General features: G+C 39.0%; 49 protein-coding genes and 2 tRNA genes (2 of these 51 only partly in view). 33 read left to right on the top strand and 18 right to left on the bottom strand.

Annotation, left to right across the window (positions count from 1 at the left end; all coding sequences use genetic code 11):
- Positions 1–524 carry the 5' end (the start) of an ankyrin repeat domain-containing protein gene (locus U859_RS0117255; RefSeq protein ID WP_240183069.1) on the bottom strand. 823 nt of this gene lie to the left of the window's left edge, so the window shows 524 of its 1,347 coding nt (coding positions 1–524); it begins with the start codon at positions 522–524; its stop codon lies beyond the left edge, outside the window.
- A 9-nt stretch (positions 525–533) separates the two neighbouring features.
- A complete protein-coding gene (locus U859_RS0117260) occupies positions 534–1,736 on the bottom strand; it encodes an ankyrin repeat domain-containing protein (protein ID WP_025144584.1) in 1,203 nt (400 codons plus the stop codon).
- Positions 1,737–2,692: 956 nt separating this feature from the next.
- Between U859_RS0117260 and U859_RS0117275 the strand changes: the two genes are divergently transcribed.
- Both U859_RS0117275 and U859_RS0117280 read left to right on the top strand, forming a co-directional pair.
- Positions 2,693–4,912, top strand: coding sequence for an NADP-dependent isocitrate dehydrogenase (locus U859_RS0117275; RefSeq protein ID WP_025144586.1), 2,220 nt, complete (start codon positions 2,693–2,695; stop codon positions 4,910–4,912).
- A 535-nt stretch (positions 4,913–5,447) separates the two neighbouring features.
- The gene (locus U859_RS0117280; protein WP_025144587.1) at positions 5,448–5,726 is read left to right on the top strand and encodes a hypothetical protein; all 279 of its coding nucleotides are present in this window, start codon (positions 5,448–5,450) and stop codon (positions 5,724–5,726) included.
- Here U859_RS0117280 and U859_RS0117285 read toward each other — a convergent pair.
- The gene (locus U859_RS0117285) at positions 5,713–6,309 is read right to left on the bottom strand and encodes a hypothetical protein (protein ID WP_025144588.1); all 597 of its coding nucleotides are present in this window, start codon (positions 6,307–6,309) and stop codon (positions 5,713–5,715) included. The genes U859_RS0117280 and U859_RS0117285 overlap by 14 nt on opposite strands.
- 206 nt (positions 6,310–6,515) lie before the next feature.
- On the opposite strand from U859_RS0117285, the gene U859_RS0117290 reads away from it, so the two are divergent.
- The 4 genes from U859_RS0117290 to U859_RS0117310 all read left to right on the top strand — a co-directional run bounded on the left by U859_RS0117290 (position 6,516) and on the right by U859_RS0117310 (position 10,147).
- Positions 6,516–6,926 carry a hypothetical protein gene (locus U859_RS0117290; RefSeq protein ID WP_025144589.1) on the top strand — a complete coding sequence of 137 codons (411 nt, stop codon included), beginning with the start codon at positions 6,516–6,518 and terminating at the stop codon, positions 6,924–6,926.
- A gap of 929 nt (positions 6,927–7,855) precedes the next feature.
- Positions 7,856–8,536: a hypothetical protein gene (locus U859_RS0117300; RefSeq protein ID WP_025144590.1), complete on the top strand. Its 681-nt coding sequence runs from the start codon at positions 7,856–7,858 to the stop codon at positions 8,534–8,536.
- Between the two features lie 197 nt (positions 8,537–8,733).
- Complete coding sequence (locus tag U859_RS0117305) at positions 8,734–9,648, top strand: hypothetical protein (protein WP_025144591.1); 915 nt, start codon at positions 8,734–8,736, stop codon at positions 9,646–9,648.
- The gene (locus tag U859_RS0117310; protein WP_025144592.1) at positions 9,632–10,147 is read left to right on the top strand and encodes a hypothetical protein; all 516 of its coding nucleotides are present in this window, start codon (positions 9,632–9,634) and stop codon (positions 10,145–10,147) included. The genes U859_RS0117305 and U859_RS0117310 overlap by 17 nt, the downstream gene beginning before the upstream one ends.
- Before the next feature lie 219 nt (positions 10,148–10,366).
- Here U859_RS0117310 and U859_RS0117315 read toward each other — a convergent pair whose 3' ends face one another.
- Positions 10,367–12,193 carry a DNA polymerase III subunit gamma/tau gene (locus U859_RS0117315; protein WP_025144593.1) on the bottom strand — a complete coding sequence of 609 codons (1,827 nt, stop codon included), beginning with the start codon at positions 12,191–12,193 and terminating at the stop codon, positions 10,367–10,369.
- Positions 12,194–12,329: 136 nt separating this feature from the next.
- On the opposite strand from U859_RS0117315, the gene U859_RS0117320 reads away from it, so the two are divergent.
- On the top strand, positions 12,330–13,076 hold the full coding sequence (locus U859_RS0117320) for a hypothetical protein (RefSeq protein ID WP_162799977.1): 747 nt from the start codon (positions 12,330–12,332) through the stop codon (positions 13,074–13,076).
- A 4-nt stretch (positions 13,077–13,080) separates the two neighbouring features.
- Here U859_RS0117320 and U859_RS0117325 read toward each other — a convergent pair whose 3' ends face one another.
- Together U859_RS0117325 and U859_RS0117330 are read right to left on the bottom strand one after the other, a co-directional pair.
- Positions 13,081–13,845 carry a DUF1570 domain-containing protein gene (locus U859_RS0117325; RefSeq protein WP_025144595.1) on the bottom strand — a complete coding sequence of 255 codons (765 nt, stop codon included), beginning with the start codon at positions 13,843–13,845 and terminating at the stop codon, positions 13,081–13,083.
- Between the two features lie 24 nt (positions 13,846–13,869).
- Positions 13,870–14,733 (bottom strand): AraC family transcriptional regulator, encoded by an 864-nt coding sequence (locus U859_RS0117330; protein ID WP_029985894.1) that lies wholly within the window; start codon positions 14,731–14,733, stop codon positions 13,870–13,872.
- Between the two features lie 182 nt (positions 14,734–14,915).
- Here U859_RS0117330 and U859_RS0117335 point away from each other — a divergent pair, with 182 nt between their 5' ends.
- The 4 genes from U859_RS0117335 to rplI all read left to right on the top strand — a co-directional run bounded on the left by U859_RS0117335 (position 14,916) and on the right by rplI (position 16,858).
- Positions 14,916–15,509: a hypothetical protein gene (locus U859_RS0117335; RefSeq protein ID WP_162799978.1), complete on the top strand. Its 594-nt coding sequence runs from the start codon at positions 14,916–14,918 to the stop codon at positions 15,507–15,509.
- A 273-nt stretch (positions 15,510–15,782) separates the two neighbouring features.
- Positions 15,783–16,139: a 30S ribosomal protein S6 gene (rpsF, locus tag U859_RS0117340; RefSeq protein ID WP_025144598.1), complete on the top strand. Its 357-nt coding sequence runs from the start codon at positions 15,783–15,785 to the stop codon at positions 16,137–16,139.
- Positions 16,139–16,402, top strand: coding sequence for a 30S ribosomal protein S18 (gene rpsR / locus U859_RS0117345; RefSeq protein ID WP_010599582.1), 264 nt, complete (start codon positions 16,139–16,141; stop codon positions 16,400–16,402). Before rpsF ends, rpsR begins: the two co-directional genes overlap by 1 nt.
- A gap of 12 nt (positions 16,403–16,414) precedes the next feature.
- Positions 16,415–16,858, top strand: coding sequence for a 50S ribosomal protein L9 (gene rplI, locus U859_RS0117350; protein WP_025144599.1), 444 nt, complete (start codon positions 16,415–16,417; stop codon positions 16,856–16,858).
- Between the two features lie 89 nt (positions 16,859–16,947).
- Here the strand turns inward: rplI and U859_RS0117355 are convergent, their stop codons facing one another.
- From U859_RS0117355 to U859_RS0117365, 3 genes are all read right to left on the bottom strand, one after another.
- A complete protein-coding gene (locus U859_RS0117355) occupies positions 16,948–18,303 on the bottom strand; it encodes an ATP-binding protein (RefSeq protein ID WP_025144600.1) in 1,356 nt (451 codons plus the stop codon).
- A gap of 256 nt (positions 18,304–18,559) precedes the next feature.
- A complete protein-coding gene (locus tag U859_RS0117360) occupies positions 18,560–19,258 on the bottom strand; it encodes an SDR family oxidoreductase (RefSeq protein ID WP_029985895.1) in 699 nt (232 codons plus the stop codon).
- Positions 19,259–19,288: 30 nt separating this feature from the next.
- Positions 19,289–20,098, bottom strand: coding sequence for a DUF1080 domain-containing protein (locus tag U859_RS0117365; protein ID WP_025144602.1), 810 nt, complete (start codon positions 20,096–20,098; stop codon positions 19,289–19,291).
- A gap of 174 nt (positions 20,099–20,272) precedes the next feature.
- Here U859_RS0117365 and mtgA point away from each other — a divergent pair, with 174 nt between their 5' ends.
- Positions 20,273–21,001, top strand: coding sequence for a monofunctional biosynthetic peptidoglycan transglycosylase (gene mtgA, locus U859_RS0117370; RefSeq protein ID WP_025144603.1), 729 nt, complete (start codon positions 20,273–20,275; stop codon positions 20,999–21,001).
- An 80-nt stretch (positions 21,002–21,081) separates the two neighbouring features.
- Here the strand turns inward: mtgA and U859_RS0117375 are convergent, their stop codons facing one another.
- The 3 genes from U859_RS0117375 to U859_RS0117385 all read right to left on the bottom strand — a co-directional run bounded on the left by U859_RS0117375 (position 21,082) and on the right by U859_RS0117385 (position 24,371).
- Positions 21,082–23,496, bottom strand: a complete 2,415-nt coding sequence (locus tag U859_RS0117375) for an AsmA-like C-terminal region-containing protein (protein ID WP_025144604.1) — start codon at positions 23,494–23,496, stop codon at positions 21,082–21,084.
- A 102-nt stretch (positions 23,497–23,598) separates the two neighbouring features.
- Positions 23,599–23,886, bottom strand: coding sequence for a YciI family protein (locus tag U859_RS0117380; protein WP_025144605.1), 288 nt, complete (start codon positions 23,884–23,886; stop codon positions 23,599–23,601).
- 5 nt (positions 23,887–23,891) lie between these two features.
- Positions 23,892–24,371, bottom strand: coding sequence for a hypothetical protein (locus U859_RS0117385; RefSeq protein WP_025144606.1), 480 nt, complete (start codon positions 24,369–24,371; stop codon positions 23,892–23,894).
- 50 nt (positions 24,372–24,421) lie between these two features.
- Between U859_RS0117385 and U859_RS0117390 the strand changes: the two genes are divergently transcribed.
- The 3 genes from U859_RS0117390 (at position 24,422) to U859_RS0117400 (ending at position 28,008) form a co-directional block, all read left to right on the top strand.
- Positions 24,422–24,910: a hypothetical protein gene (locus tag U859_RS0117390; RefSeq protein WP_025144607.1), complete on the top strand. Its 489-nt coding sequence runs from the start codon at positions 24,422–24,424 to the stop codon at positions 24,908–24,910.
- 114 nt (positions 24,911–25,024) lie between these two features.
- The gene (locus U859_RS0117395) at positions 25,025–26,662 is read left to right on the top strand and encodes a TldD/PmbA family protein (protein ID WP_025144608.1); all 1,638 of its coding nucleotides are present in this window, start codon (positions 25,025–25,027) and stop codon (positions 26,660–26,662) included.
- A gap of 8 nt (positions 26,663–26,670) precedes the next feature.
- The gene (locus tag U859_RS0117400) at positions 26,671–28,008 is read left to right on the top strand and encodes a TldD/PmbA family protein (protein WP_025144609.1); all 1,338 of its coding nucleotides are present in this window, start codon (positions 26,671–26,673) and stop codon (positions 28,006–28,008) included.
- 74 nt (positions 28,009–28,082) lie between these two features.
- Here the strand turns inward: U859_RS0117400 and U859_RS0117405 are convergent, their stop codons facing one another.
- Both U859_RS0117405 and U859_RS0117410 read right to left on the bottom strand, forming a co-directional pair.
- A complete protein-coding gene (locus U859_RS0117405) occupies positions 28,083–28,871 on the bottom strand; it encodes a (Fe-S)-binding protein (RefSeq protein WP_025144610.1) in 789 nt (262 codons plus the stop codon).
- Positions 28,872–28,962: 91 nt separating this feature from the next.
- Positions 28,963–30,258: a (Fe-S)-binding protein gene (locus tag U859_RS0117410; RefSeq protein WP_025144611.1), complete on the bottom strand. Its 1,296-nt coding sequence runs from the start codon at positions 30,256–30,258 to the stop codon at positions 28,963–28,965.
- A gap of 229 nt (positions 30,259–30,487) precedes the next feature.
- On the opposite strand from U859_RS0117410, the gene U859_RS0117415 reads away from it, so the two are divergent.
- A tRNA-Phe gene (locus U859_RS0117415) sits at positions 30,488–30,560 on the top strand.
- A gap of 305 nt (positions 30,561–30,865) precedes the next feature.
- A tRNA-Phe gene (locus U859_RS0117425) sits at positions 30,866–30,938 on the top strand.
- A 64-nt stretch (positions 30,939–31,002) separates the two neighbouring features.
- On the opposite strand, the gene U859_RS0117430 is transcribed toward U859_RS0117425, so the two are convergent.
- Positions 31,003–31,446 carry an SRPBCC domain-containing protein gene (locus U859_RS0117430; RefSeq protein WP_025144612.1) on the bottom strand — a complete coding sequence of 148 codons (444 nt, stop codon included), beginning with the start codon at positions 31,444–31,446 and terminating at the stop codon, positions 31,003–31,005.
- A 314-nt stretch (positions 31,447–31,760) separates the two neighbouring features.
- Here U859_RS0117430 and U859_RS31200 point away from each other — a divergent pair, with 314 nt between their 5' ends.
- Positions 31,761–33,356 (top strand): S41 family peptidase, encoded by a 1,596-nt coding sequence (locus U859_RS31200; protein WP_162799979.1) that lies wholly within the window; start codon positions 31,761–31,763, stop codon positions 33,354–33,356.
- Positions 33,357–33,451: 95 nt separating this feature from the next.
- Here the strand turns inward: U859_RS31200 and U859_RS0117440 are convergent, their stop codons facing one another.
- Positions 33,452–34,057: a hypothetical protein gene (locus U859_RS0117440; protein ID WP_025144614.1), complete on the bottom strand. Its 606-nt coding sequence runs from the start codon at positions 34,055–34,057 to the stop codon at positions 33,452–33,454.
- A gap of 64 nt (positions 34,058–34,121) precedes the next feature.
- Positions 34,122–34,355 carry a hypothetical protein gene (locus tag U859_RS0117445; RefSeq protein WP_025144615.1) on the bottom strand — a complete coding sequence of 78 codons (234 nt, stop codon included), beginning with the start codon at positions 34,353–34,355 and terminating at the stop codon, positions 34,122–34,124.
- Between the two features lie 107 nt (positions 34,356–34,462).
- On the opposite strand from U859_RS0117445, the gene U859_RS0117450 reads away from it, so the two are divergent.
- From U859_RS0117450 to U859_RS0117490, 9 genes are all read left to right on the top strand, one after another.
- A complete protein-coding gene (locus tag U859_RS0117450) occupies positions 34,463–34,945 on the top strand; it encodes a GNAT family N-acetyltransferase (protein WP_025144616.1) in 483 nt (160 codons plus the stop codon).
- A 127-nt stretch (positions 34,946–35,072) separates the two neighbouring features.
- Positions 35,073–36,077 carry an LLM class flavin-dependent oxidoreductase gene (locus tag U859_RS0117455; protein WP_025144617.1) on the top strand — a complete coding sequence of 335 codons (1,005 nt, stop codon included), beginning with the start codon at positions 35,073–35,075 and terminating at the stop codon, positions 36,075–36,077.
- A 1,261-nt stretch (positions 36,078–37,338) separates the two neighbouring features.
- Positions 37,339–37,902, top strand: coding sequence for an RNA polymerase sigma factor (locus tag U859_RS0117460; RefSeq protein ID WP_162799980.1), 564 nt, complete (start codon positions 37,339–37,341; stop codon positions 37,900–37,902).
- Positions 37,903–37,965: 63 nt separating this feature from the next.
- Entirely contained in the window at positions 37,966–38,913 is a 948-nt protein-coding gene (locus tag U859_RS31205; protein WP_025144619.1) for a FecR family protein, read from the top strand.
- A 238-nt stretch (positions 38,914–39,151) separates the two neighbouring features.
- Positions 39,152–42,382 (top strand): SusC/RagA family TonB-linked outer membrane protein, encoded by a 3,231-nt coding sequence (locus tag U859_RS0117470; RefSeq protein ID WP_025144620.1) that lies wholly within the window; start codon positions 39,152–39,154, stop codon positions 42,380–42,382.
- 11 nt (positions 42,383–42,393) lie between these two features.
- Entirely contained in the window at positions 42,394–43,917 is a 1,524-nt protein-coding gene (locus tag U859_RS0117475) for a RagB/SusD family nutrient uptake outer membrane protein (protein WP_025144621.1), read from the top strand.
- Positions 43,911–45,776, top strand: coding sequence for an alkaline phosphatase (locus tag U859_RS0117480; RefSeq protein ID WP_025144622.1), 1,866 nt, complete (start codon positions 43,911–43,913; stop codon positions 45,774–45,776). Before U859_RS0117475 ends, U859_RS0117480 begins: the two co-directional genes overlap by 7 nt.
- Before the next feature lie 114 nt (positions 45,777–45,890).
- Positions 45,891–46,793, top strand: coding sequence for a metallophosphoesterase family protein (locus U859_RS0117485; RefSeq protein ID WP_025144623.1), 903 nt, complete (start codon positions 45,891–45,893; stop codon positions 46,791–46,793).
- Positions 46,794–47,071: 278 nt separating this feature from the next.
- Positions 47,072–48,367, top strand: a complete 1,296-nt coding sequence (locus U859_RS0117490) for an esterase-like activity of phytase family protein (RefSeq protein ID WP_025144624.1) — start codon at positions 47,072–47,074, stop codon at positions 48,365–48,367.
- 107 nt (positions 48,368–48,474) lie between these two features.
- Here U859_RS0117490 and U859_RS0117495 read toward each other — a convergent pair whose 3' ends face one another.
- Positions 48,475–50,889: an outer membrane beta-barrel family protein gene (locus tag U859_RS0117495; protein WP_025144625.1), complete on the bottom strand. Its 2,415-nt coding sequence runs from the start codon at positions 50,887–50,889 to the stop codon at positions 48,475–48,477.
- A 206-nt stretch (positions 50,890–51,095) separates the two neighbouring features.
- On the opposite strand from U859_RS0117495, the gene U859_RS0117505 reads away from it, so the two are divergent.
- The 6 genes from U859_RS0117505 to U859_RS0117535 all read left to right on the top strand — a co-directional run.
- Positions 51,096–52,103, top strand: a complete 1,008-nt coding sequence (locus U859_RS0117505; protein ID WP_025144627.1) for a sensor histidine kinase — start codon at positions 51,096–51,098, stop codon at positions 52,101–52,103.
- Between the two features lie 152 nt (positions 52,104–52,255).
- A complete protein-coding gene (locus tag U859_RS0117510; protein WP_025144628.1) occupies positions 52,256–52,990 on the top strand; it encodes a LytR/AlgR family response regulator transcription factor in 735 nt (244 codons plus the stop codon).
- A gap of 202 nt (positions 52,991–53,192) precedes the next feature.
- Entirely contained in the window at positions 53,193–53,666 is a 474-nt protein-coding gene (locus tag U859_RS0117515; RefSeq protein ID WP_025144629.1) for a nucleoside triphosphate pyrophosphohydrolase family protein, read from the top strand.
- Between the two features lie 18 nt (positions 53,667–53,684).
- Positions 53,685–54,545, top strand: coding sequence for an alpha/beta fold hydrolase (locus U859_RS0117520; protein WP_025144630.1), 861 nt, complete (start codon positions 53,685–53,687; stop codon positions 54,543–54,545).
- Positions 54,546–55,008: 463 nt separating this feature from the next.
- A complete protein-coding gene (gene rhaT / locus U859_RS0117530; protein WP_025144632.1) occupies positions 55,009–56,103 on the top strand; it encodes an L-rhamnose/proton symporter RhaT in 1,095 nt (364 codons plus the stop codon).
- A 29-nt stretch (positions 56,104–56,132) separates the two neighbouring features.
- Positions 56,133–57,671, top strand: the 5' portion of a protein-coding gene (locus tag U859_RS0117535) for a bifunctional rhamnulose-1-phosphate aldolase/short-chain dehydrogenase (RefSeq protein ID WP_025144633.1). The gene runs 582 nt beyond the window's last position; the window shows 1,539 of its 2,121 coding nt (coding positions 1–1,539); it begins with the start codon at positions 56,133–56,135; the stop codon falls past the right edge of the window.

Here is a 57,671-nt window from a genome sequence, read left to right on the forward strand (position 1 = left end):
GATTTAACTGCAAAAATCAAAGGCGAATCGCCATGTTTATTCGTCGTGTTAATATTGGCGCCAAATTCCAGTAATCTTTGAACCGCTTCTTTATTTCTCCAGGCAGATGCGATAAGCAGGGGAGTTTCCGCCTCATTATTTTCACTATCCACCTCCAGGCCTTTATCGAGCAGCTTTTCTAAAACTTCAATCTGCCCGTTTTGAGCAGTTAAATGCAATAGACTATTACCTTTAAGGTCTTTAATATCAACCTTTGCACCTTTATCTAATAGGTATAGCGCTGTTTGTTTCTGTTTTTGTAGGCAGGCAAAATAAAAAGGTGTTTCACCATCATGGTCCTCATAATCTAAATCTGCACCGCGGTCAATTAAAATTTTAACCAGATCTAAATATCCATGATGTGCAGCATAATGCAGTGCAGTTCGACCTTTTTCATCCGTATAACCTACTTCTACTTCATTGTTCGCCAATAAAAGTTCGGCTATTTTGCGTTTGCCGCTTTCGCAGGCAATTATAAATGACATCGACATATATTAAGATTGTTTCATTAGCAGTTCAACAGTTTTTATTTTCAGGTTATCATCGGAGGCGAGCATTAAGGCTGTTTGATCCTTATCGTTGCTTAGCGTAGTATCTGCTCCGTTTTCGATCAGAAGTTTCACTTTACGATAGGTTTCTTTTGCCTTTTCGGCTTCGTAGTTTACATTGTAGGCACAGACTTTATGTAGTAAAGTATTTCCCTGATCATCTGCTCTGTTTATATCTACCTGTCCACTTTCTAAAACAGCCTCTAAAATATTGGCCTGTTTTTCGGCAATTACATCCAATGGAGTTTTATCTGCACTATACCAGGTGCTGGCTTGGTATAAATCGGCACCATCACCAATCAGTTTTTTTAGGAAGTTGATGCCGCTTTCACTGTTCGACATCATGCCTACATATTCGAACAGCAGCGTTTCTCCTTTTTTGCTTACCTGATCAAACGCTGGTGTGGCATAATTGCGCAGCGTATCATATATGTTTTCGCTCTGCGAATGAGCCACTGCATAAAAAAAGGCCGAATTTCCTTCACGATCAGTCTGGTTAGGATCTGCTCCATTTTCAAGCAGATGCGCAATTAGATTTTTCTTATTAAACTTTATTGCGGTAATTAAAGGTGTTTCCTGTACTATATTGCCTTCATTGATATCGATTCCTTCGTTAATGAGGATATCGATGTAACCCTTAAGCAGATCGGCAGTTTGTTCATCATTTAGGTTGTAACGGCGAAAACTGCTTTTTACCACCTGGTGGATATAATTTTCTTCTGCATTATTTTTAAAATTGGTCGTGCAGCCTGCATCGATACAAGCTTTGATTACGCCTAAACTGACGCCATTTTCGAAGAGATAACCCAATAAGGTTTTCGCATTTACTTCATCATTCAGGTTATCGAAGTGTGCTATAAATTCGTTGAAGAAAGCAATGTCTTCATCTTCGTCGCCCAGGTTGTAAATGATACTATGAAAAATACTTTTGTCAAAATTGTCGAATTCATAAATATCGGTTTCAATGGTTTTATCCTTTACCATCATATTTAGAATTTCATATTGCTTTTCTTTGATAAGTTTGTCGAAAATCGATGATTTCTGATGATCCTGCAGGTTTTTGGAGAGTTTTTCGCCGTTTTGCATCGAGCTTTTCGCTTCGTCAAATTTTCGGGCATTTAACTGTTGATCTAAGGTAGTTTCGGTCATTTCAATTAAAATATTTAATATAGATAGATATATGCGCTTCTCGCTACAAAAGTTTAGCCAAAGAATTTGCGTAATCTAAAACTATCGGGAATGTTGCAGTGAATCAGAATGATAAAAAATGTCTTTTTAGTTGCTTAGTTTTTGGACAGCAATTGTAGTATTGCAAAGGTTTATTACTTCCTTCTCTACCTTTTTCAATAAAATCCTATTAAGACACAACTAACTAAAGATTCTTCTGCCACTCTATGCCGTGGAGGCATGGTACTTTGGAGCGCCAAAGTACCCAAAGCGCTTTGTCAATCCGGCAATGTGGCTTCTCACCGCCCTGCGCTCATCAAAAAAACAGAGGCACTTCAATTTGTGTTCGATTTGCCTGAAGCTTTTGAATTATCGTTTACGAACACAAAACCACTGCGTTTCAGGTTTGGTGGTGCCGTTTGTTCTATACTGCAACTGTTTTTTTGATTCTCCTGCCACTTGGGATTGACGGCGTCCTTCGGTAAGGATTGTAGGTTTTGGATGGAAACCCGCAAATGCCTAACTACTCTTAAATATTTTTCTCTACACTATAGAATAAAAAATAGGGCATTCGATCAGGTTTAGTATAGGTAGTTTTCTGCTACTATGTTGGTTTTCCGTGTCACAGGCCTGAGTTTCTAGCCCTGATCGTAGCGGGCATCCCCGATATTTCATCGGGATAAAGCGGAGAGCAGGACTAACTTTAAATATAGCGTGTAGCCCTGCGCTCCCAAAAAACAATAGTATGTTATATTATTATTTCACTATGATAAATATTATGGGTTTTTAATAAATGAATTGCTAATCCAAACCATAAATAACATTACGATGTTCCTTAATTCATTCGATTATTTTATCTTTAGGCGATTTTAAAAAGATTGGTTTACAAAGCCATAAAGCAATCGGATCGTTAAATAAATAAGCAAAATCAATATAATATGTCAAATACATCAAAAATTATCTACACCAAAACCGATGAGGCGCCAATGTTGGCTACTTATTCACTTTTACCTATCGTACAAGCTTTTACCGCATCAGCAGGTATTGATGTAGAAACCAGAGATATTTCTTTAGCAGGAAGAATTTTGGCAAACTTTCCTGAGTATTTAAAAGACGACCAAAAAATTGGTGACGCTTTAGCAGAGCTTGGTGCATTGGCAACCACTCCAGAGGCAAACATCATCAAATTACCAAATATCTCTGCTTCTATTCCACAATTGGTAGGTGCAATTACTGAGTTACAGGCTCAGGGTTTTGCCATTCCTAACTATCCGGATAACGCACAGAGCGACGAAGAAAAAGCAATTAAAGCTAAATATGCAAAAGTTTTAGGTTCGGCAGTAAACCCTGTTTTACGTGAAGGTAACTCTGACCGTAGGGCGCCTAAAGCGGTTAAAAACTATGCTAAACAAAATCCACACTCAATGGGTAAATGGTCGGCAGATTCTAAAACCAAAGTGGCCAGCATGACTGAAGGCGATTTTTACGGTTCAGAAAAATCTACCACTGTTGCTGAAGCTGGTCAGTTTAAAATCGAATTTGTAGCTGCCGATGGTACGGTAACCGAATTGAAAGGTTTATCGCCATTAAAAGCAGGAGAGGTGATTGATAGCTCTGCATTGAGCTTATCGGCATTGAAAACTTTTGTGGCTAAAGAAATTGCGGAGGCTAAAGCTGAAGGCGTTTTATTATCTGCACACTTAAAAGCGACGATGATGAAAGTGTCTGACCCGATTATTTTTGGTGCCATTGTTGAAGTTTATTTCGCAGATGTTTTTACCAAATATGCAGATCTTTTCAAAGAACTAAATATTGATACCCGTAATGGTTTAGGCGATGTTTATGCAAAAATTGCAGGCAACCCTAAACAGGCAGAAGTTGAAGCCGCTTTGGCACAGGCAATTGAAAATGGACCAGCTTTAGCCATGGTAAACTCTGATAAAGGAATTACAAACCTACACGTACCATCGGATGTGATTGTTGATGCTTCTATGCCGGCAATGATCCGTACATCAGGCCAGATGTGGAACAAAGAAGGTAAACCAGAAGATACGATTGCTTTAATTCCAGATCGTTCTTATGCTGGTGTGTATACCGCAACCATTGATGACTGTAAAGCACATGGTGCGTTTGATGTAACCACCATTGGTTCGGTACCAAACGTAGGTTTAATGGCTCAAAAGGCAGAAGAATATGGTTCACACGATAAAACGTTTCAAGCTACAGGAACAGGAATAATCCGAGTTACTGATGCTGACGGTAAAGTATTTTTTGATCAGAAAGTAGAAAAAGGTGATATTTTCCGCATGTGCCAGACTAAAGATGCGCCAATTCAGGATTGGGTAAAATTAGCGGTAAACAGGGCACGCCTATCAGAAACTCCAGCTGTTTTCTGGTTAGATGAGCAAAGAGCGCATGATAGAGAAATCATTGCAAAAGTAAATACTTACTTAAAAGACCACGATACTACAGGTTTAGATATCCGTATTTTAGCCCCAATTGAAGCCACTAAATTTACTTTAGAGCGTATCCGTAAAGGTTTAGATACCATTTCGGTTACTGGTAACGTATTGCGTGATTATTTAACTGATTTATTCCCGATTTTAGAGTTAGGAACTTCAGCGAAAATGCTTTCTATTGTTCCATTAATGAACGGTGGTGGTTTATTCGAAACCGGTGCAGGTGGTTCTGCCCCTAAACATATTGAGCAATTTATCGAAGAAGGTTATTTACGTTGGGATTCGCTAGGTGAGTTTTTGGCACTTCAGGCCTCTTTAGAGCATTTATCTCAAACCCAAAACAATGCAAAAGCACAGGTACTGGCTGATGCTTTGGATGAGGCAAATGCTAAATTCTTGGCAACTGATAAATCGCCAGGTAGAAAATTAGGAACGATCGATAACCGTGGTTCTCACTTCTATTTAGCTTTATATTGGGCTGAGGCGTTAGCTGCTCAGAGCAAAGATGCTGATCTGAAAGCCAGATTTGCACCATTGGCTAAAACTTTGTTAGAAAATGAAGCCAAAATCAACGAGGAATTGATCGGTTCGCAGGGCAAACCTCAAAACATTGGCGGTTACTACAACCCTAATGATGAGCTGGCAAGCAAAGCCATGCGCCCAAGTGAAACATTAAATACATCTTTGGCTAGTTTATAAGCTGAGTTGTCAACTTTAATATGCTTCTGGCATGGAAGTTGACAACTCTTGAAATATTTAGCGTCCTGATTTAAAAATCGGGGCGCTTTTTTTATGATGGGTTTTTCAGCTTTAATAGTTATTTTGTTAGAAAGTTGATTGCATTTGGAAAGCAGATGCAGAAGCTTTTAGGCTGTAGCAGTCCCGCTCCCGCTTCTGCTCCCGATGAAGGATCGGGAGCATCCCGCTTTGATCGGGTTTAGGTGGATTAGCCAGCAGGTGCTATTTGCGTAGATGTATTCCCCGGTCTGTGTCCCCACAGACCGATAGCAGAATGATATACTTTCAAAATGGAAATTTTAGGCATTTTGCCTGCGTGAGGGATAGCAACGGAAAGCCCGCAGCCGTGAGGAACGAATGGTGAGGACTTGAAGTGTATAGCCCGACCCTTGCGCAGCTTGGGGCACGCCCAAATAATAATAAAATTATATGGCTAAAGAAAAACCTTATCTACACCGCTTTGTTATAATATTATAAATTATAGGAGACTCATATCATGGTAATTAACGAAAATAAAGGATCGCAGGATAAAATACATAGCACTACAGAAAATAGCGAAATCAATAAAGAAAATTTATCGTACGATAAAAATAAAGAGAGTTACGAACTCGATGTAAAAGGAACGGACAGCGAATACGACCACCCGATGGGATATGAAACGGTTGCTGCGGGTGCAAAGGATGATGATTCTACCTATGATGAGGCAAACCCTTATCCCTCGGTCTGTGTCCCCACAGACCGAAAAAAAATAAGAGCAAATACTATTTTCGTTTAATTTGCCTTTTGTTAAATCGCTGCCCATTATCTGGCCAAAAATAAAGGGCGAAAAAGAAAATAGAAGAGACAATGGAGAGAAAGAAGAGCAAAAATGAAGTGTTGTTGGCATCTTCAGTATTATCATAAATGATTAATCCATCAGCATTGATCTGGTAAACGTTTACATCATCTGATAAAAGACTTTTCTTTAGTAAAAGATTGAGATTTTTTGAAGTTTTTAAAGCATCATTCACCCCATTCAATTCGTTCCGACTATCGTGAATCATCTCTAATCTTTGGCTAATTTCAAATGACTGCCCGTCGTTTTTCAGCTTAAACCTTAATACAGCGAACTTAGTGGTATCAACAATGGAAGAACGGCTTCTTTGAACTATTCTTGTTTCAATATCAACAGTTGAATAATCTAGGATGCCATTCGTTTCTTTAAGTAAGTTCCTGGAAAAAAGAATGTCAACCAAAAGGTAAATGGCGAAAGTTAAAGTAACGAAACCTAATATTAAAGGCCTGAGGTTTTTCAATGTTTTAGCGTGTTCTTTATTAGCATTTTTGCCGTAAATTAAGTAGAATAATATACCTTTCAAAATGAAATTTTTTAGACGCTTTGCTGCGTGAGGGATAGAAACGGAAAGCCCGCAGCCGTGAGGAAGGAATGGTGAGGACTTGCAGTGCATAGCCCGACCCTTGCGTAGCTTGGGGCACGCCCAAATAATAACAAATTCTTTTGCTAAAGAAAAACCTTATTTACACCGCTTTGTTATAACATTATAAATTATAGGAGACCCACACCATGGCAATTAACGAAAATAAAGGATCGCAGGATAAAATACATAGCACTACAGAAAAGAGCGAAATCAACAAAGAAAATTTATCGTACGATAAAAATAAAGAGAGTTACGAACTTGATGTAAAAGGAACGGACAGCGAATACGATCACCCAATGGGTTACGAAACAGTTGCTGCAGGTGCAAAGGATGATGATTCTACTTATGATGAGGCAAACCCTTATGTAGGCGATGAATATGCCCGGAACGAAGATATAGCCGAAGATAATTTGGAAGAATTAGGCATGCATGTAGATAACGGTGAAAGTGTAAAGCTGAACCCGGAAGATGAAATTCTAGCCCGTACACCTGAAGATAACCGCGATGACCTGGATGAAGAAGGTTACCCGATTAATGATGCACCTAATAATAATTAACTAATTATAATAAAAATGGGTTTAGCAGTTTAACTGTTAAGCCCATTTTTAATGGCATATACTGCTAAGCCTCTTGTTTTTAGCGCTAATTTCTCAAATAAACTATCTCGTTAACCTTCAATAGTCCGTGTACTGCAGTTCATTTGGTTGGCAATTTCCTTATAGTTCATTTCTGTTACAGTAAACGTAAAAATATTTTCTCTCTATCGTTAAAAAAAACTTTTTTATCAGATTGCTTTGTTCCATTACTGATACTTGAAAATACTTTGCTTGCAGCCCAATTTGGGTAATAATATCTATTTTAACTAAATGGTTCAGTGCATTCGCCAATACCGCTGGATGTATATTTTTAGCAAATATCCGTGATCACCACTTTTGATCATCTTTACAAGGCTATGCTCATCATCTAGCATACTTAAGCCCATAATTAGTACATCGGGATGTATTTCTTTTAACCAGGAGGCCATGGGTTTCAAAGCCATTCATTAACGTGATTACCACCCATTAGGACTATTCTTTTTTTGATGTTATTTAGTCCAATACCTCTGCTTACCGATTTTCTATATTAAAACCTTTGTCATCGTCACTTAGCGTAGTACGAACTGCTTATTGTTATTGGTTATAGAATGTTCAGCTGGGAAAGCTAGGGGTATTACCCCGTTTTCAGTATCGTTAAACAACGGTAAATTTTATCGTTAAACACACATCGAAATTCAGTTTTATACACATTGATTGCGGTCTCATCGTATAGCAACTTTGTGATGTGCAAGCCCGACTGCAAATTTTAGTAATACGGCAACTTGTTAAAACAGATAGAATTGATGAGAAAGGATTCAAAGCAAATAGCAGAGATTATAAATAGTATTCAAATTAAAGGAGTATTCCGAAAATCCTTAAAAGAGTAGGAATAAAAATTAAATCTAAATAAAATGAAAAAATCAATTCTACTACTAACAGCATTAGCTTTTAGTACTATCGCATTTTCGCAACAAAGAACAGTAAAATTTACTAAAGCAGAGCAACAGCAGATGCAGCGGATTCTTGGTAAAGATTTTACGGCGGTATTAGGTGGGCAGGGACAACTGGCTGTGGTTACGCCTGACAAAGTTGGACAATTGAAATCGACAGCAAGAGGTAGTTTTAGCGGAATGCCTGGACTTGCAGCTAATGCAGTTCTAGCCGCTAACGAAAAATGGTGGGTTTATAAACAAAGTGGCGATTTGCTTAAGTCTAAATTGGGAGAAGAACGTTTTAACCAATTAAATAAAATCCTTACTAAAAAAGGATTGGATATTAAGGCGGTTGAAAAACCAGTAGAATTTACCAGGGCGGAGCAACAACAGCTACAAAGGGTTTTGGGTAGAGATTTTACAGCAGTGTTGGGTGACCAGGGACAGCTGGCAGTTGTTACACCAGACAAAGTTGGACAATTAAAATCGACAGTAAGGGGTGGTTTTAGCGGAATGCCCGGACTTGCAGCTAATGCAGTTTTAGCCGCTAACGAAAAATGGTGGGTTTATAAACAAAGTGGCGATTTGCTTAAATCTAAACTAGGAGAAGAACGTTTTAACCAGTTAAATTCAATCCTTGCTAAAAAAGGATTGAATTAAAACCTGATACGCTAGTGCAGCAGTTATTGTTGCACTAGAATATCAGAAGCTATTTAAATTTCAACTGGTTCTTTTACAGTTATCGCAAATTTTAAAAGGCGCTCAAATTTGAACCCTGCTATACAAAGAAATAACTCAACAAATTTAAATGGTTTCTTAATGTTATTTAAATCAATAAAATACCAAAAAAACAGAAAATGGATTTATATAAAATTAAAAGTGTTTTGAAGGAGAATGTGTTTTATAACATTACCTATTGCTATAACGCTAACCAATTAGAAGTATTTAGAATTTTGGTAGCGCTATTTGCAATTATTTCGATGTTTACATTGGTTTTAGATTACGATGTTTTTTTTGCGCCAAACGGTATAGTTAATTGGGAGGTTTCTAATGCAAATGCCCTTTGGTTCGAGTGTCATCCGCAAAAAATAGCTGATTTATTGCACGTGTCGCCCCAGTATGTAATGATTTCAATTCTTACGGTATATTTTTTAAGCCTTGGTACGTTATTGTTAGGCATTTGGACGAGATTATCAGCCATTATTTGCTTAATTACCTTTACGCTAATTACCAATGTAATGTCTTCTTTTGCATTTGGTGTAGATATTTATCAATCGGTATGCTTTTTCTTTCTAACCATATTTCCAACAGGCTATAGCTTGTCGCTAATCAAAAAAGATAATTATCCTAGCCTTAACGAGATTAAGCAGATTTGTATTAGGGTATTGCAACTCTATTTAATTATAACTTATATATCGGCTGGATTTGAGAAAGCATTCATGTTAAACTGGTGGAATGGGAGGTTTATTTATTTCCTGAGCAACGACCCAACCATTATGACAACAAGTTTTTTTCCAAAAGGCCAAAGTATTCTTTTTTATGCCTCTTTTGGGATTATGGTAGTGTTTATAGAATCATCATATTTTCTATTAGTATGGTTTAAGAAAACCAGATTGTACATCATATTGATCATTATATCAATGCATTTGTTTATTGCACTTTTTATGGACTTGTTGTTCTTTGGACTGCTTCTGATTGTGTTAAATGTAGTGTGTTGGTATCCAGTGTTTTTTGCTAATTTAAAATTGAAAGAAAATGATAAAAGCATATAAAATTACTTTCCGAATAATACTGTTAATTGTTTTTTTATCGGTGATGAAAGTTAGTGTCTGGGTTGATAAAAATATTGATTGCTACGCACTTTCAGTAACTCAGTCTTTTATTTTTAGGGTTACAAGATTAAATTGGCAGTATGGTTTCTTTACAAGTAAATCTAACAATTATCAATTTATTAAAAGCGATATCAGTCTGGTAGATCCTGACAATACTTCGAGAAATATAACTATTGCGAAGGATGAGGGATTGGATAGGCTAGTTTTGCCCATCAATGCAGTTAGGGTTAACTCTTCAATTCAACAAATGGTAAGAGATACACTCTATTTAGAAGCAGGATCCAGATCTATAGCCTTATATTTATTTAAAAGACATCCATCCTATAGAAATATTGATTTTTCTATACAAACATATAATAGAAAAATTAAAATCGATCAGACCAGGTTTGCACTTACAACTAAGCTTGATACATTATTTAACCGCAGAATTAGTTATTAATTTTTCAATAGCATAGCCTATAAAGATTGCTCATTACAATTATTTGTGATTTTATGGACATCAGAAATTATAGATAAGCAATTAATCTTAACGTAGCGCAAACGAAATCTTATGGAAAAGCCAATTAGCTTATTTCGAGGAGTTTGCAATTGGTGCAATGGAGGAGTGCAGACTATAGTAAAATATACAAAGAGAAAAAACAGATTTGCTTCGCTATGGTTAAGGATTAATATCTAAATTAAACCTTCTGCGCAGTTCATCAAGTTTAGGGTTTTTGTTTACCAGGTAATCGTATTTTTCGCGGTTACCATAAAGCCTGTTTTCTATTTTACGCTCTACCAGTTTATAGGTAACCTCTACCGCAAAATTGCGGAGTTCGTTTCGCAAGAAATTTAAAAGCTCCACAGATTCCTGTTGTATCAGGTGTTCCTGCGTTTTACTCTCTACCGAAATCTCAATCAGTTGAGGATTTAAAAGCGTTGGCGCAAAATTGTTTAAAATGGTAAAAAGGTTGATTTTATCCGCAGCTTTAAGCTTTTGAGTATATATGCTCCAGATTTCCAATAGGCGATCGTAACTAAAAACTTCGCGGGCTTCGCCGGTTGCTTTTTTGGGACCTTTATCTTCTTCCTCCTGCGCAATGCGATCAAAATCATTTAGTGAAGGAATGAGCTTACTCGCTGCACCAGCCTTCGAAATATTAATATTGATGGAAGTTGTAGAGGGCGGAGGACTGCTAACCCTGGGCGTTTCCTTTGCTTTTTCTTCTACAGGGATACTGGGTAAAACAGGTGCACTAATGGTAGGTGCCGGGGCAGAAACAGTGTTTTCGCTTTCGGCTTTTGGCTTCGGGCTTTCAACCTGTTCAGCTACGACATTAGTTTTTTTTTTATCCTGATCTCCGTCAGTTGCTGTGTTAGTAGTGTTTAAAGGTTGTTGTGCTAAATTGACGACCGACCGGATGTGGCACATTTTAATCAGTGCCAACTCTACCTGTAAACGCTGGTTTTTAGAGTTTTTGTAATTTAAATCGCAGGTATTGGCTAAATTCAGCGCTGTTAACAGGAACGATAATTCTGTTTGCCTGCACTGATCAAGATATTTTTGCTTGATGTTCTCGCTTACCTCTAATAATTTAATGGTAGCGGCATCTTTACCTACCAGTAGGTTACGGAAGTGACTGGCCAAACCATTGATAAAGTTGTTGCCATCAAAACCATTGTTCAAAATTTCATCAAACAAGAGCAGGGTCTGACTCACTTCTGCAGCAGTTAGGTAAGATGTAAGTTTAAAAAAGTAATCGTAATCTAAAATGTTCAGGTTATCGATTACTGCTTTATAAGTGATGTTCTTATTGGCGTAACTTGCAATCTGATCGAACATCGAAAGCGCATCACGCAATCCACCATCAGCTTTTTGGGCAATAATGTGTAAACCATCACTTTCGAAAGCAATATTTTCGCGTTGTGCAATTGTTGACAGGTGGCTGGCAATATCTTCTACCTGGATACGGTTGAAATCAAAAATCTGGCAACGCGATAAAATGGTTGGCAGGATTTTATGTTTCTCGGTAGTAGCCAGAATAAAAATGGCATATGATGGTGGCTCTTCCAACGTTTTCAGAAAGGCATTAAACGCACTTTGTGACAACATGTGAACCTCATCAATAATATAAATCTTATATTTTCCGGCTTGTGGCGGTATACGCACCTGCTCAATTAAACTACGGATATCGTCAACTGAGTTGTTCGATGCCGCATCCAATTCGTGCACATTAAAAGAATGTCCGTTCTGGAATGAAAGGCAATTATCGCATTGGCCGCAAGCTTCCATTTCTGCTGTAGGGTTGGTACAGTTAATGGTTTTGGCAAGGATACGTGCGCAGGTGGTTTTACCTACCCCACGCGGCCCGCAAAATAAAAATGCCTGGGCAAGCTGGTTATTTTTGATGGCATTTTTTAACGTACCTGTAATATGCTGCTGGCCAACTACGGTTTCGAAGGTGGCTGGGCGATATTTACGGGCAGAAACGATAAAATTTTCCATCGGCACGAAAATAGGAAAAATTTAGGTGTTGTAAGATTGAAAAGTTGGAATGTGGAAAAGTTGAAATTCTTGAACAATTTGTAAAAGAGTGCGTAACATTTAATAATAAAATTAATCTAATCATAAAACTTTATAAATGAGGACATTAATTTTTATTAGCGCGATATTGTTGTCTTTTGCAGGCACTTCGATGGCACAGGTTGATACTATAAATGCACAAAACCATAAATTGGTAATGAGCAATCTGAAAGAGGGAAAAAACAGCTACCTGGTTTATATGACAGATTCTCTTGAAACGAAACGGACTGTCGGCGATATATGGGAAAGAACAACTGCTTTTAAAAAAAGAGATAAAAGTGACGTTGTAGAATTTGGCTGGAAATGGCTTCACAACGATTCTCTAATTGCCACAATAACTAATATTTGTGATAGAAAAACGCTGGAGCCAATTTATCATTATGCAAATTATAAACGCAGAGGTATTTTTGCCTACGATTATAAAAATGGCTTGATGCAGCCATCTGATAGCGTGAAAAATAATGATGCAATAAAAAAAGGTCCGGTTAAATTGGATATTCCGATCATTTCGTGGGAGCAGGATTTAGAAACTTATGCCTTATTACCAGTTAAAAAGGTTGGCCAGCAATTTGATATTTCCTTTTTCGATCCCAACGAAAAATCAGCAACTTACCACCGCTATGAAGTGGTTGGCAAAGATAATTTGAAATTGAATGCAGATATTTCGGCTAATTGTTGGCTGCTTAAAATTAATTACACCAAAGATAGTTATGCGATTTTCTGGCTAACCGAGAAATCAAAAGAGGTGATTAAAATGAAAGAATATTATAAGGGTAACTATCGTATAAAAGTGAAGCAATATTAATAATCTAAGGGTGAAGGCGGTAAAACTGTTTATAGTTGCTTTCAAATGCATCAAAACTACCATAAGTAAGCTCAATAGCCTCTTCAGTATCATGTCCTTGTGCAGTTAATTTTATAATATTTTTTAGCGCTTTGGTACTTTTGTTTTTGATGAAATAGTAGATTATACTGTATGCCGTATTATAGTTGTCATCTATGCCGTGTCCATAAAAGGTGCCATCGTATATTTTGAAAAACTTTTTTAATCTTTCTGTATCACTGTCGGCTATGCCTGCTTTTATGCTTTTAATGCGATAGGTTTGAGGGTATGAATATAAATTTCCTTCGCTGTCAAAATCCAGTGTTTCGAAAAACTCCGCTAATCCTTCATTTAGCCACTTAGGCGATTTTTTATAATTAAACTGAAAAATGCTATGACTGGCCTCGTGCAAGGCCACGGGAATAAAATCGCCGCTCTTCATGATAAAAGCCTGGTTTATTGCCGGGATGTAGAATCCGGTTGATGATGGCGCGTTGTACTTGTTTTTTTCTATGCGGTAATCTTTAGATTTTCCGTAAATGTTGATTTTAACGGGTACAGTGATGTTCTCACTGGTTTCGAAAATCTCATTACAAAACATTCTCTCGTAAGCAATCAGTTTTTCTATTTTCTTTTGCTCGCTATCACTTATTTTGCAATTAACCAGGTTGATTTCGACATATTGGGCGTAAGTAGAGAGGCTGATCAGATTGGTAAATATTAAAAATATTAATAGGAAAGGCTTGTTCATATTTTAAAAACTTGTTCTAATATATTATTTAATTACGGATTTCAATTCATGTCTATACTCCGAAGCACTTTTACCCGTAAATTCCTTAAATAATTTATTAAAGTGGCTAAAATTGTTAAAACCGCTTTCGTAAGAAATGTTGGCGATACTGATCGGTTTTTCGGCCAAAAGTTTTGAAGCATGTACCACACGGTATTCATTTACAAAATGCGTAAAGGTTTTTTTGGTAATCTTTTTAAAATAACGGCAAAATGAAGGAACGGTCATACTCGACATTTCTGCCACATGCTGTAGACTGATTTGATCCTGAAAATGATCTTTCACATAATTGAAAATCATATTGATGCGGTCGTTATCCTGCACCTGCATTTCCATCGAAAAGCCATCAGCGTTTAAAATTTTATAATCGTTAGCCAGTTCGAGTTCCTTTAAAACACTCAATAAAGTTAAAAGCCTCTCAAAAGGTGCCTGGTCATCCATCATTTCTATCCTGTCGCCAACCAAATTCATGGTTTCGCTGCCAAAAGCGATCCCGTCCTTCGCTTTATCGAATAATTCGTGGATGCCTTTAATTTCCTGCAGACCTAAAAAAGTACTGCCCAAAAAATCCGGCTTCATCTGGATCACCGTTTCATTTTTGTTCCCGGTGTTGGTATCGGTAAAACCGCAATGGGGCAGGTTGCTGCCAATCAGGATGAGATCGCCATCGGTATAATAAGAAACGTGACTGCCGATCTGCCTTTTGCCGGCACCACCGTTTACAAATACCATTTCGATTTCCGGATGGTAATGCCAGAGATGTGCCATGTTATTGGCATTTTCTACATATTTTGAATAATAGAATGAACTACCGAAAGAGGGTTCGACAACCTCGAAACTTGGTTTCATTATTTCCTGAATTATGCTTCTAATTTATATAAAAAATATGCTTTATTATAACTTTTGATAAAATCGGTATTAAACTGGGGTAATATAGCATAGAAAGTGGAAAATATGCAACTAACTATGTGCAAATTACCTTCTTACCTTAGTACCATCATATAATGATTAACTCTTTAAAAATATTGGTTATGAAAAAGTTCTTAAAAATCGGTTTAATAGCAGCTTTATTTTTTACTACTACGGGTGTTCACGCTAACGATGATGATTTTACACTAAAGGTAAAAGGCGAAAAAGAAAAATATATCCGTTTTACTGCTGATAAGGCAGAAAATGTGAATTTATCACTTCTGGGTTCAGATGATGAGGTGCTGTTTGAAGAAAACATTCACGCTGCAGCGTTCTCAAGCAAAGTTTATGATTTAAATGCACTTCCTGACGGAAAATATATACTTAAAGTAGAGTCTGATTTAAAACTGGCTAAATATACAGTGACCATTAAAGATGGTGAGGCTGTTGTTTCTGAGCCGAAAATCTCTAATATCTTTAAACCTGTTTATACTCAAAAAGATCAGGTAGTTACGCTTAATCTTGAAAATTTAGATAAAAGCCCAATCGAAGTTAAAGTATACAACGAATACAATGATGAGGTTTACAACGAGGTTTTCAAAGATAAAGAGCAGCTGACCAAAAAATTCAATATCAGCAAAACGGATTCAAGAGAGTTAACCTTCGTAGTTAAATTTAAAGATGAATCTTTCGTTAAAACGATACAAACTTACTAACAATAACAGCTAATTGATATAGGGGGATTGTCTTGATAGATAATTCCCCTTTTTTTATGTAAGATGGATGATATAAGATGGATAATGTGATATTCATGGTTTTCAATTTCCATCATCCGTTTTCCATCTTCCATTTTCAAACACCCATCATTTACCTTTTCCATCTACATTATAAAATGTAACTAATCCTTTGATTTTAAGAAAAATATTGTTACTTTTGCATCCCCGTAATATACCTCGGGATTAAAAAATTAAAAAACTTAATTAATAACAATGAATCAGTACGAAACTGTTATCGTTCTAACCCCGTTGTTATCAGAAGAGGCTGCAAAAGAGGCATTAGCCAAATTTAAAGCAGTTCTTACTGACAACAGTGCCGAAATTATCCAGGAAGATAATTGGGGTTTGAGAAAATTAGCGTATCCAATTGATAAAAAATCAAACGGATTCTTCAACTTAACTGAATACAAAGCTTCAGGAGATTTGATCGCAAAATTAGAGCTTGAATTAAAACGCGATGAGCGTGTGTTACGTTTCTTAACTATCCGTTTAGATAAACACGCAATTGCTTACAATGAGAAAAAGCGTAGTGGTGCTTTTAACAAAAAAACTAAGGAGGTTGCAGCGTAATGGCAAGAGAACAAATTCAATACGTAACTGCCCCTAAAGTAGAGGATAACCGTAAAAAATATTGCCGTTTCAAGAAAAACGGAATTAAATACATCGATTACAAGGATGCAAATTTCTTGTTGAAATTTATTAACGATCAAGGTAAATTATTACCACGCCGTTTAACTGGTACTTCGTTAAAATTCCAACGTAAAGTGGCTCAGGCAGTTAAACGTGCCCGTCATATCGGTTTGTTACCTTTCGTTGCTGATCAATTAAAATAGGAGGCTAGAGATATGGAAATTATTTTAAAACAAGATATTAAAGGCCTTGGTGAGAAAGATGATGTAGTTACAGTAAAGCCAGGTTATGGCCGTAACTATTTAATCCCTCAAGGATTTGGAGCATTAGCTACTTCTTCTGCTAAAAAAGTTTTAGCTGAAAACTTAAAGCAAGCTGCTTTTAAACAAGATAAAATCAAAAAAGATGCTGAAGGTGTTGCTGAGCGTTTAACTGATGTTAAACTTTCAATCGGTGCTAAAGCTGGCGAAAGCGGAAAAATCTTTGGAGCGGTTAACACCATCCAGATTGCTGAAGCATTAAAAGCTCAAGGCTTTGATGTAGACCGTCGTCGTATCACTTTCGAAACTGAACCTAAATTTGTTGGCGAATATGTTGCTAACTTAAACTTACACAAAGAAGTTAAAGTTCAGGTTCCTTTCGAAGTAATCGCTGAATAAGCATTCTTTAAAGAATCAATAAAAAGTCCCGATGCAAATCGGGACTTTTTTTATGTAAAATGGATAAGGTAAGATGGATGATGAGGGATTTACAGAGATTGATTTGTTAACCATTCAGCATATTCTGCTATGCGCGTTCCCAGATAGTACGGAAGATTTAGCAACAGATATGGCTTGCCCGTCGGAGTAATTGTTTTTTCTAATCTAAATTCACCACCATATACCCTAATGGCAAAAGGATGCGCTGATGCATCTATAAATTGATGAAGTGATCTTAAGCTTCCTGTACTGCCTGATTTGATTTCTATTGGTATTACTATTTTTTTATAAGCATAAATTAAATCAACTTCTGCATCAGACTGTTTTTTTTCTCTTACCCAAAAATTGGGTTTGTGGGAAGATATGCGCTCAGTTGATATCAGCTCTTGTGTAAATAAATGTGGAATAACGGCTCCTTTGTAAGTTGAACTTAAATCTTCTAAGGCGAGCATTTCTCCTTGGATGCCCAATGAATAGTTGACTAATCCCGTATCTAAAAATTGTAGTCTGGGTGATTTTTTTAAATCAGGAATAATTGGCACTTCGGTATCGGTAGATGGATATATTAACCTGATAATTTTTGCATCATCTAATATCCTAAAAGCCTCTCCAATCTCTCTGGATTTATAATTCGAATTTCCAAAGCCTTGAAAAATAACACGCTTATCGAGGAAAAGGTGGGCACTGCCCATAATATGATTGATTGTTCTTCTTGCTGTATCGCTTTGGGTGTATTTCTCGATGTCGTTTTTATAGGTTGCCCAAATGCTTTCGTAAACAATTGGCAAATTGGAAAGGCTGTGCTCTTCTATGTCGGTTTTAACTACTTCGGGCATACCTCCGATAATTGCATACCGATGAAAAGCTTTTAGTAATAATTTGTGCGCAACATTTTTTACCGGAGTTTGAAGCAGATATTTTAATAAATCATTTTTTTGATTAGCCTGAAGGTATTCTTGGAAATTTAAGGGATATAGATATAAAAATTCAACCCTGCCAACCGGAAAACTTACTACCTTTTGCAGTACGAACTCTAAAAGCGAGCCGGCACTAATCACGTGTAATTCTGGAATTTCTTCATAAAAGTACCTTAGCATTTGGATTGCTTTTGCACTTTCCTGGATTTCGTCAATAAATAGTAGTGTTTCGTTTGTTTTATCTGATTGAAGATTATGGCCCAAGAACAGCGCTTCAACAATGCTTTGTACATCGTCAAAATCATCAAAATACTGACGGTGTGCAGGTTTCTCCAGATTTAGAAAAATAGCAGTAGGATAGCTTTTTGCAAAATCTTTTATCAGCGTTGTTTTTCCAACCTGACGTGCCCCTCGAATGATTAGAGGTTTCCTGTTTTTGCTGTTTTTCCATTGAATTAAACTGTTTTCAATGGATCGTTTAAATGTCATTTTCAGTGAGATTGTAACAAAGTCAACCCAAATATACTAAATCTTTGTAACAAAGTCAGGGCATATTTTGATATATATTGTAACAAAGTCAGGTCATTTTGTTTTATTGATAATGTTTTGTAACTGAGAATAGTTTCTGAGGCATTAAATTCGGATAATCTCTGGGAAATCATTATTGATCTTCCAAAGGTATAGATGGATAATGAAATTGGGTTAACCCATCTTCCATATATCCATCTCACATCTTCCATCCTTACTATCCTTTTGGCGTAGTAGGTCTGATTTCTACCTTGCTTGGTAATGTTCTTGCTGGCATAGCCAATAAATCAACAATCAGTTTTCCCATATCTTCCGGCTGGATTTTCCATGCATCGTTTTCACTGTTGGGTTGGTGATCGTTAAAATGGCTTGCAACCGAGCCAGGCATAATGGTGCTTACTTTTACGCCATATTTTCTTAAATCGAGCATTACCGACTGGGTGAAGCCTGTTAAACCGAACTTACTCGCATTATAGGCCGAGCCTCCCGCAAAAAAGTTGGTGCCCGCTAAACTCGAAATGGTAAAAATATGACCTTTGCTCTTTTTAATTTCGTTTACCGATACTTTAATGCTATAAAAAACGCCTGTTAAATTGGTGTCTATCGTTTCTTTCCATAAATCAACGCTTAATTCATCGATCGGTGCGAAATGTCCAACGCCTGCATTGGCAATTAGTACATCCAATTGTCCCCATTTTTCGATAATCAGGTTAATGGCTTCCTGTTGAGAGTTAAAATCTGCAACATTGGCTTCAATGGCCAGTACATCTCCATGCTCCACCAGGTTGGCGGCGGCCTGGTTTGCGCTATCTATAGTTCTGCTCGTAATGGCAACTTTATAACCGTCTTTTAAAAGGGCCTCGGCAATACCAAAACCGATTCCTTTACTTCCTCCTGTAATTAATGCAACTTTCATGTTCTTGTAACGTATGATATCGAAAAATGTTTATTTTGATTTTGTCTTGCCGTGATGTGGCAGTTCTATGATCTGGATATCTTTAAAATCTACCGGCTGACCTTCACTTTGCAAAGCGATAAATCCTGCTGTAAGTGCTTTGCCATCAATTTTGATTTTAGGATCGTAGCGGTTGGCTACTCCGCCACCAATCTGTGGTTTGCTGTATTGTAAAACCGTATCACCGTTGATAATATGCGTAACCAGTGAGTCGCCGAGTACAATGAGTTCTGCTGATACCCATTGGTCGCCATCGTATGTTTTTGATTTAGAATCTAAACAATGGCCATCGTATAACTTGCCCTGGTAAAAAATATCGGTACCTGGCGAACACATGTTACCCGTTGGCCGCGGCCTGCCGTCGCTTAAACCTCCTAAAAACTGCATTTCGATTGAAATTGGCCAGTCTTGTTCTTTGGGCATCGTTTTAGGATCCTGCGAATGGAACATTATACCACTGTTTCGCAGGGTATAACTTGGCGCTCCTTTTTGCAGTTCACCAACAAAACGGTATTTCAGTTTAAGGTGATAGTAAGAAAATGGTGTTTTATAATAAAGATGGCCAAACTGGTCATTAAAATCGCCATATTGATCATAACGTACCTGTATGGTGCCATCAACCACCCTAAAAGTGTTACCGAAATTTACATTATAATCATGGTGGTGGATTTTGACGTTCCAATCTTTAATGTCTTTGCCGTTAAAAAGAGTAATCCACTTTTCTGATGTGTTATTGATGTTTTTGGTCGTACTACATCCCCATAAGCTGAGGGCTAAAAATAGATAAAGCAGTTTTTTCATTTGGTTACAATTAAATCCCAAAATACATAAACAAAGGCATTTTATACAGCTTGTTGTTATTCATTTTGTTTTTTGATCTTTAAAAATTCATTTTTAGAAAGAATCCCAGCTCTTCCATTTCTCATTTTCCATCATCCATTTTCCATTTCCCATCCCTTTAATTAACTTTGGCGCATGGCAAAAACCCGGACAACCAGAACAAAAAGTAAAGCGAAACATCCACTTTTAAAAAAGATCACCAACATTGCTACGAAGGTGTTTTTATATTTTTTACTGGTTTCTGTATTCTGGGTAATTGCATTGCGTTTCATTAATCCTCCAATCACACTTTTAATGGTGTTGCGTAACATTGAGCGTAAAGCCGATGGAAAGCCTTTTAAAACGGAGAAAAAATGGGTGAAGTTTGAAGATATGTCTGATAACATGAAAAGGGCCGCGGTATCAGCCGAAGATCAGCTCTTTTTAAAGCATATCGGCTTTGATATGAAAGCCATTGAAAAAGCTTTCGCCAGCAACGCCAAGGGGAAGAAAGTAAAGGGTGGAAGTACCATTTCACAACAAACTGCTAAAAATGTTTTTTTATGGCCAGGGCGGTCGTGGATCAGAAAAGGTTTTGAGGCTTATTTTACACTTTTGATTGAGCTGTTCTGGAGCAAAGAAAGGATTTTAGAGGTGTATTTAAATGTAATTGAAATGGGCGATGGCATTTATGGTGCAGAAGCCGCTTCGCAGGAGTATTATGGTAAATCTTGTACAAAATTAACCAAGAAACAGGCTGCCTTGATTGCCTCCTGCTTCCCAAATCCAAGAAGATGGACGCCTAAAAACGCCACACCTTACATCAGGCACCGCCAATATTTGATTTTAAGAAATATGAACAGGTTGGGGCCGTTGGATTTTTAGTCTTAAGTCCAAAGTCCCGGGTCTTCAGTCAATTTATGTACAATCTAGGAGACTCAGGACTATAGACTCAGGACTCACGACTAATCATGATCTTTATTCCACCTAATCTTAATCCCACCTTTTTCATCATCTACCGCTTTTAAGTGTAGTACAATACCACGCATACGGGCCTGCTTTTTCTCCTCTTTGGTTAAGTTTTCGTCGCCTTTAGGGTTTCTTAAAGGGATATCCATGGCGACATTGGTTCCAGTGCCCAGGGCATAAGTACCTTTAACATTAAAGTTTAATGCACTCGAGTTTATCTGCATTGGGCTGATTTCGACTTTATCTCCCCTGATGTTGAGCGTTCCATCGAGGTTTTTGATTTCTACGTTTGATAAGTTCCGGTTTGCGAAAGCAAATTTTCCAACTTTTACCATTGGGTCGAAATTAACAAGGGCGGCATTGTTCAGGTTAAATACCACTTTGCCATTTATTGATCGTGGAAGGATTTTTCCGGTGTGTGATATTCTTCCCGAAATGTTGACCAGCGAAGAAAGATAACCTTTTAAATTTTTGTTGGTAATGGTATTTTGTCCGAAATTATCGAAAGAGTAAAAGAAATCTTTAACGCTTACATGGCTAATTTTTGAATTGATTTTAAAACTGTTTGAAGCCGCTTCCTGCATGATATTTCCATCTAAAGATAACTGACCACCAGCGTGGGCTACACTGATTTTATTAAAAAATATACCGCCGCCACGCAATGAAATATCTGCATCGAGGTTTTTGGCCGTAAAATTATCGTAAATGGCTTTATCTACCGTTAAGCGGATGTTCATTTTAGATAGTTCAAGTACATTACTCAATTCTTTAGAAACCACGCGTTTATTTCCACTTGGTTTTGGTTTATTGCTCGACCTCGGACCTAAAAAGGGTAAAAATTCCTTTAAATAAAGCTGTGGGCTCGACATTTTTAAATTCACCAATATTTTATCTGGAGCGGTATAATATAAATTGGCAAAGTTGGCAATGCTACAGCTTACATTCAGCTCACTTTTACCCAATTGGAAATGCCCGTTCTGGATGGATAAATCATTTTGGTTGAAGTTGATGTTTAAAGCACTTTTTACTAAATGAAGTTTTCTCGGAATATACAGAATATCGGCATCTGCAATCTGTATTTTACCTGAAACTACTGGTTTGGTGAACCTGAAATTATCGATATCGGCCTGGCAGTAGAGTCTGAGGTTTGCGGTTCCGTTTTTAAATTCGAAATCGTTTGTTCCTAACGAATTATTTAAGTTGGATAAAGGGAATTGCGAGGTAACCAATCCTGTTGCAATAGGCCTGGCGAGGTTATTTACGGTAAAAGTGTCAATTTTAAGCGGTGCATTGAAGTATTTGGCGGTGAGTTTATGAAATTTGATGGAAGAGTTTTCATCGCCAATAACACCACCAGCGGTATCCCGGTTGGTAAAAGATCCATCAAAATTACAGGCCGTTAATTTCCCTGCCGGAATAGAAACAATGTTATCTCTTACTGTTATGCCTACTTTGATTAAAGGATCACCGTATTTACCTGATCCATCGTCAACAATATTTCCGCGTATATTAATTGGTTTTTCGATGCCGAACTTTAAAAGTTTAGAAGAAATATTAGGCGATAGGAGTAAAGCTACATCCCTGAATAAAATATCATCCACGGCAATGCTAATGGCAAAAGCAGATTTAGCCAGGTCTATTTTAGCGCCTATTTTAAAAGGATGACCACCAATATTTAAAACTTCAGGCTTTAAAATTACCGCATCCAGGTCACGGCTGTAATGTGCCAGTAAGGTTCCATCCAGGGTTTTGTCTTTTAAAAAACTTCCCTTCCGGGTGTTAAAAGCGAAACTGTTTACCTTAGTTTTTAATTTTATTTTGCCTGTCCAGCCGCTATCCGGATATTCCATTCTGCCCTGGATCTGATCGATATCAAAGTTGAAAAGTTTAAACCTCTTTTTATTATCAAGTATTAGACTCACTTTATTGAAATCTATTTTCTTTACCTCCAGCGCGGATGATTTTGGTGATGATTTTTTATCGGTTTTGGGTTTGCTCTTAAAAATACTGGTATTGCTGTATCCGGTAGAGTCGGTATAAATGTATATCGATGCATTGTTGATGGCTATCTGTTTGATATTGATGTTGCCTACAATAAGCGAAAGCACGTTTAATGATACGTCGATATCCTGCGCCTTTAACAGATCGTGTTTGTGCTGCGCCCATAGGCTATCCCTTAATAAAACGCCATTTAGCGATACAGAAACACCCGGAAAGCTTTTAAGAAGCGTAGGCTCCATGCTGGTAGCCGTAATCTGCCCGTTTAAATTTTTGTTCAGTTGCGACAGGATAGAAGCCAGCACTTCTTTCTTGTTTCGGCTAATGTAAAATGCACCCGCCAGCCAGGTTAATATAATCAGGACAACTAAAACCGATACGATTTTTAAAGAGATTTTGAGCCAGCGCTTCATACACATTATTTGATTTAACCAATATAATGTTTTTTAAAGGCTAATTGTTTGATTAGTAAAGAAAAATATAAGTATTAGGTGAGGTAGCTTTTTAAGAATTACTTATTTTAAAAGTAATTCGAGGTCGGGGTGGTATTGCGAAGTGAGGAACTGGGTAATGGTGAAATCGGCGAGGCGGTGTTTGTAAAAAGGGTCTTCCATCAGGATTTTCTTTAAGGCCTCCTCATCCTTAGCCAGGGCTAGAATAATTCCGCCGGTACGTGGAACTTTTCTGCCCGAAGCAACAAAAATATTCTGATCATAGTATTTTTTCAGATACTGAACATGCGTCTCCATGTGCCCGTCCAGGTCTTCCAATGGAACAATGTATTTAAGATCTACAATAAACATAATGTTTACAGTAAATGGGCAAAAACGGTGGAGTGCCAGCTATTTTGGAAAGGAACTTCCCATTTGGTTTCCAGTTCAGCCAAATTTTGAACCATGTTGTTAAATACAATGGTCTCTGGAGTGATCTGTTTGATATTTACGAGGGTTTCGAAATCTTCCTTACTGTTGACCACCACTTCTCCATTTACTTTGTAGGCCATGTTAAAGCGGTTAAAAAGATCGACATGGTATTCCTGTTCAATTTCCTTGATTAACCTCACAGAGCTATCGATAGAGCATCCGGTAACGCCGGCCTGGCTCTCATCAACGGTAAGGATAATAAAAAAGCCATAACGGATTTCTGCTTTTGCCAGCAGTTCGTTTCCGTGCGCTTTCCACTGGTTGGTAAAACCAGCTAATTTGTTCAGGATCTCATTTTCTTCGTTAGAAGTAAACTTGCGATCACTTTGGTATATCCAAACTCTTGAATGTGGAGAAAAACTCATATACAAATTTATGATTTTAATTAATTTGCTGTATTAAAAACGCTAACCTGATGAAAAAGTTTACACTCTGCTTGAAAATATCCCTTGTTTCGGCTTTTTGTGTGTTTTTATACGCTTTTTCCGATCCCGAAACCCTCGAACAGTATACAGGTTACCTGCAAAAATCTTTTACCGATCATTACGATTCCAGCCAGGAAAATGGCCAGGTAAAGCGTTATGAACTAAATGTTACCAACAATGGTTTTTGCCGTTACAAGCGTTATTTTAATAACGGTAAAACAGAGTATTTTGCATTTAAGCTGGCTAAATTTAAAGATATGGATTATTATGGAACTACCAATGCGGGTAAATTGTATATCCATACCAAAGGTGACGATGTAATTGTGCAGACTTATAAGGATAGGGGCGGCGATGTAGACTCGATGGCTACGCAGATCATCATCCCTGTAAAAAATATGGAGGCTGAAGATTTAAACCAGATCAGGGATAACCTGGAAAAAATATGCGCCCAGCCCCAGCCCGTTAAAGTGCCACAATAATGGCGGCCTTTTAATACAAGCATCTGTTTCATATTCAATGTTATAATGGATAACTAAAATTTTGGGGATTGGGTTAAAACACTTATCTTAAGTCGTATTTTAAACAATCTCATCTTGAAACGTAGAAATTTTATTTATTTAACTGGTGTAGGTGCTGCTGCGGCCATGCTTCCTGCCATTCCAGTTTTTGGGAAAGAGATTTCCCCTGAGCAGGCGTTAACTTATGTTGATCCGGCCGCTAAAAAAATCATATCTGATGTAGCCTTAAACGCTGCACGATCAAAAGGAGCAACCTATACCGATGTACGGGTGGGCAGGTACCTTAATCAATATGTAGTTACACGCGAGGATAAGGTAGAAAATATTGTAAATACCGAATCGTACGGCATTGGAATAAGGGTAATTGCGAATGGCAGCTGGGGTTTTGCCGCAACCGATAAAATGGATAAAGACAGCGTTGCAAAGGCAGCAGAGTTGGCAGTAACCATTGCCAAAGAAAATGCACGTTTGTTAAGGGAGCCTGTACAGCTGGCCCCACAAAAAGGATACGGAGAAGTAAGCTGGAAAGCCCCGATAGAGAAAAATACATTCGAAGTACCAGTAAAAGAAAAAGTAGACTTATTGTTGGCCGTAAATGATGCAGCCATGAAAGGCGGGGCAGATTATATTAATTCCATTTTATTTGCAGTTAACGAGCAAAAATATTTTGCTTCTACCGATGGCTCTTATATTGATCAGGATATTCACCGCATATGGCCTACTTTTTTTATCACAAAAATTGACAAGGAAACAGGTAAGTTCGAAACCAGGAACGCATTAAGCGCACCTACAGGAAAGGGCTATGAATACCTTGATGCCAGACCGCAGGATAAAATACAAACAGCATCGGGTACGCTTTATAAAGGCAGGTACGATATGCTTGAGGATGCTAAACAGGCCGCCAGACAGGTAGGCGAAAAAATGAAAGCCAAAACGGTAGAACCTGGTAAATATGATCTGGTGTTAGATCCCTCACACTTGTGGTTAACCATACACGAATCGTGCGGGCACCCTACAGAGCTCGACCGTGTATTGGGTTATGAGGCCAACTATGCAGGTACAAGTTTCCTTACGTTGGATAAATGGGAATCTAAGAAATTCAATTACGGTAGTAAAGAAGTAAATATTACGGCCGATAAAACCGAAATAGGTTCTTTAGGAGCTGTAGGTTATGATGATGAAGGTGTTAAGTGTGGAAAATGGGACGTAATTAAAGATGGCATATTGGTGAATTATCAGGCCATCAGAGATCAGGCACATATTTTAGGATTGAAAAGCTCACAGGGCTGCTGTTATGCCGATAACTGGAGCAGTGTTCAGTTTCAGCGTATGGCTAACATATCTTTACAGCCAGGCAAAGCTAAATTGAGTATAGCCGATCAGATCAAAAACGTAGAGAAAGGAATTTACATTGTGGGTGATGGATCATTCTCCATTGATCAGCAACGTTACAATTTTCAGTTTGGAGGTCAGCTCTATTACGAAATTAAGGATGGAAAAATTATTGGCATGCTTAAAGACGTTGCCTATCAGGCCAATACCCAGGAGTTCTGGAATTCGTGTGTAGCCATCTGCGATGAAAGCGATTACCGTTTAGGCGGTTCGTTTTTTGATGGCAAGGGGCAGCCGGGCCAGGTAAGTGCTGTATCGCATGGATCGGCAACCGCACGTTTTAATAAAGTTAATGTGATTAATACCGCTAGAAAAATCTGATAGAAATTATGCCAATCTTAACAAAAGCAGAAGCAAAGGCACTTTTAACCAAGGTACTTGCTTACTCAAAAGCAGAACAATGCGAAGTAAACTTAAGCTGCTCGGATAGCGGTAATTTAAGGTATGCCAGAAATGCGGTTTCTACCAGTGGCGGAATCAGTTCCAATAGCCTGGTGGTGAGTTCCGCCTTCGGGAAAAAACTGGGTACCGCAACAATAAATGAGTTTGATGATGCCTCTTTAGAAAAAGTGGTGCGCAGGGCAGAAGAACTTGCCCAACTTGCACCGGAAAATCCTGAATTTATGCCCTTTCTCGGTCCTCAGGAATACGGAGCTGAATCTCCAACCTTTTCTCCAGCTACAGCAGCAGTTACGCCAAAAGAAAGAGCAGATGCGGTGCAGGCCAGTTTAAAAGAGGCTATGGATGCCAAATTGAATGCTGCGGGTTTCTTATCAAACAGTGTTGGTTGTTCGGCAATGATGAACAGTAAGGGATTATTTGCCTATAATACCTCAACTGATGTGGCTTTTAACATTACAGTTAGAACCGATGACGGTAAAGGCTCAGGATATGCCACAAGGGGATATAACGATTTTAGTAAACTCAATGCAAAAGCCGATACAGCAATTGCTGCAAAAAAAGCAATGTCATCGTTAACGGCCAAAGCAATAGAACCAGGAAAATATACCGTTATTTTAGAACCTACTGCGGTAGCCGTAATGCTCGAAAACCTATTCTACTCACTCGATGCCAGGCAGGCGGATGAAGGCAGGAGTTTCATGAGCAAAACCGGTGGTAAAACAAAGGTGGGTGAGCAACTGGTGGATGAACGCGTGAATATTTACTCTGATCCATGGAATCCTGAATTGCCTACTGCTACATGGTCTGGTGATGGCAGGCCGCAGCAAAAAATAAATTGGGTAGAAAAGGGCGTAGTTAAAAATCTGTACAGCTCAAGATATTGGGCACAAAAAACAGGAATCAAACCTATTCCTACTCCGGGCGGTATGATTATGCAGGGCGGAACCAAAAGTCTGGAAGAATTAATCAAAGGAACCGAAAAAGGTATTTTGGTGACCCGCTTATGGTATATCCGCACGGTCGACCCACAAACATTGTTATTAACGGGTTTAACCAGGGACGGTACTTTTTATATAGAGAACGGTGAAATCAAATTTCCAGTGAAGAATTTCCGTTTTAATGAAAGCCCGATCATCATGTTAAATAACCTAGATGAAATCGGGATAACGGAGCGGACGGTAAGTGCCGAATCTGAAGCGAACTATCTGCTGCCACCTTTAAGGATCAGGGATTTTACCTTTACTTCATTATCTGATGCTGTATAATAGATAAAAACTAAAAACAAAATAGCCTGAGTATCATTCAATACTCAGGCTATTTTATTTATGAAAGAAAGTTACTAAAGTCCGTTTGCCCTTGCCGTAATTTCTGCAATATCCAGCACTTTTACTTCCTGCTCTTTATCTTTTAACTTAATGCCATCGCTCAGCATTGTCATACAGAATGGACAGCCGGCAGCAATCACCTGTGGGTTGGTTTCCAAAGCTTCATCAATACGTTCTACATTGATGTCTTTATTACCTTTTTCGGGTTCTTTAAACATTTGGGCACCACCAGCACCGCAGCATAAACCATTGCTTTTGCAGCGTTTCATTTCTACCAATTGAGCATCTAAAACTTCAAGAGCTTTTCTTGGTGCTTCGTAAATTCCGTTTCCACGGCCTAAATAACAAGGATCGTGATAAGTAATTTTTTTGCCTTTAAAACTTTCGCCACCTTCGGCCTTTAATTTGCCTTCGTTAATCAGATCCTGGATCAATTGGGTATGATGGATCACTTCGTAAGTGCCACCCAAACCCGGATATTCGTTTTTAATGGTATTGAAGCAATGCGGACAGCCGGTTACGATTTTTTTAATGTTATATGCATTTAAAACCTCAATATTGGTCATGGCCTGCATCTGGAAAAGAAACTCATTTCCTGCACGCTTAGCCGGATCGCCGGTACAGCTTTCTTCGGTTCCCAATACCGCATATTTTATACCTACATGATGTAAGATTTTGCAGATGTCGCGGGTGATTTTCTGTGCCCTTTCATCGTAACTTCCTGCACATCCAACCCAAAATAATATTTCCGGTTCTTCACCTGCGGCCATTAATTCGGCCATTGTAGGGACTTTAAATTCCATTTGTCTATTATCTAGTATCAAGTGTCGAGTATTAAGTATCGAGACCTGGTAATTATTAATTAATTCAATGTTAACTGAAAACTGTTAATTGCTAACTTTCTTCTGCCCAGTTAAAACGATCGGCTGGCGAGTATTTCCATGGGGCCTGGTTATTTTCTATATTTCCAAGCATTGCGTTAATGCTTCCCGGAGCCTGCGATTCTTCCATCACGGCATAACGGCGTAATTCCATGATAATCTGTAAAGGATCAATATTAACAGGGCAGGCTTCTACACAGGCGTTACAGCTGGTACAGGCCCAGATTTCCTCTCTACTGATATAATCGTCCAATAAGGCTTTTCCATCCTGATGTTCTGCCCCGTGTTTATCAATGTTTTGCCCCACCTCGGTAATGCGGTCGCGGGTATCCATCATGATTTTCCGTGGCGATAATAGTTTACCCGTAATATTTGCCGGACATACCGAAGTACAACGTCCACATTCGGTGCAGGTATAGGCATTCATCAGGTTTACCCAGCTTAAATCGGTCACATCTTTTGCGCCAAATTTACCAGGTTCGGTTTCGGCCGGAACGAACGAAGGATCGAGCATCGCTTTTACCTCATTGGTAACCGAAGCCATATTAGTAAATTCGCCTTTAGGCTCCAGATTGGAGAAATAAGTGTTTGGAAAAGCAAAAAGAATGTGGAAATGTTTTGAATAGGGCAGGTAGTTTAAAAACGCTAAAATGCCAATAATGTGGAACCACCAGCAGCTTCGCTCCACTATAACCAATGCACTTTCGGTTGAAGGAAGGATGTTCATTAAATACTGGCTAACCGGAAAAGCACCTGCATTTACATAATGGCTCGCGCCTAACAACTGGAGTTTCGCATCTGCTGCGTTCATGAGCAGAAAAGCACTCATTAATAAAATTTCGGTAATCAGGATATAATTGGCATCTGATTTTGGCCAGCTTTTCATCTCTACACCACTGAAGCGTTTAAGCTTAAGGATATTTCTGCGGACCAGGAAAATGGCACAGGAAACCCAAACGGTAAAGGCCAGGATTTCGAAAGAACCAATCAGAAAATTATAAAGCCCTCCTAAGCCGTTAAAAATACGGTGGGTGCCAAATAATCCGTCGATCATAATTTCGAGTACTTCGATGTTGATGATCACAAAACCAATGTAAACAAAAAAGTGCAAAAAAGCTGGAATTGGACGGACAACCATTTTGGATTGGCCAAAGGCCACCCGTAGCATGGTCATTAACCTTTTTTGAGGCTGATCTTTGCGGTCGACCGCTTTTCCTAACCGGATATTGCGAATTATTTTACGCAGATTAACTGTAAACAGCGCAATTGCTGCAAGTGTAAGTACTAGAAAGAGGATCTGTGCCACCATGCAATATTAGATTGTTTACGCTAAATTAGGATATTAATCTCAAAAAAATACTATGCATGCATAAAAAAAATAATAAAATTGTTTGTTTGTACTCATTCTAAGCAAGAATTAGGGCCTATTTACGGATTGATGAAAAATTAATTAATTGATAATCAGAGTTGCAATGAAATAATTAAAAAAAAGTTTTGCTTTTGAAAAAAGAACACTACATTTGCAATCCCAAACGGATGGTGCCATAGCTCAGTCGGTAGAGCAAAGGACTGAAAATCCTTGTGTCCCTGGTTCGAATCCAGGTGGCACCACTTCCAAAAGCCTTTCAGAAATGAGAGGCTTTTTTGGTTTTATGGTGTTTTTGTTGAAATTGTTCAGCATTCGATAAACCAGGTTAGTCACATTATTTTTGTTTTTTACCACTTCAGTCACCTGAGCGCATTTAAATTTTGCGTCTTTGTTAAATCCGATATTAAATAAAATTTAAAATATTTTTTACCTGCATCTTCTTGCTTATCAAAAAGATGAGGTTTTAAGGGGTTGTTTTGACGAAAAAAACTGAAATCCTTTTTTGGAATTGAGAAAAAGAACACTACATTTGCAATCCCAAACGGATGGTGCCATAGCTCAGCCGGTAGAGCAAAGGACTGAAAATCCTTGTGTCCCTGGTTCGAATCCAGGTGGCACCACTTCCAAAAGCCTTTCAGAAATGAAAGGCTTTTTTGGTTTCATACCACTAAGAATGGTGCCATTTTAAGTTTCTACGTGATCATCCGGTTTTTCAGCTATTTCTTTTACTTTATCCAAAGCTTTTGGCCAGGTTTTTTCAAAGTAATCAAGCCATTCTTCGGTAATGTCCATATCGATCAGCAGTTCCGTTTTACCGTCTTTTTCAGTTAGTGTATAATTCTCGAGCGATTCTCCCCAGTCGTGTAGTTTTTCCTTACCATCCATTACTTCACCAATGTGCTTGATAGACATGTATTGGTTGGGAATGTTTTCATTGATCACTGCGATCATTCCATCTCCTTTGCTATCGTGAAATAGCGCTTTACTTCCTTTTTTCCAATCGGTTTTTACCTGCGATCCTTCTGCAAAAACAGCTGTCCATTTAGGGTAGGTTTTTACGCCGAAAAGCACATCCCATACCTTTACTGCAGAAGCATTAATGTTGGTTTTAAATTCAATCTTTTCCATGGTTTTTGTTTTATAAGGTTGTTATTGAGTTTTCATTTAGCTTAAAACAAATCTGCAAAGTATCGGGTAATATAAAGCGGTGTAAAGGAGACAATTTACAGGGGGCGTGGAGACTGAATTTTTTTATGATTTTTTAACATTATTAGCTTAGAATAAAGTAATTTAATCGATAGATTTACGTAGTTGGACGGTACATCTACCTTTCTTCACAATATTTTGATTTAAATTTAGTTAATTGGTTAATAATTTTATTTCTGAACAACTTAACCATTAGCCAACACGTATATATACCATATATAATGCTACAAAAATCTATGAGAAATAACAGATTTACCCACCTGCTAGTGCTGGGTGTTTTTGCTTTGGGTATAATTTCAGCCTGCAAAAAAAGCAGCATTACACCTGATGAACCGGTTACTCCAACCACCCCAAGTGGAACACGTACCGAACTGACTAAGGATTCGATCTTTTTATACGGTAAAGAATTGTATTACTGGAATACTTCATTGCCAACTTACGAAGCATTTAACCCTCGTGCATTTAGCTCAAATGAAGCAGAACTTTATGCCATGACGCAATATTCTTCTGATCCATCAACTGGCAAACCTTACGAATATGTTAGCAATTCTACCGAGCCGAAATATTCGTTTTTTGATTATACCGCCGCTACCTCAGGTAAAACTGGTGCACTTAAAGCGGATGTAAACGGCTCGGCTAACGATTATGGCTTTTCTGTAAGGTACAATACCACCGAAGATTTAAGGGTGAAATATGTTTATGCCAATTCGCCTGCTGCCCAGCAGGGTTTAACACGCGGCTGTAGGATAACGAGTGTAAACGGCAGAACGAACTTAAGCTATAGTAGTTCCAATATAGTCGACTTTTTAAACAGTGCCATTTTTGGGACCAACCCAAGCGTAACCTTAGCATTTAATGATTTGAGTGGTAATCCGAAAACCGCCGTTATTATAAGTGCAAACTATACGGTTAATCCCATTTTGTATACCAATATTTATACCGTTGGAGCTAAAAAAGTAGGTTATATTGTTTTTAACAGTTTTACCAATAATGCTTCTGCAGCTTTAAATGCTGCCTTTTCTAATTTTGCTACGCAAGGCGTAACCGAACTTGTTGTAGATTTACGTTATAATGGTGGCGGATATGTATCTACGGCAACGCAGATCATTAATTTAGCAGCTCCGGCAGCACAAACAGGTAATACCATGTTTACCTCTTATTATAACAGTTATCTGCAATCAATTACTACTGCACAAAGGAAAGCTTCTGTTCTGGCCCATCAGCCCCTTTTAGATGATGCGGGAAAACTGCAGACATTTACCACTGGGGTGAATGGAAAATATGCTACTTATGCTGATTTAAACTACTCGCCAACTGCCGCAGATAATATTGAAAAATTTGCGAAATCAGGTTCATTGGCCTTAAACAGGATTTATTTTCTGGTTACAGGGTCAACGGCATCAGCTAGTGAGCTTACCATTAACAGTTTAAAGCCGGTGATGGATGTAAAGCTGATCGGCACTACAACTTATGGCAAGCCCGTTGGTTTTTTTCCAATCAGGATTGATAAGGTAGATATGTATATCCCTGAATTTGAAACTAAAAACCAAAACGGTGTTGGCGGTTATTACTCAGGTTTAACTGTTGATAAAGAATCATCAGAAGATTTAACAAAAGCTTTTGGAGATGAAACTGAAACCATGCTGGCTTATGCACTGGCTTATGCAAAAACAGGTACTTTTGTAATTCCCGCAGCAAAAACGTCAAGTTTGAGTACATCAACAGTGACTACAGCTGCAAAATTATCGACAGCAGAAATGAAATCAGCAGACAAGCGGTTGGATCAGAATGAATTTAAAGGCATGGTGATGACGCCGAGGAAAAGATTTTAATAAAATTTCCAGCAAAAAAGCCCGATCAACTTAAATGTGTTGACCGGGCTTTCTTGCTTTTAAGGGATTGCACATCCCTACAAACGTTTAAGAAGCTACAATAAAATTTTACTGCTAATGTCTTTATTGATGGTAATGTAACCCGGATACTTTACTGGTGTATTGCCCAGCATAAATGTTGGTTTAATTTTAATGGTTAATAAACCCAGTTTTTCATCTTTAGAAGATGATCCTTTTTGCGCCGCTTTAATGATGTCATTAAAAACATTTCCGTTTGATATCAGTCCATAAATATTGCTTACCAATTGTACCGGTACAGTTACGGTTTGGCCTTGTGCAATGCTTACATTCTGGTTAACCAACCCTTCTGCTAAATCGGTATTATTTACCAAAATCTTATATTCGAACTGGTTGATGGCGGCCAAACTGCTTGATGGATTGGTAATTTCTAAGTTTAAATTAGCCCTTAACGGGATATCTTTTCTTAATAAGCCCAAAGCCACACCTGGTAAACTGGTTAAGCTAAAACTCTGCTGATCCATTAATTTTTTTACATCTGTACCCGCAATAGAGATATTTTGTACGTTGGTAATCTTATAAGTGCAATTTTCGAGTGCCTTTATTTGTTGCGCCTGTTTATTAATGCCGCAACCAAATACGGTTGTTACAGTAAGCAGGCAAATCATTAGTGTGTTTTTCATGTTAATCATAACGCCAAAATACTAAAACTATTTCAGCTGGGTGGCTGCTTTAACGAAAATTAACTTAGGGCGCCGGTGTAATGGTTTCTATCTCATCCTGATTATTTTCACCTTTATCTTCTTTGCCGTCAACATCTGCTTTGGCATCCTCATTTTTGTTTTCTTCGACATGATCTTCATCCTTAACTTCTTTTTCTGTAGATGGAGTTACCGTTTCTATGTCTAGTTGTACATCATCAGTAGGCTTTGGATGGTTGCCTGTATTTTCCTGTGGTGTTTTTTCTTGCTCGTTTTCCATGATATGAATCTGTTTTATAATAATAAATCAATTCTGGGTGTATTTTGTTTGCTATTTTTTACAATGCACCTCTCTCATTTTTTAACTTTACAAAAAAATAAAACAATATGGCCGTTACCATTAGAAAGATAGCAGCAGCAGACAATAAAGCTACAGCAGAGATGATCAGAACGATTTTAAGGGAATTTAAGATCGATAGACCCGGTACGGTTTATACCGACCCAACAACTGATGATCTCTCTACACTTTTTGAACATCCGGGATCGGCCTATTGGCTTGCAGAAGAAGATGGAGTGATTATTGGTGGCTGCGGCATTTACCCAACTGAAGGTTTGCCCGATGGTTGCGTAGAACTTGTAAAACTATACACTTCTGCGGCCTCGCGGGGAAAAGGCATTGGCAAGCTGTTAATGGAAAAAAGCATCGAATCGGCGCAGCATTTTGGTTACAACGAAGTATATTTAGAATCGTTTCCAGAGCTTACCACGGCTATTTCTATGTACGAAAAAGCTGGATTTAAAAAACTTTCTGCTCCATTGGGCAATTCAGGACATTTTGCCTGTAATGTTTGGATGTTATTGGTATTGTAGCCGATTGGATTAGGAAATTTAATCGCAACGTAAGTTTAGTGTAGGTTAAACGTCATATCAATTGCAATCATCCAAACTTGGCACGAATAAGGATATTTTTGCAGCATAGATTTTATCCCCTTAGTTTATGGCTGATCATTCATTAAAAAATATACCTTACTCTGTTCTTGATCTCGCAACTGTTTTAGACGGTTATACCGCAGCTGATACTTTTAAGACAAGTCTGGATTTAGCCCAACAATCAGAAAATTTAGGTTATACCCGTTATTGGTTTGCAGAGCACCATAATATGGCAGGTGTGGCCAGTTCGGCTACCGCAATACTCATTGGTTACATTGCTGGTGGCACAAAAAGCATCCGAGTAGGTTCTGGTGGTATTATGTTGCCCAATCATGCGCCTTTAATTGTGGCAGAACAGTTTGGTACTTTGGCTTCACTTTATCCTAACCGTATCGATTTGGGCTTGGGCAGGGCACCGGGCACCGATCAGGTTACGGCAATGGCCATCCGTGGTGAAAATTTTAATGCGGCACATAACTTTCCAAAAGATATAGAAAAATTACAACAGCTTTTTTCGGCTTCAAATAGCCGGGCGAGTGTAAGGGCTATTCCGGGTGAAGGACTGGATATTCCGATCTGGGTTTTGGGTTCAAGTACCGATAGTGCCCGTTTAGCGGCAGAAAAAGGCTTACCTTATGCTTTTGCCAGTCATTTTGCACCAACCTATTTCGAACACGCCATTTCTATTTACCGGAACAATTTTAAACCCTCCGCATTTTTACAGGAACCTTATGTAATGGCCTGTGTAAATGTGGTAGCTGCTGATACCGATGAAGAAGCAGAACGTTTATCGAGTTCGGTAAAACGCATGTTTTTAGGTGTAATTACAGGCAAAAGAGAGTTATTGAAAGAGCCGGTAGATGATATTAACCAATATTGGGACCGCATGGAAAAAGAAGCGGTAGAACAGATGTTGTATTATTCTTTTATCGGCAGTGGAGAAACAGTTAAAGAAAATTTAACCGCTTTTGTAGAAACTTACGGCGTGAATGAGATTATGAGTACTTCACATATTTACGATCACCAGGCTAAATTGCATTCTAATAAAATTTTTGCGGGGTTGTTTGGGTAAAGGCTAAGTCGTCATTGCTGATTACAATTACCCAATTGTCGTCATTTCGAGCGGACCCGATAGCTATCGGGTGAACGGAGTCGAGATGATGGTGCTTTTTTTGTTCCCGCAGATATCGCTGATGAACGCAGAATAAAGTCCGTTTTCCATCTTACATTTTCCAATATTAACCACAGTGTTCACAGAGGAATACAGCATTCTTACCAATATAAGTTCTGCGATAATCTTCTTAAATCTGCGGGAAACAAATCACCTATTTTTTCTCGCAGGTATCGCTGATGTGCGCAGAATAAAGTCCGTTTTCCATCTTACATTTTCCAATATTAACCACAGTGTTCACAGAGGAATACAGCATTCTTACCAATATAAGTTCTGCGATAATCTTCTTAAATCTGCGGGAAACAAATCACCTATTTTTTCTCGCAGGTATTGCTGATGTGCGCAGAATAAAGTCCGTTTTCCATCTTACATTTTCCAATATTAATCACAGTGTTCATAGAGGAATACAGCATACTTACCAATATAAGTTCTGCGGCAATCTTCTTAAATCTGCGGGAAACCGATCGCCTATTTTTTTTCGCAGGTATCGCTGATGTACGCAGAATAAAGTCCGTTTTCCATCTTACATTTTCCAATATTAACCACAGTGTTCACAGAGGAATACAGCATTCTTACCAATATAAGTTCTGCGATAATCTTCTTGAATCTGCGGGAAACAAATCACCTATTTTTTCTCGCAGGTATCGCTGATGTGCGCAGAATAAAGTCCGTTTTCCATCTTACATTTTCCAATATTAACCACAGTATTCACAGAGGAATACAGCATTCTTACCAATATAAGTTCTGCGATAATCTTCTTAAATCTGCGGGAAACAAATCACCTATTTTTTCTCGCAGGTATCGCTGATGTGCGCAGAATAAAGTCCGTTTTTCATCTTACATTTTCCATTATTGACAAAAGCGTTCACAGAGAAATGCAGCGTTTACCAATATAAGTTCTGCGATAATCTTCTTAAATCTGCGGGAAACAAATCGCCTATTTTTTCTCGCAGGTATCGCTGATGTGCGCAGAATCAAGTCCGTTTTCCACTTACATTTTCCAATATTAACCACAGTGTTCATAGAGGAATACAGCATTCTTACTAATATAATTTCTGCGGCAATCTTTAAATCTGCGGGAAACAAATCACCTACTCTTTAAGATTTATTAATACTAAGGGAATATTGGGCTGCTAGCTTTGCTGCGAAAAAGCAGCATCCCTTGAGCGAAACTTTACTTTCATCTTTACAGTGCGGAAGCCATCAGGCGATGGAAGAAATCTACCGGGTTTATTGGGAGGGTATTTTTGACGCTGCACTTAAAAAAACAGGAGACGAGGCCCTTGCGCAGGATATCACCCAGGAGATTTTCATTTCACTGTGGGAAAACCATAAAACGATTAACCTTTCCGGAAGTCTTGGCGCTTACCTGCATGGCGCGGTAAAATATAAAGTAATCAATTATTTTAGGTCGGGCAGTTATAAGGAGCAGCACCAACCTGCACTTACGGCCTTGATGGACGAGCAACATAGCGCTGCTGCAGATGATAAACTCCTGTTAAAGGAACTACACCTCGAAGTAGATGCCGCCATCGCACTCTTACCAGAAAAAATGCAGCAGGTATTTTCGATGAGCAGAAAACAGGAAAAATCAATCAAAGAAATCGCTTCAGAACTGGACATTTCTGTTCAAACGGTAAAAAACCAGATTTCTGCTGCTTTAAAACTCCTCAAAAAAAGTCTATCCTACATCCTGTTAATTGCCGCTTTGATCGGCTTAACATAAAGTTAATTTATAGATAACATTTTTGGTTAGTACCTCTTTGCTTTTCAACTGACATGTATTTAAATGACAGAAGAACAGGCAAAGGAACTGCTGCAGAAATACCTCGATCAGCAGGCTAGTCCCGAAGAACAAAAAAAAGTTGAAGAGTGGTATGCCACACTCCCGGCAAAAGATGTGGAATTAACGGCCGATCAAAAAGCTGTGATAGGAGAACAAATGTTTGTTCAGCTTAAGGCAACGATGTACGAAAAGCCAAAACGCAATAAGGTATTAAAGCTTCAAACTTTTTATAAGATAGCCGCTGCGGTACTGATTATGGTTACGCTTGGACTAATGGTATGGAAAATCAGCAGTCCGGTAAAACCTGTCGGTAATCAGGTTACCGTAGTTACGGGAGCAACAGAACGGAAACGTATCACTTTATCCGATGGTTCGGTAGTATTGCTTGGCCCGGCTGCAAAATTAAGTTATCCCAAAGTATTTGCTGCAAGCAGCCGCCAGATTTCATTAAAAGAGGGTGAAGCTTTTTTTGATGTCGCCCACCAGGAAAAACGACCATTTACGGTACATACCACTTCCGGGATCGATATTAAAGTTTTAGGTACTTCTTTCAAAGTTAAATCTTACCAGGCCAGTAAACAGCTCGAAGTTGCTGTAGTTACGGGTAAAGTTGCCGTTAGCAATCAAAAAGGTAATCTGGGGACGCTGGTTAAGGACGAGTTTTTAACTTATGATAAAAGCGCCGAACGTGCTGCCATCCGCAAAATCAAACCGGTTGCTTTTATTGAGTTTGCTTTTGATGGCACAACACTCGATCAGGTCATCAGCAAACTCCAATATGCTTATAGTATTAAAATTTTGCTGAACGACAGCACTTTGGCCAAACTTAAAACCACTGCTTCTTTCAGTAGCAAACAATCGCCCGAAGAGATTTTGGATATCATCTGCAGTCTGCATCACCTGAAGTTCAACGGATCAAAAAATCATAAAACATTTAATATATACAAATGAGATAAGGATATGATATAGAAATTATCTACGGTACCGGTTAGACCGGTTGCCGCAATCTTTCTTTCTGGCCTTAAGGTCAGCATAATTAAAGCTTTACAAAAAACAAAATCAAACAAATTAAGCAATGAAAACAACCTCCGCTAAGAGGACACCAGCTCTTTATAAGATCATGAAATACTCATGTTTAACATTTACAATTCTCTGCATTTTTTGCAGCTCTATCCTCGCTTCGGCAGGTATGGCGCAAAAGTTAGAGAAAACCACGGTTAGCATTACGATAAACAAAGGCCGTAAGATGACCGAGATCATCAAAGAAATTGAATCGCGCACGGGGCTTAGCTTTGTGTATAATCCAGATCAGTTACAGCAAAAAAATATGTTTGTAAGTGGCGATTTCACTACAGAACCTGTTAGGTCGCTTTTAGACAGGCTTGGCTTACAGGTTTTGGAAAAGGGCGGATACGTGATTTTAAATAACGCGGTGATGAACAAACCGGACCGGATCATCACCGGGGTAGTAAGAGATACTACAGGTTTGGTGTTACCGGGCGTTTCGGTAAAAGTATTGGGTACACAAAGTGGTACCATAACCGATGGAAACGGTGCTTACCGCATTGAAGTTGGTGCCGATGCCGTGCTTTCCCTCTCGATGATCGGTTATCAGACCAAAGAAGTAAAAGTAGGCGAAAACCAGGTGATTAATATGGTTTTAAAAGAAGAACGCTCCATGCTTGCTGATGTAGTGGTTGTTGGTTACGGTACACAGAAAAAAGAAACGTTAACCGGAGCGATCAGCATTGTTGGCCTGGATAAACTTTCTTCCCGTTCGTTAAACAGTGTAGGTGAAGTACTTGCCGGAAAAACCCCTGGTGTAATTGTAACCAATGAAGGTGGCGACCCAACTTCTACACCACGCATTAATATTAGAGGTGCCGGAGGTATAAATGGAGAAAGTGTGCTGTACGTAATCGATGGATCAATTTTTTCGGGCACGCCACAGCTTAATCCCAACGATATCGAATCCATTTCGGTGCTAAAAGATGGATCGGCAGCGATTTATGGAGCGAGAGCTTCGGGAGGTGTAATATTAATTACCACCAAAAAAGGCAAAAGCGGCAAAATGCAGATCAGTTTTGATGCCAAAGTTGGGCAACAGAGCGCATGGAAAAAACTAGAATCCCTAAATGCACAGCAACGTTCGCAGGTGGCAGCAACAGCGGCCAAAAATGGGGGAACTACGATTTTGCCTTCCTTTGATGCCGCAAAATACCCTGACGGACAGATTACGCGCACCAACTGGATGGATGAAGTGTTTAGAGATGGGTTATTACAGGATTACAATGCTGCTATAAACGGCGGTAGCGAGAAATCGAATTATTACCTAAGTTTCAACTACCGTAATGCGGAAGGTATTGTATTAAATACCAAAACCAAACGATACAATTTCAGGATTAATACCGAACACGAGGTTACCAATTGGTTAAAGGTTGGCGAAAACCTATCGTATAGCAGCACCAACGGAAACGGTGCCAACACCAGCAGCGATTATACAGGTGCTTTACTTTCTGCAATTTATTACCCAACTAATGGTACAGCTTATAATGCCGATGGCAGTTTTGCCGGTTTGCCAGGTCCATATCCCGGAGATTATGGCGATATTGTTAACCCTGTTGCTGAGTTGAAGCGTATCGATATCAATAACCCTATAAATGTGCTGGTAATTAATCCTTACGCCAATATTAAACTGGCCAAAGGTTTAACCTTTAGGTCTAACTTAAGCATCACCAAAACAGATGCTTCATTTAAAAGCTTTACCCCTAAAAGACCTGAGGTAGGAAAACCAGTATTAAGCAATAGTTTGCAGGAAAGTAGTAACCGTAATAATGATTTCCTAACAGAGCAGGTATTAAATTACAAAACTACCTTTGGTAACCATCAGCTCGATGTTACCGGAGGTTATTCATTCCAAAAAACACAATACAGAAGTCTGTTTGCTTCAGGATCTGGTTTTGATGATGAATCGCCACAGTACAGGTATTTAATGAATGCCACAGTTATACAGCCTTCTTCGAGCACTTATATTGCACAGGCGCTTTCTTCATTGTTTCTGAGGGCGAACTACAACTATCGCGAAAAATATCTGGTATCGTTAATCGGCCGTCGTGATGGATCATCGTTACTCACCAAAAATAACAGGACCAGGAATTATGGTTCGGCTTCAGTTGGATGGGTAATGAGCAAAGAAGATTTTCTTAAAGATGTAAGTTGGTTAAATGAACTGAAATTAAGGGGCAGTTATGGCTTTTTGGGTAATTTGGCCTCGCTTACTACCGATGCGGTTAATCCATTATTAACGCCAACGCAAAGTTATTTCGGGCAAACGCCAACTTTGCAGAATGGTTATGTACAAAACGTTTTGGCCAATCCTAATATCGCATGGGCAGAATCAAAACAAACCAACGTTGGTGTTGATGTAGCGGTATTGGGAAGGATAAATCTTTCTGCAGATTATTTTATCAAAGAAATCGATAAAATGATCCTAACCAGAACATTGCCCGGAACGGCAGGTTTAAATACTCAAATCATTAATGCAGGTAAGGTAAAAGATAAAGGCATTGAGTTAGGGTTAACTTACAACAGTGATAAAAATGCAGCTTTCACCTACTCGGTAAACGCTACTTTAACTAAAATAAACAACAAAATAGAAGAACTTATACCAGGTATAGAAAACCAGGTTGTATCTACCAATTTCCGGAATGAGGTTGCTCCCCTTACCAATAGGGTTGGGCAATCGCTTTACAGCTATTATGTGTTGAAAACTGATGGTATTTTCCAGAGTCAGGCAGAAGCTGATAACTACAAGAATGCGAAAGGAACCAAGATTCAGCCGAATGCAAAAGCGGGCGATTTTAAATTCGTAGATATCAATGGTGATGGATCAATTGATAGTAAAGACCGTTATTTCGCCGGTAGTGCTTACCCTGATTTCTCTTATGGGTTAAGCTTTAATGTCAGCTATAAAAACTTCGACTTCAATATTTTTGCGCAAGGTGTACAGGGTAATAAATTGTTTAATGCGGTAAAACGTACTACCTATAGTGCTAGTGGGCCATCTTACAATAAACTGGTTGGTATTCTTGACGCCTGGTCGCCGGAAAATCCAGGAGGTAAAGTGCCGATTATTTCGACCAGCGATGCCAACGGAAACTTTGCAGCTTCTGATTTTTATGTAGAAGATGGTTCTTACCTGCGCATCCGTAATGTAACCCTGGGTTACAGTTTGCCAAAATCTATAGCCAGTAAATTAAAAACCGGAGGAGTAAGAATTTATGCCACAGCAAACAACCTTTTTACCATTACTAAATATTCAGGCTTTGATCCGGAGATCGGAATGGACAACAACGGAGTGGATGTTGGGCGTTATCCGCAGGCACGAAGTTTTATCCTTGGTTTAAGTGTAAATCTATAATCACAACAACAATGAAAAAGAATTTTAAATATATCGCATTTGCAGCACTTGCTGTTTTTTCTTCATGTACAAAAGAACTTGATATCGTACCTGAAGGTTCTCCGTCAGCACAAAATTTCTGGAAAACAAAAGAAGACGCGTTAAAAGCCGAAGGCGGGATGTACGAAAACTACAATGCTGAAGACTTTTACGGTCGTGGTATGTTCTGGTTTATCAATGCCAGCGATGATATGGTTACCGGCCGTAACAAGCCGGAGGCCGATAACATTAAAAACTTTAACCGTACCTATGTGGGCGGTGGCTATACCGAAACACAGTGGAGCATGCGTTATGCTATTATCAAACGCGCCAACGATATCATTATCAATGTGCCAAAGATCAATATGGATGAAAGTTTAAAGAAACAGATCATTGGTGATGCTTACTTTAATGCCGGTTTGGTGTATTTCCAACTGGCAGCAAACTATGGAAATGATAAAGCAGGTGTGCCAATTGTTACTCCGGAGACCGATGCTTCTCAGCCAGTTGCCCGTGCAAAAAATGTAAATGAAAATTACGATTACATCATTTCACTTTTATTAAAAGCAGCTGATAACCTTCCGTTGTTTTCGGCGATGAAAGCTGCAGATTATGGTAAAGCACATAAAACTGCGGCCTGGGCTTATTTATCTAAAGTGTACCTGTACAAAAAAGATTATGCCAACGCTGCAAAATATGCCGATATGGTAATCAGTTCTGGTCAGCATGATTTGGTTAATACTGGCTTTGCTGATGTTTTTAAAGCTTCAAATAACTGGTCTAAAGAGTATATTTGGTCGGTAGTTTGTACGCCAAGTGGCGGCGGTACCGGCTGGGGAAGTAAACTTCCTGGCGTAATGTTAACCAACAAAGCATGGGGTATTTACAACGGATGGGGTTATTACCTGCCAACTAAAGAACTTTATGATTCTTACGAAGCAGGCGATCAACGCAGGGAAGCTACTATTTTAAAACCTGGCGATAAATTTATGTTCTTTGGTGCGGAGCGCAGCTTTACCAAAGATGCAGGGGCAACTTCAAACTACCAGTTTAAAAAATACATGGAGCCTTTTTCTTATGCCAATCCTATTCCAGCTCACGTTAACCCTAACGGTGATAATGGAACAACTGATTTGAACGTGCCTTTAATGCGTTATGCAGAAGTATTGTTAATTAAAGCAGAAGCAGCCATTAATTTAAGCGGTGCAGGTGCCGGCGATACCGAACTGAATAAAATCAGGGTACGTGCAGGCCTGGGTACTAAATCGGGGATGACCATTGACGACCTTAAACGCGAACGCCGCAATGAACTGGCAGGCGAGTGGGCTGACCGTCACCGCGATCTGGTAAGATGGGGCGATGCACAAGCCACTTATGCCAAACCATTGCACGATTTTGATGGAAGCGTGATCTGGCCGGCAAGAACTTTCAATCCACAGGTGCATGATGTTTGGGCAGTGCCACAAAGAGAAATCGATAACAGTGCGGGCGTAATTAAACAAAATCCAGGATGGTAAAAAAAATAGGGATAAACTTTGCAGCGCTGGCCTTTGTGATGGGGCTGCAAAGTGCATCTGCCCAGGTTAAGCTGAGTGCAAACCGTGGGCACAGTCATAACGATTATAAGCAGGAGATTCCGCTTTTAACGGCCTATTATGCAGAAATGGGATCCATTGAGGCCGATGTATTTTTAAAGGATGGCGAATTATATGTAGCGCATGAGGCTTCAGAAATCAGGTCGGGTTTTACACTTAAAAAAATATACCTCGATCCGCTTGCGCAGTTTTTTAAAGCAAAAGGAAACCATCCTTATAGAAATGCAGCTTTAAAACTGCAATTGGTGGTTGATGTAAAAGAAGATTACAAGCATGTGTTACCAGTATTGCTAAAAGAACTCGAAACTTATGCCGAGGTTTTCGATGCAAAAAAGAATGCCAATGCCATAAAAGTAGTGATTAGTGGCGATATGCCTGTTCCTGCCGATTTTAAAAATTACGATGAGCAATTATCTTTCGATGGCAGGCCGACAACCACTTATACTGATACACAATTAACACGGGTGGCGATGATCAGTGATGATTTGAAAAACCATACCGTATGGAATGGAAAGGGAAACCCAACCAAAACCGACGAGGTGAAAATGAGGACTGCGATCAATAATGCTCACCAAAAAGGAAAACCTTTCAGGTTCTGGGCTACACAGGATAGTCCAAACACCTGGATTGTGCTCGAAAGGCTTGGTGCAGACTGGATCAATACTGATAAACCGACCAAACTGAAGGATTTTTATCTTCATCAGGATAAACTCAGTTATACTAATCCAAAACCTTACACGCCCTATACCCCGACATATAAATCAGACGGACAAAATAAAGCACCTAAAAACGTTATTCTGCTAATTGGTGATGGAATGGGACTGGCCGCAATCCACGCCGGACTGATTGCCAACCACGGCGACCTGAATATGGCGAGGTTCCGTAACATTGGTTTTTCTGAAACCGCTGCGGCTGATGCCGGAAATACCGATTCGGCTGCAGGTGGAAGCGCTATGGCAATCGGTTATAAAACCAATAACCGTTACATCGGAATGGGACCTGATGACCAGAACAAAACCAATCTGGTTGATACTTTGTCCGGTTTCGGGATCAAAAGTGGCATCATTAGTTCAGGCGATCTAACCGATGCAACACCGGCGGTATTCTATGCCCATCAGCTCGACCGCTCTTACAACGGAGCAATTGCGAATGATCTGTTAAGCAGCAAAGCCGAAGTTTTAGTCGGTTCTAACCGTAAAGCTTTCGAGCAGAATAAGAACAGCAACCTTTTGTCAGAACTTAAAAGCAAAGGCTTTCAGATCACAAACAGTTTAGCTGATTTTGAAAAGCAATATAATGGCAAACAGCTGGTTTTATTGGACGATTCGGCTACCCGACCTGCAATAAAAGGCCGTGGCGATATGCTGAAAAAATCGTTATTGCATACCATTCAGGTCTTATCTAAAAATAAGCATGGTTTCTTTATCATGGCTGAAGGTGCACAGATTGATTATGGAGGTCATGCCAACGATTTGCCTTATCTCGTTACCGAATTACACGATTTCGACCGGACCATTGCTGAAGCACTCCGTTTTGCTGATCAGGATGGCGAAACACTGGTGATCGTAACTGCCGATCACGAAACAGGTGGATTAACGCTTTTAGATGGTGCCGCCGAAAAAGGAATGGTAAGGGGCGAATTTAGCACCAATGATCATACAGGCATTATGGTTCCGGTTTTTGCTTATGGTCCTGGTTCTCAAAATTTCAACGGCATTTATCAAAATAACCAGATTTTTCATAAAATCATCAAAGCTTATCGCTCGGTAAAAGCTCAATAAATTTAATAAACCAAACAATCTCTGTAGCGGTGCCTGTATAATGCAGCGCCGCTTTTTTCTTAATGTTAACGCAACATTGCAATGCTAATTTTGAAACCAATTAGAGAAAACCTGATGGAAAGAAGATCTGCACTCAAAAATATAGGCGGCCTGTTTTTGCTGCCAACCTTATCAAAAGTTTCGTTACCGGCTGAGAAAAATCCTGTTTTAAGGGTGGCGCACATTACTGATGTTCACCTGAAGAATCAATTTAATGCTCCTGCCAGATTTGTCAAGTGTTTGCATCACTTACAGGCACAATCGCCAAAAGTAGACCTGATTTTAAACGGTGGAGACATCGTTTTCGATATGAACAAAGAGAATATCGGCACTATAAACGATCAATGGAAACTGGTGCAGGAAACCATGAAAAACGAATGTGGTATCCCGGTGCGTTATTGTTTGGGTAACCACGATATCTGGTGGAATGAGGCTAGCAAAGGCGAGGTTTATTATGGTAAAAAATATGCCATGGATAAATTGCAGCTGGTTAAACCTTATTACAGCTTGGTACAAAACGGCTGGAAAATTATCGTATTGGATAGTACACACCTTGATATCGATAATACCTGGTACATCGGTAAATTGGGCGATGAACAGTTAAACTGGCTAAAAATCGAATTGGAAGGCACCAGTAAAACGATGCCAATCATGGTAATGTCGCACATTCCGATCCTTACTGCTTTGTTGATGATAGAAGATGATATTGTAAACAAGTGGACCATGCTGGGTGGCGATATGCATACCGATACAGCAAAAATCATTAACCTTTTTTACCAGCACCCCAACGTAAAACTGTGTTTAAGCGGCCATTTGCACATGCGCGATAAAGTGGTTTATAACGGCGTTACTTACCTCTGCAATGGTGCCGTATCCGGTGCATGGTGGGAGGGGAACAGAAGAGAAACCGCACCAGGTTATGGTTTGATCGATTTGTATGAGGATGGCAGTTTTGAAGAGAAGTATGTGAATTATTAAATGATGGAAATTTTCAAGATTCGTCATCCCCGTGCAGACGGGGATCTTAATGCAAATAAGGCATGGTAATGGCATTAAGATTCCCAATCGGGTTGGGAATGACGCCCGCATTTGAATTTACTAACAACCTCTTAATGCCCTTAACTTCTTAATGGTCGAAAGCAATTAAAATAATAATTACTTTTTACGATTGTCTAACCTAGTGCGGAAAACTATTCTTGTTATTCCCTTAACATTGCTTTCATATTTAGATCCTTGCTTTGTTCAAAAAAGAATAAATGAAAAGAGATCTACTCACCCTGATAGCCGCCGCATCTATCGGTATGGTATCGTGCAAAAAGAACCATGATGAAACACCAGCAGAATTTACTTACCCTGCAATGGCCGAAGTTTCTGATCCTTCGATACTTTTTACCACAACTGCAGGTGTAAAAGTATATAACGGTGGTTTCGGTTCGGCTGTAGCTGCTGATCCCAATTCGCCGGATGTTTTTTACATGATGACCGATAGGGGATCGAATGTTGCCGGGCAGCTGGTCAATTCCATCATCATCGGAAAACCGGATTTTGATCCGCAGATTGGAAAATTCAGGTTAAAAGATGGCAAATTGGTACTTGAGCAAACGATAGAACTAAAAAATGCCTCAGGTGGTAAATTAAACGGATTACCTAATCCTGCGGGAATGGGTGCTTCTGGAGAAATTGCCTACGATTTAAACGGGCAGGTAATTACGCCAAGTGCTGATGGCATCGACTCAGAAGGTTTGGTAAGGGCTGCTGACGGATCGTTCTGGATCAGCGATGAATATGGACCACACATTGTACACGTTGATGCAACAGGAAAAACTATAGAACGGATTAACCCATTTGGAACGGGAACCGGCGGACGTAAAATCCCGGCGGTATTTGCAAACAGAAGAGCAAACCGTGGGATGGAAGGCTTAGCCATTACGCCAGATGGAAAAACTTTGGTGGGCATGATGCAATCGCCGATGTACAATCCTTCAAAAAGTGCAGTAACCAATTCGGTTGTATTAAGAATCCTAACTTTTGATATTGCTACAGGTGCAACCAAACAATATGCCTATTTAATGGATAATGTAAGCCTTACAGGTGTGAGTGATATTGTTGCCGTAAATAGTACTACCTTTTTAACCATTGAGCGTGATGGTTTATATGGCGGTGCAGCAAGCAATCCTGCTACATTTAAAAAAGTTTTTAAAATCGACATCAGCGGCGCTACCGATATTTCTGATGCCAATAACGGCGCAACGGGTAAACTTTATGGTGGTAAAACGGTTGAAGAATTGAACAATGCAGCAGGCTTAAGCGGAGCAGGCATTACACCGGTAAGCAAAACGGTTGTTTTAGACCTTTTAAAAGATCTTCCATCTGTTTATCCGCACGATAAAGCAGAAGGTTTAGCCTTGTTGCCAGGTAATATTTTGGTGATATCTAACGATGATGATTTTGGTGTAGTAGATAATGGCGCAAGTGGTTTTGCCCAGAAAATTTTGCCTTTAACCAATTCGGTAGATCGAAACCGCTTGTATTTTGTGAAAATTAAGCTTTAGGATATTTGGAGCGGTCGTCATTCCCAACCCGATTGGGAATCTTAATGCAAAACGCTTTAAGATTCCCGCCTGCGCGGGAATGACGCCATTACCAAACTTATCTCATTCTAATTCTTCCCAACCCTGTTCTCTTCATCACTTGTTCCTGTTCTTCTGCTGCGGGCAGTTTTAATTTTCATGTTCCCGAATTTATAAGTGAAACTCAGGTTTACCCTCCGGCTTTCCCATTCGTTTTTCCAATAGGTTTTAATGTTGTTATACTCCAGGTTTGCCCTAAATGCACTGGTGTTAAATACATCGTTAACTTTTAAGGCCAATGTGGCATTCTTATTCCAGAAGGTTTTCTTCGCGCCGATATTAAGCTGATAACTTCCTAAACTGCGGAACAGACCTGAAACTGAAGGAGAATCGTAATAAGCATAGGCTGATAAACTATAGTTTTTAGGCAAAGTAATGGTGTTATCAGTCATTATAGACCAGTTCCACGAGAAGGCATTATAACCATTTCCCTGTACAGCCGATTCGGTGCGGTTAAATCCTGCTGAAACTTCAGTACTGTTATTCCACCATTTGGTTACATCAAAAGGACTTCCGGTTGCCATGTAAAAGTTGGTGGTGCGGCTCAGGTTTTCTGGTCGCGAGATGCTTTCTTTAGTCGCATCGTTTTGATAAACCACTTCCCATATCGATCCATTATTAACTGAATAGCTCAACGTTAATACCCTGAAATTTTTAATCGAGTAGTTAAATTCAAAGCTGTTGGCGTAGGAGGGCTGTAAAAACGGGTTCCCCTGTAAGGCAGTATAAGGATCGCTATAAAAAGTAAATGGATTTAAACTACTGTACGATGGGCGGTTAATGCTTTTGCGGTAGGCAGCCGTAATCAGGTTGTTCGAATCGAGTTTTAAAGAAATAAAAAGTGTTGGAAAAAGCTTCCAGTATTTTCTGTCGATCAGCGTATTCGTTCCCGATGAACTGCCATTTCCCAAAGTCTGCTCCGCACGTAAGCCTGCTTTGATCTGCAAATTTTTAAAGCTTTGATCTAATGAAAGATAACCTGCATTAATGTTTTCGTTGTATAAAAATAAGTTCGTCCTTCTTGGATCGGTGATCCAGCCGGCGGTTTTCAGCGAATCGAAACGTACATCACTTTCCGATTTTACCCAGCTGCTTTTCCAACCGGTTTCCATTTTTAGTGTTTTATTAAAGTTCAGGGTATAATCGGCCTTGATTGAATAAATGGATACTTTACCCATCCCATTATTGCGAAGATCGATCGGAGTACCAATAAGCTGGTCGTTGGCATCAAGGTAATTATTGGTAAAAGTTTCGTTTCTGCTATTGTCGTAACGCACATAATCGGCATCAAATCCTAGCTCGCCTCCCAATGTATCGGTTTTTAAACGGTAATTTAAATTAATAGCGTGATTTTTTTCGGTATTGCTCTGCGGATTGTACATACTCGTTCCACCCATTTTTGCCCCGGCAGCATTATAGTTTACCGAGTTGCTATTTACCTTGGTTTCTTCAGGAGCGGTATAACCCTTTACCATAATGCCCAGGGTATTTTTATCATCAATAAAATAATCTGCACCTGTAGAATAATTTAAGCTATTGGTAATCGGATGCCAAAAATTAAGCTGGTTATATTGTTCTTCCCCGATGGTTCGGTTTAGTGTTAGCCTGTTGTAAGAGTTATAATGACCTGCATTTAAGCGCAGATAAGTACTCACTTTACCAATATTGTAATTAAGGTTGGTGCCACCAAAAGCTTTCTCATAACGGCCATAGCCTCCGCCAAGGTTCATATTGCCATTAAAGCCCTGCATTTTGTTCCTTTTCAGTTTAATATTGATGATCCCGGCCGTTCCAGCTGCATCAAATGAAGAAGGTGGGTTAGAAATCAGTTCTATTTTGCTTAATACCGATCCTGGTAACGATTTTAAGTAAGTGGTTAATTCCATACCCGTCATGTAACTCAATTTACCATCAATCATTACATTAATGCCTTTTTTACCTTTAAGTACGATGTTATCATCCTTATCCAGTTTTACACCCGGCGACCTGCTGATCACTTCCAGTGCATTATCGCCTGCCGTATTCATTTGCTCTACATTGACCACCACACGGTCGGCTTTTTGATCAATAACCGGCATTTTAGATATAATATTTACCTCCTTAAGGTTTTGTGAGCGATCAGTTAACACAATTGCAGGTACTTTAACCGCCATATCTTTTACTTCGAAAGGTGCAGATTGGCTTTTATCATAACCCATCATCAGCGCTTTAATTAAATATTGGCCTGGTTTTACCTGGCTAAATTCGTAAAGTCCCTGTTGGTTAGTAGCCTGTAGCGCAACCGAAGCAGAATCGGGCAGGTGGATCAGGGCTACAGAAGCATAATCTAGTGCTTTATTGCTTTTATCGGTAACTGTTCCTGATATTTTGGTGTTTTGAGCAAAAACTGTTTTAATACCGAAAAGGAAGAGGAAAAAAATGGTAGGTTTTATTAAGCGGTTCATCTTATGTTTGTTTTAATTGATGTTTCAAAGATGAAAAGCCTGCCTCAGCCTAAAAATTATATAATCCCAACCCCTTAAAATATTATCCCAATGCATTTTTTGGTTATAAATGGCGTTAATCCTTAAAAAAGATAGGTTGGGATAATTATTTGCAGGTTTGGCATAAGAAAATAGGCCATTAAAAAAGCTTTGTATAGTTTTAGGGCATGAAAACAATAAAAACCATTTCCATCCATATTCTTTGCTGGGTACTCGTATTGGGCTATTTTTATGGTGGCTATTTAATTGATGGCACAACATTTACTAAAGCTGCTTTTAGTATCTCTATGAATTTTATACAATTGATAGAATTCTACATCTGTTATTTATGGGTATATCCGAGATTTTTAAAAAAGCATAAAATACCACAGTTAATCGGGGGTATCTTATTTACCATAGCCGTATTTATTGCACTGAGGTATTTAATAGAGGAAGTGCTTTATTTAAAATGGTTTGGTTTTCATAATTATGATGATGGTGTAACTACCTGGGCTTACATTTCAGATAATATTTATTGGAGCATTGCCTTTATTGTGGCGCCGGCTGCTGTTTATGGGATTGAGCAGAGTTTTAAATCGGAGCAGGTAAACCGGAAACTTAAAGAAGAAGTAGTAAAAGCAGAGCTGTCGTTTTTGAAATCGCAAATCAACCCACATTTTTTATATAATACCTTAAATTATGTATATTCTCTGGCCATTCCTGTTTCGGATAAACTGGCCAATGCCGTTTTACGCTTGTCTGATCTGATGCGTTATACTTTGAACGATAGTCCGGATGGTAAAGTGAGTTTAGATAAAGAAGTAGAATACCTGGAAAGTTACGTTGAGCTATTTAAAATGCGTTTCGAGCCAAAATTTTATGTCGACTTTGTAACCGAAGGCATCAGTGATCAAAAAATAGCCTCACTTATATTGATTCCTTTTGTTGAAAATGCCTTTAAACATGGCGTGGTAAATGATGAAGCACAACCCGTTCGCATTAAACTAAAAGTACAGCATAAACGTTTAAGTTTTGAAGTGAGCAACAAGATCAGCCATGCACAGAAAGACCATTCGAGTGGTATTGGGATGATAAATATTCATCGGAGGTTAGATCTGATTTATCCTGACAGGCATGAACTATTGATTTCTAACAATGGCAATACCTATAAAAGCACTTTGATTTTAAATCTCTAATGGATAATTTGTATTATTAAGGAGAAAGCAAAAATATTGTCATCCTGAGCCTGTCGAAGGGCAAATATTTTTATTTTCGATGAATGAGAAGTCTTCGACAAGCTCAGACTGACAATTATATTTAATAAACTATTTACCCCTAAACGCCTACTATGATCCGTTGCCTTGCTGTTGATGATGAATCTTATGCTTCAGATATTATTGCTGCCTTTATCAATAAAACCCCTTTTTTAGAATTAGTGGGCACCACAACCAATGCTTTTGAAGCGCTTAATCTGGTGCAGGAAGGTAAGGTAGATCTGGTGTTTCTGGATATTCAGATGCCCGAGCTAACAGGGATCCAGTTTTTAAAAATCTGTGGGGGTAAATGTAAAGTGATCCTCACCACAGCCTATCCCGAATATGCTTTAGAAGGTTTTGATCTCGATGTGGTAGATTATCTCCTTAAACCAATTTCTTACGAGCGTTTTTACAAAGCCGCCACCAAGGCCCAGCAGATTTTATCGCCTGTAACCCCTGTTCAGCAGGAAGTTATTTTGCAAAAGCCCGCCCAGGGCAATGACTTCATTTTCATTAAAGGCGATACCAAGAATAAATTTATCAAGGTTAATTACGAAGAAATCCTCTATGTTGAAGGATTGAAAAATTACGTTTCGGTATATACCGCTACACAGCGGATCATTACCTACCAATCGTTACGTGAGCTGGAAACCGAATTGCCACAACCGCCTTTTTACCGCATCCATAAGTCATACATCATCTCGCTGGAAAAAATTAAAATGATCGATGGAAATACCGTTTTTATCAATGATCAGGCCATTCCAATCGGTGAAACGTATAAAGAAGAGTTTTTTAAAGTGGTAAGGGAAGGGAAAAAGAATGGTTAATTGTTTAGAGTTGGTTAACTGGTTAATTGAGGAATAATTAAAAATTGTTGAATTGTTAAATTGCTGGGATTCATCTTCAGTTAACCAGTTTCAACAGTTAACCGATTAACCCAACTAACGATTAACCAACCTTGTGAATAAATTCTCCCCAATATTTCTATCGATTTTTTTAAGTTTGTTGCTTAAAGATTAAAATCAAAAAATGGCCGTACAAGAAACCAATTCGCTAAATCAGGTTGCAGAATTTCACACTACCTTTAAACATCCTATACTCGAAAATCCGGTTATTCCTTCAAAACAAAGGGCTAATCTGCGCATCTCGCTTTTGGCTGAAGAATTGAAAGAATTACAGGAAGCAGTAGAAAATGATGATCTGGTAGAAGTGGCCGATGCCCTTTGCGATCTACAATATGTCTTGGCCGGTGCCATCCACGAATTTGGCCTGGGCGGAAAATTTAAGACCTTATTTGATGAAGTTCACCGCTCTAACATGAGTAAAGCCTGCAAAACAGTAGAAGAGGCTGAACAAACGATCCAGTTTTATTTAGATAAAGATCAGACCGAATCTTATTACAAAGAAATTGATGGATTATTTTTGGTATTCAGAAAATCTGACGACAAGACGTTAAAATCAATCAATTATTCTCCGGCCGATTTAAAATCGCATTTAGTTTAACCCATAAATAAGCTCGAATTGAAAAGATTAAAACAGATTGCAAACGAGCTGAAATTAACACAGGCAAATCCTGATGCAGCTTTAATGCGTGAGTTTATTTTTTACTCGCCCAAAATGCCTTTGCGCCTGCATCAGGAACAGCTTATTGCCGAATCCAAACAGTTTAGCCTTAAAGTTTTTGATACTTATTTTACCAATGCCGAATTAAGCATTAATTGCTTCAGTTGGGGCAATGGAAAGCGAAAAGTACTGCTTACGCATGGATGGGCGTCAAAAGCTTTAGACTTTTACGAACTGATTGTTGAACTGCGTAAAATAGAAGATCTGGAGATCATTGCTTTTGATGCACCTGGTAATGGAAGCTCAATCTCTGAGTTTTCTAACCTGATGTTGTATGCCGATTCGGTAAAATCTATTGCTTTAAATTATGCACAGCCAGATGTATTAATCGGGCATTCGCTGGGCGGCATGGCCAATGTAATTGCGCTGCAAGAACTGGGAATAACTCCCAATCTGCTCATCAGCATTGCCCCGTTGATCCGTTTGAAAGAGAATTTTGAGCAGAGCTTAGACTCGGTAAGCATCGGAGCTAAACACCAGGATATTTTCTTTGAAAATTTTGCAAAAGAGTTCCCCGTTTCAGCAAGTCACTTTAACCTTACTGAGCTATATCAGCTGAATCCGGATATTGATCATTTCCTGGCTTTCGATCCTGCCGATCACATTTCTCCATATCCGTTTCTAAAAGAATTTTTAGATAAATATCCTGCAATAAACGCAAAAGAATACGAAGAGGTAGGGCATTATAAAATCCTCAAATCTGCTGATGTAATTGAAGATATTTTGCAAAAAATATCGTCGTTGGGAACTGAAGCATAGAAATAGCAGAAGCGCATTAAGCAATCTCCTTAGAAAAATCGTCATTGCGAGAAGGCTTTTTCAGCCGACGAAGCAATCTTTTTCGCATTGAGATTGCTTCATGCTTCGCAATGACGATCCTTTTAATTTTAAATCTATCAGTAAACCTTACGTGTCCTTCGGTGGTCAAACAAAAAAATGAAGTGATATTATTTTCCATAGAAAGCGTTGTCAACTTCAATAGCAAATACGCCAGAAAGTTGACAACGCCGATTCTATTCGCTTGATATTCGATAAGTGTCAGATGGTAACATCTAACACCACGCAAAATATCTCCGTGCTAATCCGCGTCTCCGTGGCATTTTATTAAAAATATCTGTGTTTATCCTTTCCATCTGTGGTTAAAGTCTACATCCATAACAGTGCATAACAGTTAAAGTTGATGCAAATTCTATTTTAGGGCAACCAAATATTAAATTAGAGCATGCAAGCAATTTTAGGTGTAATTTTTCATTTCTTCGGTGGTTTCGCCTCCGGAAGTTTCTATATTCCATACAAAAAAGTTAAAGGCTGGGCCTGGGAAAGCTATTGGATTGTTGGTGGGATATTCTCCTGGTTAATCGTTCCGCCCCTTGCTGCTTTTTTAACTGTTCCCAATTTTGGTGCCATTATCAGCAGTACCAATGGTGGTATTTTATGGCTCACCTATTTCTTTGGCATCCTATGGGGTATCGGTGGTTTAACTTATGGCCTGGGTGTTCGTTACCTGGGTGTATCATTGGGTAGCAGTATCATTTTAGGACTGTGTATGGTGTTGGGATCGATCCTTCCATCCATTTATTTCGATTTTTTTCCTCAGGCAGGTAAAGATACTTTTAGCATGTTTTTGCATACCGATTGGGGCCGCATGGTATTACTGGGGCTTCTGGTATGCGTTTTTGGGATTATCATCTGTGGTAAGGCAGGCATGATGAAAGAAAAGGAAATGAAAACTGGAATTACCGACCCACATGGTATGGAGGTAAAAACAGAATTTAAATTCGGTCTTGGGTTGTTTGTGGGGATTGTTTCAGGCGTATTAAGTGCCTGTTTTAACTTCGGTATCGAAGCCGGAAAACCTATGGCCGACGCTGCAAACGCCATCTGGAAAGCTGCAAATCCTGCAGAAAATGGAAATTTCCTCTTCCAGAATAACGTTACCTATATCATCGTACTTTGGGGTGGTTTAACTACTAATTTTATCTGGTGTATGGTACTGAACGCACGCAATAAAACATTTGGCGATTATACCAATGCAAAAACGCCATTGTTAAAAAACTATATTTTTTCTGCACTGGCAGGTACTACCTGGTTTTTGCAGTTCTTTTTTTATGGTATGGGAGAAAGTAAAATGGGCAACGGTGCCAGTTCGTGGATCTTACACATGGCTTTTATCATTTTGATCGCCAATGTATGGGGACTCGTGTTGAAAGAGTGGAAAGGGGTATCCAAAAAAACCTTATTTACTGTTTTGGCGGGTATTCTAACCATCATCATTTCGGTACTCATTGTAGGTTATGGTAATTCAATAAAAGGTTAATAAATAAAAAATTTAAATAGAATATAAGAATGTCAATCGATACGAAAAGTTATAAGCACGTAAGCTATCTGTGGGATGAAGAAGAGGCCGCAAAACTGGCTGGTGATGAAGTAGCCCTCTTAATTTATCGCTCTAATTTATTGGGTGCAGATTTACGCTTAACCAATTATGGGGGTGGAAATACCTCATGTAAAGTATTGGAAAAAGATCCGCTTACGGGTTTGGAAACCGAAGTAATGTGGGTAAAAGGTTCGGGTGGCGATTTAGGCACTTTAAAGAAAAGTGGCCTTGCTGCATTATATGTTGACCGTTTACGTAGTCTGAAAAATATTTACCGTGGAGTAGAGCATGAAGATGAAATGGTTGAATTGTTTAACCACTGCATTTTCGATTTAAGCTCTAAAGCACCATCAATTGATACACCTTTGCATGGTTTCTTACCATTTGCGCATATCGATCACTTGCATCCAGATGCGGCAATTGCAATCGCAGCGGCTAAAGACGGTAAAAAAATTACCGAAGAATTATTCGGTGGAACAATTGGCTGGGTAGAATGGAAAAAACCAGGTTTCGAACTGGGATTGCAATTAAAGCAGTGTTTAGATGAAAATCCGGGCATCCGTGGTATTATGTTGGGTTCACATGGTTTGTTTACCTGGGGCAATACCGCTTACGAAAGTTACCTCAATACTTTAGAAGTAATTGAAATCTGTTCTGATTACCTGAATCAGAATTATGGTAAAAAAGGTCCTGTTTTTGGCGGACAGAAAATAGAAAGTGCAGCTGCAGATCAGCGTAAAAAGCAAGCAGCCGCAATAGCGCCTGTTTTACGTGGGTTGTGTTCTTCTAAACAGCACATGATCGGTCATTTTACCGATGATAGCCGTGTTTTAGAATTCATTAATTCTAACGATTTAGATCGCCTTGCGCCAATGGGAACGAGCTGTCCTGATCACTTTTTGAGAACTAAAATCAGTCCGCTGGTTTTAACACTAGAAAGTAATGCCGATTTATCAGATGTTAAAGCGCTAAAAGAAACATTAGCGCCTGCCTTTGAAGATTATAGGGCAATGTACACCGCTTATTACGAAGCTTGTAAACATCCAAACAGTCCGGCTATCCGTGATACCAATCCAGTGGTGATCTTGTACCCTGGTATCGGTATGTTTACTTTCTCTAAAGATAAGCAGACGGCAAGGGTTGCAGCAGAATTCTACATCAATGCCATTAATGTAATGAAAGGCGCTGAAGCGGTTTCTGAATATACTTCATTACCGCACCAGGAAGCTTTTAATATCGAATATTGGTTGTTGGAAGAAGCGAAATTACAGCGCATGCCGAAACCAAAACCATTAACTGGTAAAATTGCCCTCATTACAGGCAGCGCCGGTGGTATTGGTAAAGCAATTGCCAAGAAATTTGTTGCCGAAGGCGGTGTGGTGATTTTAAACGACATGAACGCCGAGCGTTTGGAAGAAGCAGGTAAAGAGTTTGCAGGCCAGTTTGGTAAAGATTCTTACAGTACCGCTATATTGAATGTAACCAGCGAAGCAGATATTAAAGCCGCT

Source organism: Pedobacter jeongneungensis (assembly GCF_000633455.1).
GTDB lineage: Bacteria > Bacteroidota > Bacteroidia > Sphingobacteriales > Sphingobacteriaceae > Pedobacter > Pedobacter jeongneungensis_A.

What these genes read in the sequence shown, in the direction of transcription:
- U859_RS0117375 (WP_025144604.1), bottom strand. Translation starts at nt 23,496, where the DNA reads ATGAAGCGCTGGCTCAAAATCTCTTTAAAAATCGTATCGGTTTTAGTT.
- U859_RS0117455 (WP_025144617.1), top strand. Translation starts at nt 35,073, where the DNA reads ATGGCTGATCATTCATTAAAAAATATACCTTACTCTGTTCTTGATCTC.
- U859_RS0117490 (WP_025144624.1), top strand. Translation starts at nt 47,072, where the DNA reads ATGAAAAGAGATCTACTCACCCTGATAGCCGCCGCATCTATCGGTATG.
- U859_RS0117405 (WP_025144610.1), bottom strand. Translation starts at nt 28,871, where the DNA reads ATGGAATTTAAAGTCCCTACAATGGCCGAATTAATGGCCGCAGGTGAA.
- U859_RS0117390 (WP_025144607.1), top strand. Translation starts at nt 24,422, where the DNA reads ATGAAAAAGTTTACACTCTGCTTGAAAATATCCCTTGTTTCGGCTTTT.
- U859_RS0117305 (WP_025144591.1), top strand. Translation starts at nt 8,734, where the DNA reads ATGGATTTATATAAAATTAAAAGTGTTTTGAAGGAGAATGTGTTTTAT.
- U859_RS0117475 (WP_025144621.1), top strand. Translation starts at nt 42,394, where the DNA reads ATGAAAAAGAATTTTAAATATATCGCATTTGCAGCACTTGCTGTTTTT.
- U859_RS0117315 (WP_025144593.1), bottom strand. Translation starts at nt 12,193, where the DNA reads ATGGAAAATTTTATCGTTTCTGCCCGTAAATATCGCCCAGCCACCTTC.
- U859_RS0117495 (WP_025144625.1), bottom strand. Translation starts at nt 50,889, where the DNA reads ATGAACCGCTTAATAAAACCTACCATTTTTTTCCTCTTCCTTTTCGGT.
- U859_RS0117325 (WP_025144595.1), bottom strand. Translation starts at nt 13,845, where the DNA reads ATGAACAAGCCTTTCCTATTAATATTTTTAATATTTACCAATCTGATC.
- U859_RS0117380 (WP_025144605.1), bottom strand. Translation starts at nt 23,886, where the DNA reads ATGTTTATTGTAGATCTTAAATACATTGTTCCATTGGAAGACCTGGAC.
- U859_RS0117470 (WP_025144620.1), top strand. Translation starts at nt 39,152, where the DNA reads ATGGCGCAAAAGTTAGAGAAAACCACGGTTAGCATTACGATAAACAAA.
- U859_RS0117510 (WP_025144628.1), top strand. Translation starts at nt 52,256, where the DNA reads ATGATCCGTTGCCTTGCTGTTGATGATGAATCTTATGCTTCAGATATT.
- U859_RS0117445 (WP_025144615.1), bottom strand. Translation starts at nt 34,355, where the DNA reads ATGGAAAACGAGCAAGAAAAAACACCACAGGAAAATACAGGCAACCAT.
- U859_RS0117310 (WP_025144592.1), top strand. Translation starts at nt 9,632, where the DNA reads ATGATAAAAGCATATAAAATTACTTTCCGAATAATACTGTTAATTGTT.
- U859_RS0117335 (WP_162799978.1), top strand. Translation starts at nt 14,916, where the DNA reads ATGAAAAAGTTCTTAAAAATCGGTTTAATAGCAGCTTTATTTTTTACT.
- U859_RS0117290 (WP_025144589.1), top strand. Translation starts at nt 6,516, where the DNA reads ATGGCAATTAACGAAAATAAAGGATCGCAGGATAAAATACATAGCACT.
- U859_RS0117280 (WP_025144587.1), top strand. Translation starts at nt 5,448, where the DNA reads ATGGTAATTAACGAAAATAAAGGATCGCAGGATAAAATACATAGCACT.
- U859_RS0117260 (WP_025144584.1), bottom strand. Translation starts at nt 1,736, where the DNA reads ATGACCGAAACTACCTTAGATCAACAGTTAAATGCCCGAAAATTTGAC.
- rpsF (WP_025144598.1), top strand. Translation starts at nt 15,783, where the DNA reads ATGAATCAGTACGAAACTGTTATCGTTCTAACCCCGTTGTTATCAGAA.
- rplI (WP_025144599.1), top strand. Translation starts at nt 16,415, where the DNA reads ATGGAAATTATTTTAAAACAAGATATTAAAGGCCTTGGTGAGAAAGAT.
- U859_RS0117515 (WP_025144629.1), top strand. Translation starts at nt 53,193, where the DNA reads ATGGCCGTACAAGAAACCAATTCGCTAAATCAGGTTGCAGAATTTCAC.
- U859_RS0117480 (WP_025144622.1), top strand. Translation starts at nt 43,911, where the DNA reads ATGGTAAAAAAAATAGGGATAAACTTTGCAGCGCTGGCCTTTGTGATG.
- U859_RS0117440 (WP_025144614.1), bottom strand. Translation starts at nt 34,057, where the DNA reads ATGAAAAACACACTAATGATTTGCCTGCTTACTGTAACAACCGTATTT.
- U859_RS0117505 (WP_025144627.1), top strand. Translation starts at nt 51,096, where the DNA reads ATGAAAACAATAAAAACCATTTCCATCCATATTCTTTGCTGGGTACTC.
- mtgA (WP_025144603.1), top strand. Translation starts at nt 20,273, where the DNA reads ATGGCAAAAACCCGGACAACCAGAACAAAAAGTAAAGCGAAACATCCA.
- U859_RS0117320 (WP_162799977.1), top strand. Translation starts at nt 12,330, where the DNA reads ATGAGGACATTAATTTTTATTAGCGCGATATTGTTGTCTTTTGCAGGC.
- U859_RS31200 (WP_162799979.1), top strand. Translation starts at nt 31,761, where the DNA reads ATGAGAAATAACAGATTTACCCACCTGCTAGTGCTGGGTGTTTTTGCT.
- U859_RS0117360 (WP_029985895.1), bottom strand. Translation starts at nt 19,258, where the DNA reads ATGAAAGTTGCATTAATTACAGGAGGAAGTAAAGGAATCGGTTTTGGT.
- rhaT (WP_025144632.1), top strand. Translation starts at nt 55,009, where the DNA reads ATGCAAGCAATTTTAGGTGTAATTTTTCATTTCTTCGGTGGTTTCGCC.
- U859_RS0117410 (WP_025144611.1), bottom strand. Translation starts at nt 30,258, where the DNA reads ATGGTGGCACAGATCCTCTTTCTAGTACTTACACTTGCAGCAATTGCG.
- U859_RS0117385 (WP_025144606.1), bottom strand. Translation starts at nt 24,371, where the DNA reads ATGAGTTTTTCTCCACATTCAAGAGTTTGGATATACCAAAGTGATCGC.
- U859_RS0117355 (WP_025144600.1), bottom strand. Translation starts at nt 18,303, where the DNA reads ATGACATTTAAACGATCCATTGAAAACAGTTTAATTCAATGGAAAAAC.
- U859_RS0117430 (WP_025144612.1), bottom strand. Translation starts at nt 31,446, where the DNA reads ATGGAAAAGATTGAATTTAAAACCAACATTAATGCTTCTGCAGTAAAG.
- U859_RS0117365 (WP_025144602.1), bottom strand. Translation starts at nt 20,098, where the DNA reads ATGAAAAAACTGCTTTATCTATTTTTAGCCCTCAGCTTATGGGGATGT.
- U859_RS0117450 (WP_025144616.1), top strand. Translation starts at nt 34,463, where the DNA reads ATGGCCGTTACCATTAGAAAGATAGCAGCAGCAGACAATAAAGCTACA.
- U859_RS0117330 (WP_029985894.1), bottom strand. Translation starts at nt 14,733, where the DNA reads ATGAAACCAAGTTTCGAGGTTGTCGAACCCTCTTTCGGTAGTTCATTC.
- U859_RS0117485 (WP_025144623.1), top strand. Translation starts at nt 45,891, where the DNA reads ATGGAAAGAAGATCTGCACTCAAAAATATAGGCGGCCTGTTTTTGCTG.
- rpsR (WP_010599582.1), top strand. Translation starts at nt 16,139, where the DNA reads ATGGCAAGAGAACAAATTCAATACGTAACTGCCCCTAAAGTAGAGGAT.
- U859_RS0117300 (WP_025144590.1), top strand. Translation starts at nt 7,856, where the DNA reads ATGAAAAAATCAATTCTACTACTAACAGCATTAGCTTTTAGTACTATC.
- U859_RS0117275 (WP_025144586.1), top strand. Translation starts at nt 2,693, where the DNA reads ATGTCAAATACATCAAAAATTATCTACACCAAAACCGATGAGGCGCCA.
- U859_RS0117400 (WP_025144609.1), top strand. Translation starts at nt 26,671, where the DNA reads ATGCCAATCTTAACAAAAGCAGAAGCAAAGGCACTTTTAACCAAGGTA.
- U859_RS31205 (WP_025144619.1), top strand. Translation starts at nt 37,966, where the DNA reads ATGACAGAAGAACAGGCAAAGGAACTGCTGCAGAAATACCTCGATCAG.